The 57,671-nt window shown below is 54.3% G+C and carries 20 protein-coding genes and 3 tRNA genes; 2 read left to right on the forward strand and 21 right to left on the reverse strand.

All coding sequences use genetic code 11. From position 1 onward, the window contains the following. Window positions 1-1,400: 1,400 nt before the first annotated feature. The 14 genes from DW089_RS06695 to DW089_RS06760 all read right to left on the reverse strand — a co-directional run bounded on the left by DW089_RS06695 (window position 1,401) and on the right by DW089_RS06760 (window position 50,413). Window positions 1,401-1,832: a YbjN domain-containing protein gene (locus DW089_RS06695; RefSeq protein ID WP_118286965.1), complete on the reverse strand. Its 432-nt coding sequence runs from the start codon at window positions 1,830-1,832 to the stop codon at window positions 1,401-1,403. Window positions 1,833-1,834: 2 nt separating this feature from the next. Further along, window positions 1,835-30,748, reverse strand: a complete 28,914-nt coding sequence (locus DW089_RS06700; protein WP_118286966.1) for a hypothetical protein — start codon at window positions 30,746-30,748, stop codon at window positions 1,835-1,837. A gap of 12 nt (window positions 30,749-30,760) precedes the next feature. Next, window positions 30,761-32,437, reverse strand: a complete 1,677-nt coding sequence (locus DW089_RS06705; RefSeq protein ID WP_118286967.1) for a ShlB/FhaC/HecB family hemolysin secretion/activation protein — start codon at window positions 32,435-32,437, stop codon at window positions 30,761-30,763. Between the two features lie 2,220 nt (window positions 32,438-34,657). Further along, a complete protein-coding gene (locus DW089_RS06710) occupies window positions 34,658-35,803 on the reverse strand; it encodes an aldo/keto reductase (protein ID WP_118286968.1) in 1,146 nt (381 codons plus the stop codon). 2 nt (window positions 35,804-35,805) lie between these two features. Further along, window positions 35,806-36,381 (reverse strand): flavodoxin family protein, encoded by a 576-nt coding sequence (locus DW089_RS06715; protein WP_118286969.1) that lies wholly within the window; start codon window positions 36,379-36,381, stop codon window positions 35,806-35,808. Between the two features lie 1,064 nt (window positions 36,382-37,445). Next, on the reverse strand, window positions 37,446-38,102 hold the full coding sequence (locus tag DW089_RS06720; RefSeq protein WP_118286970.1) for a flavodoxin family protein: 657 nt from the start codon (window positions 38,100-38,102) through the stop codon (window positions 37,446-37,448). A 977-nt stretch (window positions 38,103-39,079) separates the two neighbouring features. Further along, entirely contained in the window at window positions 39,080-40,111 is a 1,032-nt protein-coding gene (locus tag DW089_RS06725) for a hypothetical protein (protein ID WP_118286971.1), read from the reverse strand. A 1-nt stretch (window position 40,112) separates the two neighbouring features. Continuing rightward, complete coding sequence (locus DW089_RS06730; protein ID WP_118286972.1) at window positions 40,113-40,367, reverse strand: YkgJ family cysteine cluster protein; 255 nt, start codon at window positions 40,365-40,367, stop codon at window positions 40,113-40,115. Window positions 40,368-40,380: 13 nt separating this feature from the next. Continuing rightward, complete coding sequence (locus tag DW089_RS06735) at window positions 40,381-41,136, reverse strand: hypothetical protein (protein WP_118286973.1); 756 nt, start codon at window positions 41,134-41,136, stop codon at window positions 40,381-40,383. A gap of 13 nt (window positions 41,137-41,149) precedes the next feature. Continuing rightward, window positions 41,150-42,472: a hypothetical protein gene (locus DW089_RS06740; RefSeq protein ID WP_118286974.1), complete on the reverse strand. Its 1,323-nt coding sequence runs from the start codon at window positions 42,470-42,472 to the stop codon at window positions 41,150-41,152. 979 nt (window positions 42,473-43,451) lie between these two features. Continuing rightward, window positions 43,452-45,974: a YadA-like family protein gene (locus tag DW089_RS06745; protein WP_118286975.1), complete on the reverse strand. Its 2,523-nt coding sequence runs from the start codon at window positions 45,972-45,974 to the stop codon at window positions 43,452-43,454. A 638-nt stretch (window positions 45,975-46,612) separates the two neighbouring features. Further along, a complete protein-coding gene (locus DW089_RS06750; RefSeq protein ID WP_118286976.1) occupies window positions 46,613-46,924 on the reverse strand; it encodes a hypothetical protein in 312 nt (103 codons plus the stop codon). Window positions 46,925-49,264: 2,340 nt separating this feature from the next. Then, entirely contained in the window at window positions 49,265-49,846 is a 582-nt protein-coding gene (locus DW089_RS06755) for a flavodoxin family protein (RefSeq protein ID WP_118286977.1), read from the reverse strand. Between the two features lie 12 nt (window positions 49,847-49,858). Continuing rightward, the gene (locus tag DW089_RS06760) at window positions 49,859-50,413 is read right to left on the reverse strand and encodes a helix-turn-helix domain-containing protein (RefSeq protein ID WP_158572335.1); all 555 of its coding nucleotides are present in this window, start codon (window positions 50,411-50,413) and stop codon (window positions 49,859-49,861) included. 118 nt (window positions 50,414-50,531) lie between these two features. On the opposite strand from DW089_RS06760, the gene DW089_RS06765 reads away from it, so the two are divergent. Together DW089_RS06765 and DW089_RS06770 are read left to right on the forward strand one after the other, a co-directional pair. Then, window positions 50,532-51,224, forward strand: a complete 693-nt coding sequence (locus tag DW089_RS06765) for an AzlC family ABC transporter permease (protein ID WP_105325933.1) — start codon at window positions 50,532-50,534, stop codon at window positions 51,222-51,224. A gap of 1 nt (window position 51,225) precedes the next feature. Beyond that, on the forward strand, window positions 51,226-51,570 hold the full coding sequence (locus DW089_RS06770; protein WP_231086474.1) for a branched-chain amino acid transporter permease: 345 nt from the start codon (window positions 51,226-51,228) through the stop codon (window positions 51,568-51,570). Between the two features lie 556 nt (window positions 51,571-52,126). On the opposite strand, the gene DW089_RS06780 is transcribed toward DW089_RS06770, so the two are convergent. The 7 genes from DW089_RS06780 to polA form a co-directional block, all read right to left on the reverse strand. Further along, window positions 52,127-52,213 (reverse strand) — tRNA-Leu (locus tag DW089_RS06780). 41 nt (window positions 52,214-52,254) lie between these two features. Continuing rightward, window positions 52,255-52,340, reverse strand: a tRNA-Leu gene (locus tag DW089_RS06785). A 31-nt stretch (window positions 52,341-52,371) separates the two neighbouring features. Then, a tRNA-Leu gene (locus DW089_RS06790) sits at window positions 52,372-52,458 on the reverse strand. A gap of 102 nt (window positions 52,459-52,560) precedes the next feature. After that, window positions 52,561-53,124: a lytic transglycosylase domain-containing protein gene (locus tag DW089_RS06795; RefSeq protein ID WP_231086473.1), complete on the reverse strand. Its 564-nt coding sequence runs from the start codon at window positions 53,122-53,124 to the stop codon at window positions 52,561-52,563. Between the two features lie 207 nt (window positions 53,125-53,331). Continuing rightward, entirely contained in the window at window positions 53,332-53,937 is a 606-nt protein-coding gene (gene coaE / locus DW089_RS06800; protein WP_105325936.1) for a dephospho-CoA kinase, read from the reverse strand. 9 nt (window positions 53,938-53,946) lie between these two features. Next, window positions 53,947-54,768 carry a bifunctional DNA-formamidopyrimidine glycosylase/DNA-(apurinic or apyrimidinic site) lyase gene (gene mutM / locus DW089_RS06805; protein WP_105325937.1) on the reverse strand — a complete coding sequence of 274 codons (822 nt, stop codon included), beginning with the start codon at window positions 54,766-54,768 and terminating at the stop codon, window positions 53,947-53,949. Between the two features lie 15 nt (window positions 54,769-54,783). Beyond that, window positions 54,784-57,396 carry a DNA polymerase I gene (polA, locus tag DW089_RS06810; protein WP_105325938.1) on the reverse strand — a complete coding sequence of 871 codons (2,613 nt, stop codon included), beginning with the start codon at window positions 57,394-57,396 and terminating at the stop codon, window positions 54,784-54,786. Between the last annotated feature and the right edge of the window lie 275 nt (window positions 57,397-57,671).

The raw sequence follows: 57,671 nt of genomic DNA on the forward strand, positions 1-57,671 counted from the left end.
AATCCAGGAGGTTTAACTATATGCCAGTCTACTTTATTCATAGCATACCACGTCAGGTACCTTCCTCTTTTCCAGTGCACGAGCAGTGCACTGGTAAGTGGAAGGCATATGCGGCGCTAGCGCCGCGAAAAAAAGCTTTGATGAACTTCTATCGGTGCCTACCGGCACCACTTCCTACAGCGGTTCGCCGTATTCCATTCGCCATCGCCTTGCAGGCTTGGCTCCTGGACGGCTGTCGCATGGGCCTTATTGACCAAACATCCTTTGGATGCCTGTGGGGATGTTTGGATGCGGCCGCAACGCTTGCAGGAAGCGTTCTATATCGCTGCTGGTCCAGTTCTAGATGGGGATAGATGTAGAATTTTTTTACCTATCGTAATTCTTTTCTCAAAACCCGTTTAGCACATGACTCGTATGGGCCTAAGCCTGGCCCCTGAGTGGTTCGCGGCATGCTGCTCAGCTTCACCTTCCAGGTTCGCTTTGCAGGCCGCTATCACATGGCTCATATTAACCAATTCTCTGCGGCATATAGCCTTTAGAATTGGATATGAGCGCAAAGCGTTGTAGGGGCCGTCAGCCCGTAGGGATGACTGAGGAAGTTCACCCATATTTTGCGGCCTCCGGCCGCTTGCCTTCTCCACCCCACAATGGTCCAAGGTGGGGAAGGTGCCTGACGCCAGGAAGGCGGTTGGGGCCTGCAGGAACAGACTTCTAGAACTAGCCTATCGAGAGGAATGGAATTGGTGATGAATCAAGTTATCTGCCTCGTTGCTGGTTTCAGCCATTTTTATGGATGAAACCTCGTGATTGCGAAGCGAATCACCAACGAGGAAGTCGTCACCGTGCGTTCCTCGCGGGGGTAGCGGAACCTCTATCGTGTATTGGAACGCAGGGTGGCGGTAGGTCCCTTCTCCCCCGCCGCTTCGGCGGGGCGAATACACACAAAACAAACTTGAGCAATGTAACTGCCACTCCGTAGTGTCCTGGAGTCTTCATCGTCGTCCTGATAGGCCCTTGCGGGTCCCGGTTTTTGTAAGGTGTCGGCACTTCAGTGGCCCATGCCCAAAGTAAGGATACGATAGAGTGGCAGCGCAAATCCACCCAAAGTATCTGCAACAAATTTGCCAGTACTAGCCTGATTACAGCTTGTGGTACACCGTTTCTGCGGGCTGTGTTTTCAAAAACAATCAGCGCTCCGTCGCGTTTTTGAAAATATACCCCAAAGAGAACGGAAAGGCAAACATTGCGAACACCATCAAGGATTCCCGAATGGGCCCGCACCCATATTAGTAGTGGTCCGCACCACCCAATCCAACCTCAAAGAGAACAAAATTTCAATACAAAACAGGCGGCCTCACGGCCGCCTGTTTCGCTTATTGCACTTTTCCTACAATATTCTCTTACTTCCAAATCAATTTCATGAACTTGGGATATGCTTCTTTCAAATGTTGATCCAGGCTTTGGAACAGGCCATAGACCAGGCCGCCATCTACTTTGTCGTCGGGAAGCAGGACGCTGACGTCCAGTACCAGGTTGCCGGCGTCGTCCAGGTAGTACTTGAAGGCTTTGTACTGGCGGTTGTACTGGTTGATCAGTTTCAGCAGGTCAGCTTCGTTTTCTTTCTTCTGGGCTTTGGGGGTTACCAGCAGGCGGATGATGCCATAGACGCTTTTGTCCAGGATCAGGATCACGGGGATCCGGGCTTCTTCCAGGGCCAGGTGGGAGCGGAACACGACGGTGTCCACGGGGTCTTTGGCGATTTCCTCACGGGTAAAGTCCTTCAGTTTTGCTTTGTCCAGATAGGCTTGAAAATTCTCTGCTTTCTTGTTCATTGTTAGTCCTTCTTTCCGTTTTGGTTTTGTTCTTCTTGCTCTTGGTCTTGCTCTTTGTCTTGCTCTACTACTATATCAACTCTGGCAGGTTCCATATCCATGGAAACTGCAGCGGTGACATCCATCAGGTCGTACCGGTCAGCCAGGGAGATTTCGGGGTGCAGGTACACGGTCCAGAAGTTGCTGCTGTCCTGATCCTGCATCAGACCCATGACTTCCACGACGCTGTAGCGCTGCGGGTACACGTAATTGTGTTCTCTCAGTTCTACCAGGTTGCCGTTGCTGTACTGGGTGTTGCCCTGGGCGTCGAAGTGGAGATACATCCACTTGCCATCCTTGCCGTACACGTTTCCGGTGTCCAGCCACCGATCCAGCTGGGAAGCGGGGTCGTTGAGCAGCACGTTGTTCCAGTAGGTGCTGTCCATGGTTTCATCAGGGATGGGCAGGGTGCCGTAGACCTGGGTCTTCATGACGCCGTTGCTGAAGTACACTTTATCCAGTACGTACAGTTTTTCGATGTCCAGTTTGCCCTTGGTGGCGGTAATGCTGCCATTGCGCAGCCACAGCTGTTTGAACCGGGCGCCTACGCTGGTCTGAATATCGTCCATTTGCAGGTATTCCACAGGCTGGTCGTCCCGGGCGCCTTTCACGTCGAAGACGATGTAACCGTCGCTGTCCTGACGTTGGGTGATCTTGTCTACGCCAATGTCGGAACCGGACAGGTCTACTTCCTGGCCTGCGTTGACGTTGCCTACGTCCATGGTCTTTTCGGGATTCCGAACGAACAGGGCCACAGGTTTGCCGTCCACAGTATCCAGGTACAGGTTGCCGTCCTTCACTTCCACGCCCACCTTCTGCAGGGCTTTCAGGCTGTAGAGGTCTACATCGCCGCTGCCGCTGTGGTTGATGGAAATGTTGCCGGCAGGGGCTTGTACATAGCCCTGGTCGCCGTTAGGCTGCCGGTTGTGGTCGGTAATGTCGCCGGTACCGGTGGTGGTCAGGTTCACATCGCCGTTCTGGGAGGTCACATGAATCATTTCGACGGCATCCGGGTTATTTCCTTCAAACAGGATGCTGCCATTGTTGGTGGCCAGGTTCACATTGCTGCCGCCGGTGATATCCTTGCGCAGGGTGATGTTTCCTTGCTGGTCGGCTTTCAGGTCAACGTTCTGACCGGCCTGGGCGGTGCTGTCCAGGGTGATATTGCCGCTCTGGGTGGTTTCCGCACTGAGGTTGCCGCCGCTTTGGATATCTGCTGCGTAGTGGATGTCGCCGTTCTGGGTCTGGGCCGTGAGGTCCTTGTCTGCCTGAACGGTGCTGGTGTAGTTGATGTTGCCGTTGTCGGTGACTGCGTTCACGCTGCCGCCCTTGGCCACAACAGGTCCAGTTACCTGGATGTTGCCCTTCTGTGCATCCACGCCAGTATCGCTGGCCGTGAGCTTCACGTTCCCGTTCTGGGCCGTAACCTTGGTGGTCAGGTCCACGCTGCCTTCCGTGGCGCTGGCGGTGATGCCGGTGCCTGCGGTCAGGTGGTCACCGGTCTGGGTGACATTGCCGCCGGCTGCCTGGAGCAGGGTTTCAGTGCCGCTGTCCACGCTGCCTTTCAGGTCCACATTGCCGCTCTGGGCATCCAGGGTAGCGGCAGTACCGCTTTGGATATCGCCGGTGTAGTTCACATTGCCCTGGGTCTGGGTTTCAAAGGTGGCTGCGCCCTTGGTGTCGGTCTTACCAGTTACGGTAATGTTGCCGACAGCGGTCTGTACCAGAGCGTCTTTGCCGCTCTTGATGGCTTCCGGTCCGTAGGCTTCGGTGCTGGTCAGGTCAATGCTGCCGGTGCCGGTGGAGACTTTTACGTCCCCAGCGCCGGTGGTTTCCAGCTGGCCTTTCACGTCCACATTCCCTTCCTGGGCGCTTGCCACGGTAGTGCCGGTGGCAGAAGTGGCTTTGCCCTGGATGGCAATGTCGCCTACGGTGTTCTGCACGGTGGTGGTATTGCCGCCGGTGAGGAGTGTATCCGCACCTTCCTTGCCTGCCGTGATGGTGCCGTGGTCGGTGGTAATGGACAGGTCCTTGCCGGCCGTAGCGTTGCCGTCAAGCACGATGTTGCCTTGGCTATCATCCGCGCCGCTGTCGCTGGCCTTGATGGTAGCGTTGCCTGCGGTACCGGTGAGGTCGCCGGTGAAGTTCACGTTACCGTTTTCAGCCGCAATGCTGGCTGCATTGGAGCCGGTAACATTTCCGGTTACGGTGACGTTGCCCTTATTGGCATCTACGCCGTCCTTCTCGCTAGCCAAAATGGCTGCATCGCCGCCATTTGCGGTGAGGTCGCCCTTCAGGTCTACGGAGCCTTCAGCTGCGCTGAGCTCTGCGTCAGTACCGGCCAGTACATCACCGGTTACGGCCACATCGCCCTGGGTGGTGGTTTCTACCAGTACGCCGACTGCGCTGTCGATGGCCTTGTCTTTGCCCGCATTATCCAGGGTAATATCCCCGGTCTTGGTGGTTACGCTGACCTTGCCGCCATCATTGGTGACCAGTTCACCGGTTACGCCGATGTTGCCCTGGTTGGTGGTTTTCACCGTCAGGTCGGAACCGGAGGTAATGGTCACAGGAACAGCTGCGGCCTGAGGATCCGTGGTGGCTGCCGTACCCACCGCAATGTCGCCATTGTTGGTGGAGATGGTGGCCGTGGTTCCAGCAACCACATCCCCTGCTACGGTGATATCGCCATCGCCGTCATCATCGTAGGCAGTATCTGCTGCGGCAATGACTACCGCTGCATCACTGTTGACTACAGGGTTGCCAACTTCGCCCTTGGTAAGGGTTACCTGGCCTTCCCCGGTGGTTACCCGTACATCGCCGTTGCCGCCTTTAGCGGTAATCAGCTCACCAGTAGCCGCCACATCGCCGGAAGTAATGGCTTCCAGGGTGGTGCCGGATTGGGAAGTGGCCGTGCCTTTATAGGTCACATTGCCGTTATCGGTGCCCAGGTTGATGGTGGTGCCGGCATTCAGGTCGCCGGTGACAGCCACGTTGCCGTCGCCCTGGGGCTTGTACACGTCGCCTTCTTCGCCGTCCTTCACCAGTTCATAAGCGTGAACTGCTACGGACTGTGCTGCCGTGATGTCGCCGGTAATTTCCACATCGCCGACGTCGTTAGCAGTAGTTCCCAGATCCGTTGCCGTTACCAGGGCGTTGCCGCCGCTGGTGATGACCGGAGCATTGCTGCTGTCCTTATTCAGGGTTGCCTTGCCTTCGGTGGCTTTGACAACTATGTCGCCGGTGCCGGTGGTAACCAGTTGGCCGGTGACAGCCACATCGCCGCCTTTGTCCAAGGTTTCTACCGTGGTGCCGTCCTTGGAGGTGACGGTACCGGTTACGGTCACGTCGCCCTGGGTGGTGGTTGTGATAGCTGCCGTGGTGCCGGCGGTGATGGTTCTGGGCTCTCCAGCCTTGCCTACCGCAATGTCGCCCTTGTTGGTGGTAACCTGCACAGCGCCGTCCTTAGCGGTTACATCACCGTTCAGGTTGATGCTGCCGTCCTTGTCTGCGCCTGCTGCGTAGGTGTCAGCCGTGGCTTTAATGGTCGCATCGCCTGCACTGCTGATGACATTCTTTTCGTCGCCCACCTGGTTCAGGGTCACAAGGCCCTTGGTGGCGGTGACGTTTACATCGCCTTCTGCTGCGGTGGTCTCCAAGAGGCCCGTTACGGTGACATTGCCGCCGTTCTCCAGGGTCTGTACCGTAGTGCCGTTAGGCGAGGTTACGGTACCGTACACGGTCACGTCGCCTTCCTGGGACTGGACAGCTGCGGTATTGCCCGCGGTGATGGTGTTCGGGGCCTTCTCAGCACCTACATTGACAGCGCCTTTCTTGATATCCACAAGTACTTTGCCGGCGGCTATAATGTCGTCGCTTACCGTGATAGCGCCTTCAGTGCTGGCCTGTACCGTAGCGTCTGCGCCGCTGTTAATGACAGGGGTAACCGCTTCATTGCTCTGCAGGGTAATGCTGCCGGTATCCGTGGTGACGCTGACGGAGCCAGGAGTCTTGCTGCCAGTTACGGCAGGATCCGTAATCAGCTGGCCCTTGACGGTGATATCGCCGTTGGTATCGGTATTCACCGCTACCCCGGTGGCACCCGTGAGGATGCTTTGTTGCGTGGCATCGCCCACCGTAATGTTGCCATTCTTGGTGGTAACCAGTACGTCTGCAGCAGAGGAGGTGACGTTCCCTTCTACCAGGATGTCGCCTACCTCGTTCTCACCCGTGCTGCTGTCGGAAGTCTCCAGCTTGGCCTGGCCGTTCTTGGCCAGCAGGTCGCCCTTCAGGGTGACGTTGCCGTCAGCTGCTTCCAGAGCTGCCGTGGTAGCGCCGGTGACGTTGCCAGTGACGCTGACACTGCCGTCTTCGGTCTGTACCAGAGCAGCCTGACTGCTGCTCACTACATCCACGCCGTCCTTGGTCTTGGTCAGGGTGATGTCCCCGTCCTTGGTCAGGACTTTCACATCGCCTTTATTGGTGTTTTCAGTGTCCGCCGTTACCAGCTTGCCGGTGACTTCAATATCGCCGGAGGTCAGGGCCTGGAGGGTGGTGCCGGTTTCGGAAGTGGCCGTACCGGTGAAGGTAATCTTGCCGGTGTCGGACTTCAGGCTTACCGCCTGGTCAGCAGTTACGTCACCATTTACGGTGAGGGTACCCGTGCTGGCCACCGGTTTGCCGTTTTCACCCAGGGTGTAGGAGCGCAGCACAGCGTCGCCGCCGTTGCTCTTGACTACAGGCTTACCAGTAACTCCGCTGGTGAGGCCCACCTTGCCCTGGGTTTCCACCAGAACATCGCCGCTGGTGGCACTTAGAGCGCCGTAGACGTCAATGGCTCCGGTGGTGCTGGAGATGGTGGTATCGGTACCGGTCAGGGTGTAGCCCGTCTTGGTAGTACCATCGCCCACCTTGATGTTGCTGTTATTGCTCTTTACTGCCAGTTCGTCAGCAGCCGTTACGTTGCCCTGGATATCGAGGATATCCTTAGTCGGGTCTGCTGCTGCGCCCTTAATCTGTACCAGTACATCGCCCTTGCTGTCGATGGCCGTGGCAGTGGTATCACCCTCTGCCGCCGTCAGGCTGAGCTTGCCGGTATTGGTCAGGACTCTGACATCTCCGTCTTCTGCCGTGGTGGACAGTTTGCCAGTAACCCCAAGGGTACCGCTGTCCTTGACTTCCACGGTGGTGCCTTCTGCCGACTGTACGTTGCCGGTAACGCTGACATCGCCGGTGTAGGTGCCAATATCGGCGGTCTTGGCTGCAATCACATTGCCGGTGATGGCCACATCGCCTTCGCCTGCGTAAACCGGTGCTTCAACCGTGCCCGTATTGGTGTAGGCGTGAACCACTGCGTCGCTGGTGCTGTTAATGGCATCAGCTTTGCCGTTATCCAGGGTAATGGTGCCGTTGTCTGCCAGTACCTGTACATCGCCGGTATCCACTTTGCCGTCAGCCACATCTGCCGTGGTCAGCTGGCCCTTCACCGTAATATCGCCGTCAGTAATGGTGTGTACCGTGGTGCCATTCTGGGAAGTGGCCGTACCGTACAGCGTAATGTCGCCGTTGGTGTTCTCAATCACCGTGGTGGTGGCTGCCGTAATGGCAACATCCTTGCCGCCTTCGCCTGCTTCATTAGCAGCTGTACCAGCGGTAATGGTACCGTTGGAAGCGGAGATGATCACATTGGCCTTGTCGGAAGTGACATTGCCCTGGATATTTACGTTGCCCAGTTCATCAGCCGGATCAACGTCTGCTTCCGCATCCGTTGCTGCGATCTTGGCCGTGCCGTTCTTGGCTTCCAAATTACCCTTCAGGTCTACAGAACCATTTGCTGCGCTGAGTTCGGCCGAGGTAGCGGCGGTAACATCGTCGGTGACGTCCACATTGCCCTTCAGGCTTTGGACAGCCACGGACCCGCTGCTTTCCACAGGCTGGTCGTAGACAACTCCCTGCTGACCCTCAGCGGCTGCTATAGCCGTGGGATTCAGGGTGATGTTGCCGTCAGCGGTCTTGATGAGCACATTGCCGGTATTAACTACGTCGTCCTTGTCATCGGCATCCTTCGTCATCACTTCGCCGTGGATGGCAATATTACCGGACTTGGTGGCTTCTATCGTGGTATCGTTCTGGGAGGTGCTCAGGCCGTACAGGGTAATGTCGCCATTTTCGGTCTGGAGGGTTGTGGTGCTCTGGGACTGGAGGGTAACGGCTTTCGTGTCAGAGCCAACATGGATGTCGCCCTCTCCGGTCGCTTTAATATTGATGCTTTCGGCATTCACATTGTCATTGATGAACTGGTCATTTCCGGCATTCAGTTCGACCTTGCCGTTAATGGATTTAACTTCACCATTGTTTACCAGGTCATGCCCTGCCGTCATGGTAATATTGCCGTCAGCAGTCACATCTTCTTCATTCGTGATATCGCCATTCGTCTTATTCTCAGCCGTCAGGGTAATGGTGCCCTTGGAACCTATGGCACTCAAGGCCCCTTTATTGGTAATCCCCATGTTGGTGGAGGTCATCGCAATATTGCCAGCCGCAGTCTTAATTTCTTCAGTACTGGAGTTGGTAATCTGGTTGCCTGCAGTAAGGGTAATGCCCGTGCCGGCCTCAATGCCAGCGCTGTTGGTGATGGCACCGGTGTCTGCCTTAGTGGACGTGGCATTCAGGGTTACTGTGCTAGTTTCAGACTTCACCTTGCCCGTATTGGCAATGTTGCCGCCAGTAGAATCCATGGTAACAGCCGTTTTGCCCGTTACCGTGCTACTGTTGGTAATATTTCCGCCAGCATCCAGGTCCACTTTACCAGAGGTAGCCTTCTCATCACCGGCCGTCACAGCACCGGCATTGGTCAGGGTAGTGTCTGCACTTTCTACTACATTGGTATAAGCCTTCACCGTAGAAGCGTTGTTGATGCTGCCATTCAGAAGGCCGTTGGCAGTCTGGTTGACAGAGCCTGCCGTAGATTCCACAGCTCCATGGGTTGCAATGGCCCCATCGCTCAGGGTTTCCATGGTAATGGTACCGCCTGCGGTGGTGGTGCCGTTTACGTCAATGCCTTTCACACCTTGGCTATTGCCAGTGTTCACGCCCAGGTCGATGGTGCCGTTTGCACTCAGGCTGCCGTCGATGTCGATATCGCCGACGCCAGAATAGTCGTGCTTGTCGCTGGTGCCGTTATCCACGTAGGTATGTACCGTGAGGGAGCCGTCACTGTCGACTACCTTATCAGCAGTATTGCCAGTACCATTGTTCAGGCTGATATTGCCCATGGGGGTCAGGACGCTGATATTGCCCTTGCCGTCCTCGGTGGTAACCAGCTTGCCGGTAACGTCGATGTTGCCCTGGCTCGTGGTCTGGACGGTCAGATTGGAACCTGCTTCCAGAGTAACCGCTGCGCCAGTTGCACCCACCGTAATGTCGCCATTATCAGTGGAAATCTCGGCGGTGGTGGCGGCTTTTACGTCGCCTTGAATCGTAACGTTGCCATCAGTATCTGTATCATAAGCATCGTCAGCTGCGGTAATGGTTACAGAACCATCACTGCTGACTACAGGGTTGGCGCTTCCTTTGGTCAAGCTTACCGCACCCTGCTCAGTGGTAACGTTGATATTGCCCTTGCCGCCCTCGGTGGTAACCAGCTTGCCGGTAACGTCGATGTTGCCCTGGCTCGTGGTCTGGACGGTCAGATTGGAACCTGCTTCCAGGGTAACCGCTGCGCCAGTTGCCCCCACCGTAATGTCACCATTATCGGTAGAAATCTCGGCGGTAGTAATGGCTTTTACATCGCCGTTGACATTGATGTTGCCCAGGTTGTCCACACCATCTTTGTCAGATGCCGTAACACTGACGCTGTTGGCGCTGTCGATGACGTAGTCGGCAGCAGGAGTTGTAGTACCTGCTACGCTGCCGTACTTGTTCAGGGTAACCTTGCCTTCGGTGGCGGTGACGGTAACCGTACCATAATCTGCACCGGTGGTCTTCAGGTTACCATTGACGGTAACGTCGCCAGTGGTGTTGGTGGCTACGTTCAGGGCAGTGCCAGCCTTGACGGCACTGTAGTTGGTCTCGCTGGTACCTACTTGAATGTCGCCCCGATCGGTATGGATATCTACAGAAGTAGCACCGATCACATTGCCTACAATATCGATGTCGCCGAGAGTAGCATCATCCGTATCGCCAGCATCAGAAGCCGTAATGCTGACTGCTGCACCGCTGTTGATGACGTCATCACCCGTTGCAGTAGTCTTATTCAGGCTGACTTTGCCTTCCGCAGCGCTAACAGTTACGTCGCCGACCTCAGAGCCGTTGACGGCTGCGGTGGTCAGGCTGCCGTTGACGGTAACGTTGCCTTGTTTGGTGGTCTTCACATCCAGAGTGGTGCCTGCGCTGACGGCGCTGGGTACGCCATCCGGAGTTCCAGTACCCACGGTAATATCGCCGTAGTTGGTGGTGATGGCTACAGAGGTCTTGCCCGTTACGTCGCCTTTAATCGTAACGTTGCCATCAGTATCTTCATCATATACCGTATCGGCTGCGGTAATGGTTACAGAACCATCGCTGCTGACTACAGGGTTGGTGCCGCCTTTGGTCAAGCTTACCGCACCCTGCTCAGTGGTAACGCTGATATTGCCCTTGCCGCCTGTGGTGGTAAGCAGTTCGCCGGTTACGTCGATATTGCCGCTTTCGGTAGCTTCCACCGTCAGGTCGGAACCAGCTTCCAGGGTAACCGCTGCGCCAGTTGCCCCCACCGTAATGTCACCATTATCGGTGGAAACCTTAGCTGTGGTAATGGCTTTTACATCGCCGTTGACGGTGATGTTGCCGTCATCAGTTCCGCCCACATCAGTCTTTGCATCAATGGCCTGCACGGAGACGCTCTTGGCACTGTCGATAACGTAGTCGGCAACAGTAGCTGTAGTACCTGCTACATTGCCGTACTTGTTCAGGGTAACCTTGCCTTCGGTGGCTTTGACGGTAACTGTACCATAATCTGCACCGGTGGTCTTCAGGTTACCATTGACGGTAACGTCACCAGTTCCTGCGGTGGAAATTTCCAGGGCTTTTACAGCCTTGACTGCACCAGGAGTTGCCTCAGCCGTACCAACGGTAATATCGCCGTTGGTGGTAGTAATGGTCACGCCGTCGGTGTCAGAAACTACATTGCCTTTGACCGTGATGTTGCCATCATCGTTAGATTCAGCTGCTTCTGCTTCATCGTAGGCTTGGATCTTGGCCAGACCGTTGTTGGCCGTCAGGTTGCCAGTCAGGTTTACATGACCTTCCTTGCCGTCCAGGGTTGCGGTGGTAGCACCAATCACGTTGCCCGTTACATCGATGTCGCCTGCGCCCGTCTGTACCAGAGCAGCCTTGCTGCTGTTTACTACATCCTTGTCATCGCCTGTGCCGTAGTTCAGGACGATGTCGCCTGCGGCGGTCTTCACGTTAACATCGCCAGTGGTGATACCTTCAACCGTAGCATCATCTGCCGTTACCAGTTTGCCGGTTACATTGATGTCACCGCTCTTGGTGGCTTCTACCGTCAGGCCAGAGCCAGAAGTAATGGTTACAGGAGCTGCTGTGGTCGTGCTCGGAGCCGTAGCTGCTGCCGTACCTACCGTAATGTTACCTTGGTCAGTAGAAATCTCGGCCGTGGTGGCGGCTTTTACGTTGCCGTTGACGGTGATGTCGCCGACGCCATCAACTCCATTCTCACTGCTGTCGGAAGCGGTAACGCTTACGCTGTTGGCACTGTTGATGACTTCGGTTGCAGGATCACTACTATAAGCCTTATTGCCAGCCGTAGTCAGGGTTACATTGCCGTCGGTGGCGCTGACGCTAATCGTACCTGTCTTTGCATCTAGCGTTGCCAGGTTGCCGTTGACAGTGATGTTACCAGCCATCGTAGTGGAAACGTCTAGGGTGGTGCCTGCCTGTACTGCGGTGGCTACTCCGCCATCGCCCGAAGTGCCCAGGGTAATATCGCCTTGGTCCGTGTTGATGGTCACAGAGGTGTTACCGAGCACGTTGCCTTTCACCAGAATGTCGCCAAGGCCAGCTGTTCCACCCTTGGAGTTTTCGGAAGCGTTGATGATGACGCTGTTACCGCTTGTCACCACATCAGTTACCTTGCCGCCGGCTGCGGTTTTGCCGGCTGCGGTCAGGCTGACATTGCCATTGGCTGCGCTGACGGTTACTGTGCCTTTAGTTGCATCCATGGTGCCCAGACTGCCGTTAACGGTTATGTTACCAGCTGTGGTAACGGTAACCTCCAGGGCAGTATTTGCGAATACTGCGCTGTAATTATCAGTGGTGTCAGTGCCCAGCGTGATGTCACCTTTGTCGGTAGTAATCAGCACATCGGCCTTGTCAGAATCAACATCGCCTTTCACCAGGATGTCGCCTGCAAGAGGATCAGTATGCGTACCAGTAGTGTAATCTCCGCTATTGGAAGCTTGCAGCTTGGCCTGTCCGTCTTTGGCAGTCAGGTCGCCAGTCAGGGTGAGTGCGCCATTGGTGGCGGTGACAGCAGCTCCCTTGGCAGCAATAACGTTGCCAGTGATTGCTACATCGCCCAGCACATCATCATCAGCTATGTCGTCGGAAGCGGTGATGCTCACGCTGTTGGCACTGTTGATAACTTCGGTTGCAACAGGAGTGTTTTCAGCCAAGGTCGTGCCGGCCTGGGTCAGGCTTACGCTGCCATTTTCAGCGCTGACGGTAACGGTGCCACTGGTGGAATCCGTAGTTTGCAGGTTGCCGTATACGTCAATGCTGCCGGCGGTGGTAGTGGTGATTTCCAGTGCCTTTGCAGCTTTGACTGCGCTTGCAGTTGTAGTAGCTTCGCCAATTTGAATGTTGCCTTGGGTTGCGTTAATGGTCACGCCGTTGGTTGCAGAGAGAACGTTGCCTTTGACGGTGATATTGCCGACACCAACAGTTCCGTCCTCACTGCTGTCGGAAGCGGTAATCTTCGCCAGACCATTGTTTGCCGTCAGGTCGCCAGTCAGGCTTACGCTGCCGTTGGTGGATTCCAGTGTTGCGGCCGTTGCGGCTGTGATGTCACCAGTAACAGTGATGTTGCCGTCATAATCGGTATCGGTTCCGCTTTCTTTCTCATCAGAAGCCGTAATGCTGACGTCTTTGGCACTGTTGATGACGGTGTCACCCGTTTTATCATTCTTATTCAGGGTTACGCTGCCTTCCTTGGCGCTGACGGTTACGGTGCTGGCATCAGCACCAGTGGTAACCAATTGACCAGTAACAGCAACGTCGCCGTCCGTCAGGGTCTTTACAGCCAGTGTGGTGCCGGCCTGTACTTTGGAAGCATTGGTTCCGCCAATGGTGACGTTGCCAGTGTTTGCTGCAATGTCCACAGCCGTACCAGCCGTTACAGCACCGTCCAGGGTGATGTCGCCTGTGCCGGAGGCAGTCCCATCAAGCTTGTATGCGTGAACGGTCACTGCGCCTGCAGCGTTGAGGCTGCTATTGATGTCGATGTCGCCTTCATCCTTACTGTTGCTCGGATCAACAACATTGATTGCCGTAACAACGATATCTTTGCCGCTGTCGATGACGTTGGTTGCATCGCCAGCCTTGGTCAGGGTAACCTTGCCTTCCGTAGCCGTTACAGTTACGTCGCCTACCGTGGAGTTGTTCGTGCTTACAGTAGTCAGGCTGCCATTGACGGTAACGTTACCTTTTGTATTGGTGGCTACGTTCAGGGAAGTACCGGCCTTAACGGCGCTGATTTGCGCAGTTTCAGTACCTGTACCCACTTGAATGTCGCCCCGGTCGGTATGAATATCTACAGAAGTGGCACCGATCACATTGCCTGCAATAGCGATGTCGCCCAGGTTCTCCACACCATTTTTGTCGGATGCCGTAACAGTGACGCTGTTGGCACTGTTGATGACTTCCGTTGCAGCAGTTTCAGTACCTGCCTTATTGCCGGCCTTGGTCAGGCTGACTTTGCCCTCGGCAGCGCTGACGTTTACGGTACCATTGGTGGAATCCGTAGTTTCCAAATTGCCATTGACGGTTACATCACCAGTTCCTGCGGTGGAGATTTCCAGGGCTTTTACAGCCTTGACTGCACCAGGAGCATCAGTTCCCGTACCAACGGTAATATCGCCGTTGGTGGTAGTAATGTTCACGCCGTCGGTGTCAGAAACTACATTGCCTTTGACTGTGATGTTGCCATCGTTGTCATCCTCAGTTGCTTCCGCCGCATCGTAGCCCTGGATCTTGGCCAAGCCACCCTTAGCCGTCAGGTTGCCGGTCAGGTTTACATGGCCTTCCTTACCGTCCAGGGTGGCGGTGGTGGCACCAATCACGTTGCCCGTCACATCGATGTTGCCTTCACTGTTCTGTACCAGAGCTGCGTTGCTGCTGTTTACTACATCATTACCCGTGTTGGTCAGAATGATATTGCCCTTGGCTGCCAGTACCTGTACATCGCCGACTTTTGCATCGTTATCTTCACCATTCTGGTCCTTGGTTTCCAAAGTACCGTTGACAGTAATATCGCCGCTGGTAATGGTTTTTACCGTGGTACCAGTCTGGGAAGTAGCCGTACCGTACAGCGTAATGTCGCCGTTGGTATCCGCAATATTCGTGGTGGTGGCTGCCGTAATGGCAACAGCACCAGTACTAGGAGTATCCGTACCCAGAGCAATGTCGCCATTGCTGGTGGAAATTTCCACGCCTGCTTTTGCAGAAGTAACGTTGCCTTTGACGGTGATGTCGCCTACCGTGTCAGCGTTCTGCGGATTATCAGCTTCGCTGTCGGAAGCGGCAATCTTGGCCAAGCCGTTGTTGGCGGTCAGGTCGCCAGTCAGGCTTACATGACCTTTCTGGCCGTCCAGGGTTGCGGTGGTGGCACCAATCACGTTGCCCGTCACATCGATGTTGCCTTCACTGGTCTGTACCAGAGCAGCCTTACTGCTGTTTACTACATCATTACCCGTGTTGGTCAGAGTGATATTGCCCTTGGCTGCCAGTACCTGTACATCGCCGACTTTTGCATCGTTATCGTTACCATCCTGGTCCTTAGTTTCCAAAGTACCGTTAACAGTAATATCACCGCTGGTAATGGTTTTTACCGTGGTACCAGTCTGGGAAGTAGCTGTACCGTACAGCGTAATGTCGCCGTTGGTATCCGCAATATTCGTGGTGGTGGCTGCCGTAATGGCAACAGCACCAGTACTAGGAGTATTCGTCCCCAGCGCAATGTCGCCATTGCTGGTGGAAATTTCCACGCCTGCTTTTGCAGAGGTGACGTTGCCTTTGACGGTGATGTCGCCTACCGTGTCAGCGTTCTGCGGATTATCAGCTTCGCTGTCGGAAGCGCTAATCTTGGCCAGACCGTTGTTAGCAGTCAGGTCTCCAGTCAGGCTTACGCTGCCATTGGTGGATTCCAGCGTTGCGGTGGTGGCACCAATGACGTTGCCGTTGACGGTGATATTACCGAGATCACTATCATCATCCGTATTGCTGTCGGAAGCCTTGATGCTGACGCTGTTGGCACTGTTGACGACTTCCGTTGCAGAGCCAGCCTTGGTCAGGGTTACATTGCCTTCGGTAGCGCTGACGCTAACCGTACCTGTCTTTGCATCTGTAGTTGCCAGACTGCCGTTGACGGTGATGTCACCAGCCTTTGTAGTGGAAACGCCCAGGGTAGTGCCGGCCTTAACTGCGGTGGCTGCCTCATTGGTACCCAGGGTAATATCGCCTTGGTCCGTAGAGATGGCCACAGCGGTTGCACCGGTGACATTGCCTTTCACCAGAATGTCGCCTACATTTTCATCAGCCGCACCGCTGTCGGAAGCGCTAATGCTGACGTCTTTGGCACTCTTAATGACTTCGTCTGCAGAACCGCTCTTGGTCAGAGTTACATTGCCTTCAGTTGCCTGTACGGTAACAGTGCTGGCATCAGCACCAGTGGTAACCAATTGACCTGTAACAGCAACGTCGCCGTCAGTCAGTGTCTTTACAGCCAGGCCAGTGCCGGCCTGTACATTAGAAGCAGTGGTTCCGCCAATGGTGACGTTGCCAGTGCTTGCTGCAATGTCCACAGCTGTACCAGCCGTTACATTTCCGTCAATGTTGATGTCGCCTTTACTGGTGGCAACATCATCAGCCTTGTACGCATGAACGGTCACTGCGCCTGCAGCATTGAGGCTGTCGTTGATGTCGATGTCGCCTTCCGTATCACTAGCAGTCGGGTTATCTACATTGATTGCCGTAATGACGATATCTTTGCCGCTGTCGATGACGTAGTCTGCAGAAGTTGCAGTACCTGCTACACTGCCGTACTTGTTCAGGATAACCTTGCCTTCGGTGGATTTGACGGTAACCGTACCATAATCTGCACCGGTGGTCTTCAGGTTACCATTGACAGTTACATCGCCAGTTCCTGCGGTGGAGATTTCCAGTGCCTTTGCAGCTTTGACTGCACCAGGAGTTGCCTCAGCCGTACCAACGGTAATATCGCCGTTGGTGGTGGTAATAGTCACGCCGTCGGTGGCAGACATTACATCACCCACAACCGTGATGTTGCCATCGTTGGTATCATCATTTGCTTCCGCCGCATCGTAGCCCTGGATCTTGGCCAGGCCGCCCTCGGCCGTCAGGTTGCCGGTCAAGTTTACATGACCTTCCTTAACGTCCAGAGTTGCGGTGGTGGCCCCAATCACGTTGCCCGTTACATCGATGTCGCCCGCTCCAGTCTGTACCAGAGCAGCCTTGCTGCTGTTTACTACATCCTTGTCACTGCCTGTGCCGTAGTTCAGGACGATATCGCCTGCGGCGGTCTTCACTTCAACATCGCCAGTGGTGGTACCTTCAACCGTATTATCATCTGCCGTTACCAGTTTGCCGGTTACATTGATGTCACCGCTCTTGGTGGCTTCTACCGTCAGGCCAGAACCGGAGGTAATGGTTACAGGAGCTGCAGCAGCACCTTGCGGAACGGCTGCCGTACCTACCGTAATGTCGCCTTGGTCAGTAGAAATCGTGGCCGTGGTGGCGGCTTTTACGTTGCCGTTGACGGTGATGTCGCCGACGCCCTCAACTCCATCATCACTGCTGTCGGAAGCGGCAATCTTGGCCAGACCATTGTTTGCCGTCAGGTTGCCCGTCAGGCTTACGCTGCCGTTGGTGGATTCCAGCGTTGCGGTGGTGGCACCAATGACGTTGCCGTCGACGGTGATATTGCCAGCATAATCGGTTGAGGTTCCGCTTTCTTCCTCATCAGAAGCCGTAATGCTGACCGCTGCACCGCTGTTTACTACATCGTTTACACCTTCGCCGCCCTTATTCAGGGTAACCTTACCTTCGGCAGCGCTGACGGTTACGTCGCCTACCGTGGAGTTGTTGACGGCTGCGGTGGTCAGACTGCCATAGACAGTTACGTTACCAACCTTGGTAGTGGAAACGCCCAGGGTGGTACCTGCGCTGACTGCGCTGGGTACGCTACTGGTGCCCACATCGATGCTGCCTTGGTCCGTAGAGATGACCACAGAGGTTGCACCAATCACGTTGCCGGTGATGGCGATGTCGCCTTTGTCTTCTTCATCCCCTTCAGTATCACTGTCGGAAGCCGTAATGCTGACACCTGCACCGCTGTTAACGACGTTATCACCTGTTGCAGCATTCTTATTCAGCGTAACTTTGCCTTCCGTAGCTTTGACTGTTACGTCACCAACCGTGGATCCGTTGACAGCTGCGGTCTTCAAGCTGCCGTTGACGGTTACGTTACCAACCTTGGTAGTGGAAACGCCCAGGGTGGTACCTGCGCTGACTGCGCTGGGTACGCTACTGGTGCCCACATCGATGCTGCCTTGGTCCGTAGAGATGACCACAGAGGTTGCACCAATCACGTTGCCGGTGATGGCGATGTCGCCTTTGTCTTCTTCATCCCCTTCAGTATCACTGTCGGAAGCCGTAATGCTGACACCTGCACCGCTGTTAACGACGTTATCACCTGTTGCAGCATTCTTATTCAGCGTAACTTTGCCTTCCGTAGCTTTGACTGTTACGTCGCCTACCGTGGATCCGTTGACAGCTGCGGTCTTCAAGCTACCGTTGACGGTTACGTTACCAGCCGTGGTTGTGGAAACACCCAGAGTAGTACCTGCCTGTACTGCACTGTAGTTGGTACCATCGGTGCCCAGTTTGATGTCGCCTTGGTCCGTAGAGATGACCACGGAGGTATCCCCGATCACATCGCCTGCGATGGTAATGTTGCCCTTGGCAGCATCATCCGTTTCGCTATCCGTTGCGGTAATGCTGACGCTGCTGCCGCTGTTCACTACATCGGTTGCACTGCTAGCCTTGGTCAGGGAGACATTGCCTTCCGTGGCTTTCACGGTGAGAGCGCCTGCACTGGTGCCTGCGGTTTCCAGGATGCCGTTGACGTTCACATTGCCTTGGGCCGTGGTGGTAACATCCAGGGCGGTGGCTGCGCTGACTTCAGCAGGAGTTGTGCTGGAGCCGATGGTAATATCGCCATAATTGGTGGTGATCAGGACTGCATCCTTTTCCGAGGAGACGCCGCCCAAAATGGACACATCCCCTGCGGCAATCTCATCACCAGTCTTGTATTCACTGCTGGCAGCCTGGATGGTAGCTTTGCCGTTAGACATCAAAGCCGTCTGAGAAGCAGATACCTTTACATAGCCGCTGGTGGCATTCAGTTCTGCCGTATTGGCTGCTTGTACCGCTCCAGTACCACCCGTTACGGTAATATCGCCTTCGGTGGTGGTCTTCACGGTGACGGCGCCGGCACTGGACACAGCATTGGTAACGTTCGCATTCCCCAGGGAAATATCGCCCTTGGCCGTTTGTACCAGCACATCGCTATTGCTGTTCTGGGTCGTGGTCTGCAGGGAGCCGTTGACGGTAATATTGGCTGCATCCGTTGTGTTGTTGGTCTGCACCTTGGTGCCCGTTCCGGATACGATATTGCCCGTTACGTTAATAGCACTGTCGGTGGAGGTAATGGTTGCCGTGGTAGCACCGCTGACAACGTTGCCCGTATTTCCATTAGTACCCAGGGTAATGACCCCGGTGGTATTGGTGACGCTGACGGCCCCGCCTGCGGAGTTGACTGCACTGTCTACGGTGATGGCACCGGTGGCCGTGCTCAGAGAAGCATCGCCTGTAACACCATTAGAAGCTTTGGTGCCGGTGCTCTCTACGGCCCCATGGACCGTAATGCCCCCGGCCGTTGTCGTGGACAGGCTAGCGTCTTCCACAGCGGAAATATTGGCCTCATTGCCAGAACCTGCAACACCCACGGTAATGGAGCCGTTGGAGGTGGAAATGGTCACGTCCTTGGCACCCTTTACATCGCTGCCGATAATGATGTCGCCAACCTTATCACCTTCCACACCATCTGCGTCCTTATCGCTGTTGGATACGGTAACGTCGCCGCTGCTGTTGATGCTGTCGGGATAGTCAGTGGTTTTAACGAAGTTAATCTTGCTGTTTTGGGTCTGGACCAGAACATCGCCGACCTTGGCAACGCCGTCTGCCCCATCTTGGTCCGCAGTGGAGACCGTACCGTTGATGGTAATATCACCGCTGGTGTTGGCCTTTACGGTAGTGCCAGTCTGGGATGTGGCAGTACCGGTAAGGGTGATGGCGCCAATGTTGCTTTCGATGTTTGTAGTGGTGCCGCCGGTGATGGTAACAGCACCGGAACTACCAATGGTGATGTTGCCAGCGTTCTCACTGTCAGTGCCGTTGGTCAGGATCTGTACTGCTTGGGCGGCAGTAACATTGCCGTTCAGGGTGATATCGCCCTCGCCGGCCTTGTCTGCACCAGTTCCGGTATAGCCCTGGACGGTTACGTTGCCCTGGGAGCTCTTCAGCACATCCGTATTGCCATCAGCAACTGTCAGGGAAATATCGCCCTGGGTGCGGACAACTGTATCACCGGTAGCGTTTGCACCGGTAAGCAGGGCGCCATTCAGCGTAATGTCGCCGGTGTTGGACGTAATGGAAGCATACGTACTATTGGCAAGATACGTGCCGTACAGGGTAATGGCACCAGCCTCACTATGTTGATCGATCTTAGCGCCGGAGATAACAAAGGAATTCGTGTTCACAGGAGCCCGCAGTACGGCCCTGCTCATTTTCTTCTGCACCGGTACATTTACAGAAATGGTACCAGTGCCGGTGGTGCCCATTTCTAAGTCGCCGCCTACGGTGGCGTTGCCCGACATCACGATATTGTAGTTTTTGCCTGCGGTGACGGTGGCATTGCCAGAGGTCGTATGCAGGGCTAAGCTGGAAGTGCCGTCCACAGTCATGCCGCCAGCCAGGGTGATGTTGCCTTTTTGGGTAGTGACGCTGATGCCGGAAGTGCTTGCAGTTGCGCCGGTGGTTTGCAGGCCGCCGGTGACGCTGATGTCGCCGCTGGTGGACTGAATGGTGGTGCCGGAGGCAGAGGACGCGGTGCCGTACAGGGTGATATCACCCGTTCCCGTGCTGACATTGGTCGTGCTGCCCGTGGAAGAAACGCCGTAGGGAGTAACGGTTCCATTGTTGCTGCCGATGGTGATAGTGCCTTCGCCAGTGGTGGTTACCCCAACAGCCCCTGCGCCCTGCACGTCTCCCTGGACGCTGATGGTGCCGCCTTGGGCAGTGACATTGACAGCGCCTGCGCTGACGATGGAATCTTTACCCTTATCATTAGAATCGGCCGCCAGGGTAATATTGTCGCCGGTGGTGGAGACGTTAACCGCCCCAGCTTTGTCGCTAGCGGTATTGGTGGTGCTGAGTTTGCCCGTTACCGTGATGGTACCATCAGACGAGGTTTGCACGGTGGTGCCAGTTGCGGAATCCACATTGCCGGCAATGGACAGATCGCCCACAGTAGAAGTGATTTGGGCCGCTTTAGCCGCCTTCACATCCCCGGTGATGGTAATGTCGCCCAGAGTTTTGAGAGTGCCGTCAGTGGTATTGTAGGCACCCGTATAGGTAGTGGTAATAAATGCCGTGCCCGTGGTGTCAATAACCGCAGGGGTCTCTCCAGCTTCGTTCTGTTTCCCTTTCAGGGTAATGCTGCCCTTGGGCGTAGAAACTTCTACGTTGCCGAGGTCCGTACCCGTACCGGTGGTGGTCAGTGCGCCGGTGACGTTGACATCCCCTTCGCTCAGCACTTTTACGGTAGTGCCGGACTTGGAGGAGCCGGTGCCGTCCAGGGTAATATTGCCTGTGGTGGTTTCGATGGCTACCGTGGAGCCGGAAGAAGCAACATCATCTACGGTAATATCCCCGTTGGTGGCGCTGATGGAAACAGCATCCACTGCCTGCACCTTACCATTCAGGGTGATATTACCTTTGCTATCTGTTGCGTCTCCATTATAGCTATTCGTAATGGTGGCGCCGCCCACACTGTTGATGACGTAGTCACTGCCTTGTTCCGGGTTCAGGGTGATATTGCCGCCGGTGGTTTCGATGAGAATATCTTTATTTTCACTTTCCGCCGTGGTGGAAACCACACCGTGGATGTCAATATCGCCGCTAGTCTTAATGGTGGTATTGGTATCGGACCCGGCAGTACCGTAGACGGTGACTTTCCCGCCGTTGCTGCTGGAAATGTCCGTGGTGGCGCCTTTTACGGTGTACTTTTGGCTGCTGGTGCCCACGGTGATAGCGCCGGTGGTGGTATTGACCTTCAGGGTGCCCTTTACGTCAGCGTTGCCCTGGATGTTGATGTCACCTGCGCCCGCTGCGTTGACCGTAGCTGCGCCGCCGCTGGTAGAAATAACCTGATCTTTTTCAATGGTGGCAGTGGCAGTTGCCTGGGACAGGTTGATAGCACTGCCGTTGGTTTGAACCAGGACATCATCGCCGGTATTTAGGCCGGTAGAAGCAACTTTCCCTTTTACCGTAATGGTGCCGCCAGCGCCTGTGGTTTCCACGGTGGTGTCGCCAGAGGACGTCGCTACGCCGTTAATTTCGATGGCACCCGTGGTGGTATGAATGTTGGTGCTGCTGCCGCCAGACATGGTGTAGGGGGTGGACTCGCCGCCCACGGTAATTTTGCCGGTGGTGGTAGTTACTTCCAGTGCACCCTTCACGTCAGCGTTGCCTTGGATGTTAATGGCACCGCCTGCTGCATTCACTGTAGCTGCACCTTGGGCCGTGGAGAGAACATTTTGGCCAGCATCGCCAGCCGTGGTCTGGCTCAGGTTAATAGCTGCGCCATTGGTCTGAACCAGAATGGGATTGTCAGTATTGGTTGTGCCATTAGTGGCCAGACTGCCGCTCACGGTAATTACGCCGCCTACAGCAGCAGACTTCAGCGTAACGCCCGTAGCTGCACTTGCATCGCCAGTGTAGCCAAGAGTACCACTGTTGGTTTCCAGGTCGATGGCTTTGCCGGCCTTAATGTCACCAGTGATGCTGAGAGCATAGCCGCCGGAAGCCGTTTCACCCGTAAAGGTCTTGACCGTAACGTTGCCGTTGGTGCTGGAAAGAACAGGATTAGTATCGTCGTTGGTGGCCAGCGTAATAGCATTCAGGGTCTGTACCAGAGTGTTGCCCGTTGCACCATTGGAATTCACGGTGCCGTAAACATTGATGCCCCCGGTGCCGCTGGTAATGCTGGTGTTGCCGCCGGTGATGTCATAGCCAGTTTGGTTGCTGGTGCCAATGGTGATATTGCCGCTGGTAGTAGTTACTGCCAAAGCTCCGCCGACGTGTGCATCGCCTTGGATGCTGGTAGCTGCTGCGCCGGAGCTTACCGTTGCGTCGCCGCTGGCAGTGGTGAGAACATCGTTAACTTCTCCGGTGGAGGCCTTGGTCAGAGTAATGGTATCACTGGAACCGCCTGCGGTCTGAACGGTGATCTTATTCGTCGCTGCATCGCCAGTGGTCTTCAGGTTACCGGTGACAGCAATGGTACCGCCGGTTGCCGTGCTCTGCACCGTGGTGCCCGTTGCGGACGCAACAGTACCGTGGATTTCAATGTCCCCGCTGGTGGTAGTGATAGCGGCCGTGCTGTCGGAACTGGAAAGGTTGTAGGCAGTGTCTCCGCCAACAGTAACCTTGCCTTGCGTCGAAACTACTTTCAAAGCACCTACTGCACTGGCATCCCCCTGGATGCTGATAGCACTGGTGTTGTCGCCCGTTACTTCAACCGTAGCATCGCCTGCACTGTTGATGACCTTGCCATCATTAATGTCAGCATTTTGATTCAGGGTGATGGCGCCGCTTTCCGAAGAAACCTGCAGATCAACGACACCCGTGTCTCCATCAGCTGTCGTAGTCTGCAAACCACCGTTGACGGTAATAATACCACTGGTGGTAGTTACCTTCGTGCTGTTGGTGGATTTGGCCAGGCCGTTGATTTCGACGGCACCCGTGGTGGTATGAATATTGGTAGTACCGCCGGACATGGTGTAGAGATTGGACGCACCGCCTACCGTAAGTTTGCCGGTAGTGGCAACTACTTCCAGTGCACCGCCAACGGTGGCGTTGCCTTGGATGCTGGTGGCTGCCGCGCCGGAGCTAACGGTTGCATCGCCGCTGGTGGTGGTGAGAACGTCGGTGTTCCCACTGGTGGCTTTGTTCAGGGTGATGGTGTCACCGGAACCGCCTGCGGTCTGAACGGTGATCTTATCCGTTGCTTCACCGCCAGTGGTCTTCAGGTTACCGGTTACAGCAATGGTACCAGCTGTGGTCGTGGTAACGCCCAGGGTAGTACCGGCAGAAGCATTGCCAGTGATATTGATATTGCCGTTTGTGGAGCCAATGGCTACAGCGCCGCTGGTAGAGGACACGCTGCCAACTTCGCCCTGTGCTGCGCCAGCCACGGTGATGTTGCCGTTCTTGGTATCATTTGCAGCGCTGGAAGTAGCGGTGATGGTGGCCTTACCAGTACCGGCAGACAAGCCGCCTTTCAGATTTACGTTACCTTGGGTGGCACTCAGAGTAGCTGCACCAGTACCGGAAACGGTGCCGGTTACGGTCACGTTGCCGCTGTTGGAATAGTCGGATGCACTATCCGTAACCCCCGTACCTACAGCGCTAACTACAGCGTTACCGCCGCTGGCAGTCATGCCGCCAACGAGTCTGGCATAGCCTTTGGCCGTGCTCAGTTCTGCAGCCTTGGCTGCACTGATGCCGCCGCCCAATACATCTACATTACCAGAAGTCGTTGCCCTTACATAAGCATTGCCCTTGCTGTCTACAGCAGCTGTTGTCAGGTTTGCATTCCCCAGGGTAATATCGCCTTTGGTAGTTTGCACCGTTACATCGCCGCTGGTATTGCTCTTTACAGAGCCCGTAACTTTGATGTCGGCATCGGTTTCGGAATTGCTGGTTTGTACCGTGGTCCCTGTGCTGGAAGCAACATTGCCGTAAACGGTGATGCCGCTATTGCTAGAGCTAATCTCTGCGGTAGTACCAGCCGTCACATCGGCCGTAGCATCTGTTTTACCAATGGTGATTGCACCGGTAGTATCCGTTACGCTGACGGAACCCTTCGTGGAGCTTACAGCCCCGTCAACTTCAATCGTACCGTGATTCGTGCTGATGGAAGTATTCCCATTATCACCAGTGCTCTTTACAGAGCCCGTAACTTTGATGTTGGCGTCAGAAGCGGAGTTGTTGGTGGAAACCGTGGTTCCCGTGCCGGATTCTACGTTGCCATACACGGTGATACCGCTATTGGTGGAGGTAATCCCTGCGGTGGTTGCGCCTTTAACGGTAATAGCATCGCTGCCGTCTTTGCCCAGGGTGATTGTGCCGGTGGTCGTACCAACTTCAACAGAGCCTTTGGCAGAGCTGACGCCGCCGTCTACAGTAATATTTCCGGTTGTCGCAGTTTTGATAGATACATTGTCAGCATCGGCCGTACTGTTGCTGGCAACACCACCATGAATGGTAATAGCACCGTTGGTGGTCCCGATAGTAACTCCTTTAGTTGCCGTAACATTGGCAGCAGTTTGATCCGTACCAATGGTAATTGCACCACCAGTGGAATTCATAGCGATAGATGTTCCTGCTTCAACCGCACCAACGTTATTGATATTGCCTGCCGAGTCTTGCGTAATCGCCCCAGTTGTTGCTTTGACAGTGGAACTGTTGGTAATGCTGGTCACAGCATCCTGATCAATACCAGTGGCTTGCACAGCGCCCGTATTGAGCAGGGTAGTTTTTGCGTTTTGCGTTAAAGCCCCGCCTGCCGTAACGGTAGTATCGTTTTGGATGCCCGCACCGGTGGAAGTCATGCCGATGGTGGTTCCAGCTTGAACAGTGTTTTTATTCCAGATCTTGCCGACTGCGTCCTGGTCAATGGCGCCTGTTGCCGTAACGGTAGAATCATTGGTCAAGGTAGTTTTGGCGTTTTGGGTAATGTTGGTTCCCGCAGAAACAGCGCCGGTATTTTCGATACTGCCGTTCCCTTTGGTCGCCGTATCCATGGAGATGGAGCCGGTGGTAGCGGTTACGATATCGTTGGTGATGTTTGTGCCCGCGGTCAGGGTAATGTCGCCAGTAGAACTGCTGACAGTGACATTCGTATTGCTGTTATCAATGGCGGTATAAGCCCCCATAGTAACGCCCGTGCCTGCAGTAACGTTGGCATCGTTTTGGATATCTGCACCCGTCGAGGTCATGTCGATGGTGGTGCCAGCTTTGACAACACCTACGTTATTGATTTTGCCTGCGGCATCCTGGTCAATGGCGCCAGTAGTGGCTGTAACAGTGGAACTGTTGGTAATGGTTGAGCCAGCATCCTGGTCAATACCAGTGGCTTGTACAGCGCCCGTATTGGTCAGGGTGGTATGTGCATCCTGGGTAAGGGTTGTACCAGCCGTGACGGTAGTATCATTTTTGATATCCGCACCGGTAGAGGTCATCTTAACGGTGGTTTTACCATCAACAGCAGCCTCGTTCCACAGCTTGCCTCCAGCTTTCTGTTCAATGGCACCTTTAGAAGCTGTGACAGCTTTCACGTTGGTCAGGGTCGTACCAGCAGTTTCCGTTACGTTCAAACCTGCGCTGACAATGTCGGAGTTGGAAATAGCGCCAGCAGAACCGTTCGTGGCACTCATGCTTACAGAGCTATTATCGCCAATAGCCTGAACCGCACCGTTATTGGTGATGCCATTATTGGTTGCGGTCATGGACACGGAACCAGCATTAGCCGTAACAGCGTCGTTGGTGATGCTGGTTCCGGCGGTCAGGGTAATGTCGCCGCTTGTACTGCTAACGACGAGGCTGCTATTGCTGTTGTCAATGGCCGTGCCAGCATTCATGGTGATACCCGTGCCTGCAGTAACGTTGGCATCGTTCTGGATATCCGCACTTGTGGAGGTCATTTCGACAGTGGTTCCAGCTTGAACGGTGTTTTTATTCCAAATTTTGCTGACCGCATCCTGATCAACTTTACCGTTCGTTGCCTTTACGGTAGAATCATTGGTCAGGGTTGTTTTGGCGTTTTGGATAACGTTGGTTCCCGCAGAAACAGCACCGGTATTTTCGATACTGCCGTTCCCTTTGGTCGCCGTATCCATGGAGATGGAGCCGGTGGTAGCGGTTACGATATCGTTGGTGATGTTTGTGCCCGCGGTCAGGGTAATGTCGCCAGTAGAACTGCTGACGGTAACATTCCCACCATTGTTATTATCAATAGCTGCACCGGCATTCATGGTGATGCCACTGGCTGCAGTAACGTTGGCATCGTTCTGGATGCCCGCACTGGTGGAAGTCATGCCGATGGTGGTTCCAGCGTCAACTGTACCTACGTTGTGGATTGCACCTGACGAGTCTTGCGTAATTGCCCCTGTTGTTGCCTTAATAGTCGAATTATTGGTAATGCTGGTAACAGCATCCTGATCAATACCAGTGGCTTGGACAGCGCCCGTATTGGTCAGGGTGGTATGTGCATCCTGGGTAAGGGTTGTACCGGCCGTGACGGTAGTATCATTTTGGATTTCCGCACCGGTAGAGGTCATCTTAACGGTGGTTCCAGCGCTGACAGCTTTCTCGTTCCACAGCTTGCCTCCAGCTTTCTGTTCAATGGCACCAGCAGTTGCCGTAACAGCACCTGTGTTGGTCAGGGTGGTTTTTGCATTCTGGGTAATGTTCGTCCCTGCGGTCACAGCACCGGTATTTTCGATGCTGCCAGTACCGTTGGTTGCCGTATCCATAGATACAGCGCCGCCTGCATTAACAATATCATTTTTGATGTCTGTACCGGCAGTCAGACTGATGCCGCCGCTGGTGCTGCTGACGGTGAGGTTGCTATTGCTGTTGTCAATGGCAGTGGAAGCCCCCATAGTAATGCCCGTGCCTGCAGTAACGTTAGCATCGTTCTGGATATCTGCACCCGTCGAGGTCATGTCGATGGTGGTTCCAGCTTGAACGGCTACCTTGTTCCACAGCTTGCCACCAGCATCTTGATCAATAGCGCCTTTAGAAGCCGTGACGGCGCCTGTATTGGTCAGGGTGGTACCAGCAGTTTCCGTTACGTCCTTGCCTGCGCTGACAATGCCGGAGTTGGAGATGGCACCGCTAACATTATTGGTGGCGGTCATGCTTATAGAGCTGGAATCACCAATAGCCTTAACATCGCCATTATTGGTGATACCTGCATTGGTTGCAGTCATGGAAACGGAGCCAGCATTACCCATAACGGCAGCATTAGAGATAGATGTGCCGGCGGTCATGGTAACGCTTGTACCAGCGCTGACGGCTTCGGAGTTGGAGATGGCGCCAGCAGAACCGTTCGTGGCGCTCATGCTTACAGAGCTATTATCGCCAATAGCCTGAACTGCACCGTTATTGGTGATGCCATTATTGGTTGCGGTCATGGACACGGAACCAGCATTAGCCGTAACAGCGTCGTTGGTGATGCTGGTTCCGGCGGTCAGGGTAATGTCGCCGCTTGTACTGCTAACGACGAGGCTGCTATTGCTGTTGTCAATGGCTGTGTCAGCAGTCATGGTAATGCCATTGCCTGCTGTAACATTTGCATTGTTTGTAATAGCGCCAGCAGAACTATCCTTAGCAGTCAGGTTTACTGTGCTGGAAGTACCAAGAGCCTGAAGAGCACCATTATTGGTAATATTGCCCTTATTGGCAGTCATGGACACAGAGCCAGCAGATGCCGTAACAGCATCGTTGGTGATGCTGGTGCCTGCGGTTAGGCTGATGCCGCCCTTTGCACTGCTGACAAGAAGACTATTATTGCTGTTGTCAATGGTCGTGCCAGCAGTCATGGTAATGCCATTACCTGCCGTAACGTTGGCATCATTTTGGATGGCGCCAGCAGAAGTGTTCGTGGCACTCATGCTTACAGAGCTGGATTCACCTGTTGCCGTAACAGCGCCAGTATTGGTGATGCCGTTATTCGTTGCCGTCATGGCAATGGCGCCGCCAGTAGCCTCAACGGTAGAACCGTTGGAAATGCTGTTGCCTGCTTCCATGGTGATGCCAGTGGCAGCTTTGACGGCTGCGCTGTTGGTCAGGGTGGTTTTGGCTTTTTCCGTTAAAGTCCCGCCTGCCGTCACAGCGCCGGTATTTTCGATAGTGGTGCCGTTGTTTGTTACCGTATCCATAGATACAGCGCCACCTGCATTAACAATATCATTTTTGATATTTGTTCCGGCGGTCAGACTGATGCCGCCGCTTTTGCTGCTGACGGTAATCGGACTGTCATTGCTGTTATCAATAGCCGTCTTGGCAGACATGGTGATAGTACCTGTGCCTGCAGTAACGTTGGCATCATTCTGGATATCTGCATCGGTGGAAGTCATATCGATGGTGGTGCCAGCTTGAACGGTGTTTTTATTCCAGATTTTGCCGACCGCATCCTGGTCAACTTTACCGTTCTTTGCCTCGAGGGTGGAATTATTGGTCAGGGAAGTTTTTGCGTTTTGGGTAATGTTCGTCCCTGCATAAACAGCACCGGTGTTTGTAATGGTAGTGCCGTTATCGCTGTTTGCCGTATCCATGGTGATAGAGCCGGCGTTGGCGGTAACCGTATCATTGGTGAGGTACGTGCCAGCGGTGAGGCTGATGTCGCCCGTTGTACTGCTGACGGTAATATCACCTTCTGTGCTATTGTCAAGGGAAGTTCCAGCGGTCATGGTAATACCGTTGCCCGCGGTGACATTATTTTTGTTGAGGATATAGCCGTTAGAAGTGTTCTCCGCCGTCATAACTATGGAGCCCGTACCGGCTTCTACAGTGGAGTCGTTCCGAACACCATTGCCGCTGGAGGTCATTTCTATGCCGACTCCAGCGCTGACAGCAGCTTTATTCCACAGCATGCTTCCAGCTTCCTGATCAAGGGAACCAGCTGTTGCCGTGACGGCACCTGTATTCTGCAGGACGGTACCGGCAGTTTCCGTTACGTCCTTGCCTGCTTTGACAATGTCCGCGTTAGAGATAGAACCATTATCAGTATTTTTGGCGGTCATGCTTACAGAACTGGACTCACCTTTTGCTTCTACAGCGCCGCTGTTTTCGATGCTCGCCTTCGTTGCAGTCATGGACACAGAACCGGCATTAGCCGTGACAGCAGCATTTTTGATTTTTGTGCCTGCCTCTATGGTAACGCTTGAACCTGCGCTGACGGCATCTTTGTTTTCAATAGCACCGCTCGTTTCGTTCGTGGCACTCATAGTTACAGAACTGGAAGCACCTTTTGCCGTAACAGCGCCAGTATTGGTGATGCCGTTATTCGTTGCCGTCATGCCGATAGAGCCGCCAGTAGCCTCAACGGTAGAACCGTTGGAAATGCTGTTGCCTGCTTCCATGGTAATGCCGGTAGCTGCTTTGACGGCTGCGCTGTTGGTCAGGGTGGTTTTGGCTTTTTCCGTTAACGTTGTTCCTGCGGTCACAGCGCCGGTATTTTCGATACTGCCACTTCCATTGCTTGTATCCATGGAGATGGCACCGTTGGTAGCGGTTACGGCATCGTTGATGATGCTGGTGCCAGCGGTCAGGGTAATGTTGCCACCAGAACTGCTGATCGTTATATCGCCGCCTGTGCTGTTATCAATAGCCGTGCCGGCATTCATGGTGATGGCACTGGCTGCACTGACGTTGGCATTGTTGGTGATGGTGCCCGTAGAATTCATGGACACGGACCCGCCAGCGGTAACGGCTTCATTATTAGTGATAGAATTGGCAGCGGAAAGGATAATGTCCCCGGTGGTGGATAGGGTGACGGTTGTGTTATTTTCTCCTAAAGTAACACTGCCCCCGGCCAGGGTTACGTTGCTGGCGCTAATAGTACCCAAAACAGAAATGGTAGTAGAAGAACCACTCAGAGGAACGGTGCCGCTGGTCAGAGTGCTTACATCAGCGGAATCGTTCGTTGTGAAATTAGTTTTCAGGGTTCCATATTCAGCATCTGTAGGCGCAATAACATACAGGGATCCGGCGTTAATGGCGCCGTTAGCGCCCACGGCCATGCCGTTAGGGCTCAGGAAGAACAGGTTGCCGCCATTCTGGCCACCTAGACCACCTTGGATAGCGTTGACTGTACCGTTGATGCTGATTTGAGCGTCAACGAAGTTCAACAGATTGGCAACGTCTGCACCTTCTTGGGTTGTTCTAAAATACAGATTGGCGATATCGTTTTCACCCAGGGAAAATTGAGAAAATTGGTTGATGGCGTTACTGCCCTTGATCTGCTGGGCGTAGATGTTAAACGTATTGTCAGCGCCTGCTTCATACGTGTGTCCACCGCCGCTGCCATCTGTAATGGTAGATACTGCTTCTACGTCCTTAACCCCCGTGAAAAATCCTGCGGTGGCTATGGACAGTAAGACCTGCAGCGCCAGGCGGCCTGTGGACCGTTGCTGACTGCTGTGGTGTTTGTTATGCTTTTTACTGCTCATATTCAGGCCTCCTTAAAAAGCGCTGTTGAAGGAAAAGTGAATCCGGGTCCGGCTTTGGTTCTCGCTGTTGATGGTGCGGATCAGGGGGAAAGCCAGGGCGGTATTCAGGGACATATGGGGGTTGATTTCCCATTTGATGCCTGCGCCGGCGCCCATGAGGTTCCGGTCGCCGTAAGCGCTGTCGCCCCAGATGTGGCCGCCGTCCAGGAAGACGTAGCCTTTGACTTTCCGTTTCGTATCCATGGGCATGGTGTATTCCACGCTGCCGGAGAAGCCGCTGTCGCCGGCGATGAGGCTTTCTTTGTAGCCTCGGACACTGTACATACCGCCCAGGTAGTACATTTCGGCGGAGGGCAGGTACTGGGTGCTGGAAACCTGGCCGTCCAGGCGTACCAGCCATTCCTGGCCGTGTTTGATATGACGCTGGTACAGACCGTTAAATTCGAAAATGCCGAAATCGCGGGTCTTGTTATAGAGGTTTTCGTACCGGCCGAAGCGGTAGCCGTACTTCTGGTACATTACGTAGGAGGTACCGTAGTTCAGCTGGTCGTAATAGCCCATCACGGTATCCAGAGTATCGTTGGCCCAGCGGATCCGGTTGCGGTAGTTGGTACCCAGATCGGTTTGGGACCGCTGGTGACCGTATTCCAGGCCCCATTCGGATTTGTAGTTTTCGGTGGTTTCGATGGGGTTTACCAGGAAGCCGGTGAACAAATAGGAGTGGCCTTTGACGCCCAGGGCTTCAAAGGGGCCGTCGGTAATGTGCACGCTGTTGGTGGTGTAGCTGACCCCGGCCCGGGTGCCCCGGGTATTGACGGGGGTATTGTAGCTGGCGGCCACGGCTTTGGTGCCCTGGGAACGGAGTGTGCTGATAAAGAGGTGGTCCCGGTTGCCCAGCAGGTTCCGATCCTGCCAGTACATGCCGACCCGGTATTCGCCGCTGGTTTTGTTGCCGGCGTCATCGACAAAGACTCCGGTGACCTGGTCCTGGGGCTCCCGGACGGCGATGACGTAGTCGGTGGTGCCGGGCTCTTTGCCGGCCTTGAGGATGATGTGGAGCTGGGCGTCGTTGGTGGCGTTAAAGCGGAGGATATCTTTGTTCAGCTGGTTCATATTCTGGATTTCCCCAGGCTGGATATGCAGCCGATCCCGAATATAGCCTTTCCTGGTGGTTTTGCGCCCGGAAAATTCCAGTTCTCCGTTTTTGCCTTCATACAGGTCGATTTTCACATGGCCCTGGTGTATGGTCTGGGGGGCCAGGTAGGCTCTGCAGGTCATATACCCTTTTTCCTGGTAGAGTTTGTTGATTTTGCCTACCAGGGCGTACAGGTCATTGATGCTGATTTCTTTGCCTTTGTACTCCTGTATAATGGTCTGGAGCTCTTCAGGCTTCAGGACCTGGGAGGCTGGGATTTCTACTTCAGACAGCACGAAACGGACAGCGTCTGCTTCTCTTTTTTCGGAAGCTGCTGTCCCTTCTACGGTATTCTTTTCCCAGCCCTCTTGTATCTTGCGGGCTATGTTCTGGCGTTCCAGGTATTCTCTGGTGCGATTGAGCTGTGCCCCGGAATCGGTATTCCCCGCCGGCCTTGCGGCGTCGTTGGCTGCCGCCTGGGCCAGTGGGATCGGTATGCTGCTCCCCAGAGCTAGTGCAAGCAGCAAACGGGTAAGAAGCAACTTATCTTTCATAAGAATCTCCCCTTCTCCACTAAACTTTCCTCTTTTCTTCCATCTGGTGTTCCTCGTTAGTTAGGTGAATAGGAATTTTTCTGAATATTCAGTTTACGTTTTTGTGCATAACTAAGTATTCCCGTCATTTCCTATATATAATTTTATTTAACTATCATTGATAGTTAACTTTTATAAACAGTATAGCATTTAAAAAATAAAAAACAATTATACGAAAGTATACTCTTTTGCAGTTTTGTACCAGTTATTTTTGACAGTATTGTCAAAAATAACTGGTGTGTAGGAAAAACTATGTAGTAAAATCGGGTTGGTGCGGTCAGCGAACCTGAAGTGTGCTGGTGCCGGGAATCCCCGCTCAGTCAGCCACTAAAGTGGCTGACAGCTCCCCCCAGCGGTTCGCGGCTCGCTGCGCAGCTGCGTCCTACGGACTTGCTTTGCAGGCCGCTATCGCATGGGCCTTATTGACCAAACAGCCTCTGGGATATTTTGGGGGATGTTTGGATGCGGCCGCATAAAGGTAGGAGCCTTTAAATGGTCGTGCGGTCCACGGGAATGAGAGGTGACCGGGCCCGAAAAGCGGGCAGGAACATATGCCCCTATTGGCACCTGCGGTGCCATTTTCCCCCCAAAGGGGAAACGCTTGTCCCCTTTTGGTGCTAGTGCGGCGAGAATGGTAGCTCAACGAGGTCAAAGTTTCCAACGTAATTACTTTTTGCTGCAGAAAACTCTGTACCGGATTTTTGGTCGATATTCTCAACGGGTGTAGTGCAGGTATCCTACTTTTGAACCCCATCCCGGCCACGCTCTTGCCCTTGAATAGCGTGACCACCCTTCCCCTTTTCCTGTTCGCATAGCGCAGGACCTCTCCGGGTCCACGCTTTTTATTTTTTTGCGTGGACCCACCTCCCCTTTGGGGCGCATTCGCCAAGGTTTTCAAGTACTGACAAAGTCAGCATTGAAAGCCCTTGGATGCGCCTGCCAATGAGGAGGCTTTAAGTGGAAGGCAGACGCGGCGCTAGCGCCGCGAAAGACCGTGTAAACTTCCTCCGTCAGCCCCCTTTCCACCACCCGGTGGGCGGTTCCCCTTCCCCGTAAACGTGGAAGGTAATGGCTGACACCTACCACAGCGGTTCGCCGTGTTCCATTCGCCATCGCCTTACAGGCTTGGCTCCTGGACGGCTATCGCATGGGCCTTATTAACCAAACATCCTCTGGGATATTTTGGGGGATGTTTGGATGCGGCCGCAACGCTTGTGGCAGGCTTTCTTCCCCACTACTGGTCATCTTTATGTCAGCACTTTAGATTTTACTTGGCCAGTGGTGGACTGGTAAGCTTCCTTCAAGCGTGAAGGAAGTGTCGCCATGGGCGACGATAGAAGTTTATTCACATATAGCGGCCCTTGGCCGCAAAAGGAGCACTCTCCGTCTTATAACCCTCAACATTTATGGGGAGGGTGTCGCACAACGTGCGACGGGAAGGGCGGGCGCCACCTGCGCCCGCCCGCGCGCGAGGTCAGTTTCTAGAGAAAATTCACAATTATAATATACATTATCCTGCTTAACTACCCCCACATTGTTCTCAAAAATAAATGACTTTAGAAACGTGGTAGTGCAGGTTTGTTGACTTCCTTCAAGAGTGAAAGAGGTGGCGCCGGGAGGCGGCGATGAAAGTTCCAATAATATTGAAATAGCAATATAATTATATTTTTTAGCATAAAATATGACTTTAAACTTCCTCCGTCAGCCTTTGGCTGACACCTACCACAGTGGTTCGCTGCTAGCCAGTCATTTTCGCCCTACGGGATCAATTCCTGGGCAGCTATCACATGGGTCGCGTGTACCAAACAGCTTCTGGAATACCTGTAACGCTGTTTGGACGCGACCGCAACGCTTGCAGAAGGCTTTCAGGCCACTACTGGTCAATTGTTAATCGTTACTATAGCGTCACCACTACATTCACTATCAAAAACACTTACAGAACCGGCCAGCACGTCCTCTGCCCTCCCCGCCTACCAGGAAGGGGAGGGACGGGCCATACCATGCATTCAAGGGCCCGGGTGGGGAAGGTTCCTTTTGCGGCGCTGGCGCCGCCCATATATTCTAAAAAAACACCGCTCCCCCATTCTCCCCCCTCTCCCCTACAAAAAAAATCACCTGCTCCAAGGGAACAGGTGATTTTTATCCATATTTCGTTCTAGCGGCGCTGCTTTCCGTACATCTTTATTTTGCTTTTTCAAAATAGGCGGCGACTTTTTTCAAGTCTTCTATAATGGGCAGGTGCTGGGGGCAGACTTTTTCGCACTGGCCGCAGGCGACACAGTCGCTGGCCTTGCCGAAGGTTTTGGTGAGGCGGTCGTAATATTCGCCGTGGGGGGTCCAGGTTTTGCTGGTGACTTCTTGTTTATCGGCGTTGTACAGGGAGAAGTATTTGGGGATGGCGATGTGTTTGGGGCAGCCGGGGGCGCAATAGGAGCAGCCGGTGCAGGGGATTTCGATGCTGGCGTTGATGGTCTTGACGGCTTCTTTCACGATGGCCAGTTCTTCCTGGGTCAGGGGCTGGAAGTTTTCCATATAGCCGGTGTTGTCCAGGAGCTGTTCCATATTGCTCATGCCGCTGAGGACGATTTTGACGTTGGGCAGGGAGGCTGCAAAGCGGACGGCCCAGGAGGGTACGGACATATCGGGGTGGTAGGCTTTGAAGGCTTCAGTGACTTTATCAGGGACGTTGGCCAGGGTGCCGCCTTTGACGGGTTCCATGACGATCACGGGTTTGCCGTGTTTGACGGCGACTTCATAGCATTTCCGGGACTGGACGCCTTCGCTGTCCCAATCCAGGTAGTTCAGCTGGAGCTGGACGAATTCCATTTCGGGGTGGGCGGTGAGGACTTTGTCCAGGACGTCGGCGTTGTCGTGGAAGGAGAAGCCCATGTGTTTCACCAGGCCCTGGCGTTTCTTTTCGGCCAGCCAGTTGAAGCAGTCCAGTTTGGTATAGATTTCGTAATGGTCCACGCCCATGTCGTGGAGCAGGTAGTAATCAAAGTAGCCGGCGCCGGTTTTCCGCAGTTGTTCCTGGAAGACTTTGTCCCGGTCTTCTTTGGTTTTTATAAAGCCGGCATGGAGCTTGGTGGCCAGGGTGAAGCTTTCCCGGGGGTAGCGGTTCACCAGGACTTCTTTGGCGGCTTCTTCGCTTTTGAAGTTGCAATACATCCAGGCCGTGTCGTAGTATGTAAAGCCTCGTTCCATAAATACATCCACCATTTTTTTGGTGGTTTCCAGGTCGATGCTGCCGGCATCGTTGGGATCGAGCAGCGGCAGGCGCATAAGGCCAAAGCCGAGTTTTTTCTTGCTGGTAAAGATGTCTTCCATAGTTATTTCTCCCCTTTTACGGCCTTGAGCAGGAACACCAGGTTCTGCCCCAGGTTTTTCATATTGGCCATGCCTTCGGCGTCCTGGCGGACGTCGCCGGGCAGTTGGCCGTAAACCATATTCCAGTAGGTGGAGCCTACTACAAACATTTCGTGATTCAGGAAAAAGTGGTTCATGGTATCCACGGCTTCCAGGGCGCCGCCCCGCCGGGCTGCTGCCACTGAGGCGCCGATTTTATGGGTCATGAGGCCGGGGTTCATGTCGGCCACTACGGCGCTGCGCTCCAGAAAGGCCTGCATATTGGCGCTGACGTTGGCGGAGTACACGGGGGAGCCCAGGACGAGGGCGTCTGCCTGGGTGACTTTGGCGAAGATTTCCTGGAACTGGTCGTGATGGTGCACGCAGTTCCGTTTGCCGCCACAGGCCCAGCAGGCTTTGCAGGGTTCGATGATGGTGCCGCCGAATTGGATCAGTTCGGTCTCCAGGCCGGCTGCCCGGCACTCCTCCAGTACTGTATTCAGCAAAATCGCTGTGTTGCCGTCTCTCCGGGCGCTGCCATTGATTGCGATTACTTTCATTGTAATACTCCCCTTTCTGTGTTCTGCTGCGATTGCCTGCCTTGGCACGGGCCGGGCAGGTGTTGTGGGTGTGCGGTCAACAAGGGTCTTGCAAAAGACCGCGTTACTTCTATTTTACATGGTTGAAAAGAGAAAGAAAATAGGGTGGAGGGAAAAATGGTAGGCTTTTTTGGGTCGTGCGGTCGGCGAACCTGAAGTGATGTGGTGCCGGGAATCCTGGTTTTGAACTCCATCCGCCGGTGATTCCACCGGCACCTTCCTCTTCTCCTGTTCGCATAGCGAACAGGTAAGTGGAAGGCAATGCGGCGCTAGCGCCGCGAAAACCGAGTTAAACTTCCTCCGTCAGCCTTCGGCTGACACCTCCTTCACTTTTGAAGGCGGCTTCCAAGCTACTACTGGTCAATTGTTAATCGTTACCATAGACGTTATCACTACATTCACTATCAAAAACACCTGCAGAACCGGTCAGCACGTCCTCTGCCCTCCCCGCCTACCAGGAAGGGGAGGGACGGGCCATACCATGCATTCAAGGGCCCGGGGTGGGGAAGGCTCCTTCTGCGGCGCTGGCGCCGCTATAGCAGAACAGGTCCTGACCTTATTTGGGGGCAGGACCTGTTCTGCCTTATATTCTATCTTGATTCCTCAACAACTTGAAGCCTGTTTTTAGGCTTCAAGTTGTTGGACGTTATCCCCTTCCACCATTGCCGCAGCTTATAGTGATTCGATTTCCCCTGACCGCACGCAAAAGTGGTCCTCTTTTGCCAATTTAACTGTGAGAGTGCTCCTTCTGCGGCCAAGGGCCGCCTATTTATTCTCAAAAACACTTCTCCAATTTTTACAAAAAACTGGAGTACGTTCTCTGCTTCCGTTATTACTGCTGCTTATCTTGATTTCATTCCCTCGTCTGCTTTCAAAAGTGGTCCACTTCTGCCAATTTAGCTGTGGAGGTTCCTTCCGCTTCCTGCCGCAGCTGCTCTCCTCCATTCTCCTTTTCTTTCCAACATACAAAAGACATACTGCTCAGTTCCTGTTTCTGGGCAGTATGTCTTTTCCATTCTCTTTTTCTAGAAATATCTTCTGTCGTTGTCTGCGGGGCGGAGGTTATTGCGGGGCTGGCCAAAGGCGGCGGGTCTGCGGGCTTTGAGGGCTCTCAGGGTTTCGGCGTCTTTCAAAAAGTGGGCCAGGTTCTGGCCGAGTTTTTTCAGGTTTCCCATGCCTTCTACGTCCATTCTGACGTCGCCGGGCAGTTGTCCATAGACGACGTTCCAATGGGCGGAGCCTACGATATACATTTCGTGGTCCAGGAAGAAGTGGTTCATGATGTCGATGGTCTGGAGGGCGCCGCCTCGTCTGGCGGCGGCTACGGCGGCTCCGATTTTATGGTTGAACAGGCCGGGGTTCATATCGGCTACCATGGCGGAGCGTTCCAAAAAGGCCTGCATGTTGGCGCTGACGTTGGCGGCGTAGGCGGGGGATCCCAGCAGGATGCCGTCGGCTTTGGTCATTTTGGTGAATACGTCCTGGAACTGGTCGTGGTGGTGGACGCAGTTGCCTTTGCCTCCGCAGGCCCAGCAGGCTTTGCAGGGTTCGATGATGCTGCCTCCGAATTGGATCAGTTCGGTGTCGATGCCGGCTTTCCGGCATTCTTCCAGTACGGTGTTTAGTAATATGGCTGTGTTGCCATCTCGTCTTGCGCTCCCATTAATTGCTAACACTTTCATTTTCCCCATCCCCTTTATCTGTGTGGTCACAGCCTATCGGCACCTGTTAGCTATGCAGATAGTATGGTGATTTCTTTTTTGTTGTAAAGAACTAATAACTTCTATTGCTTGATAGTTTATTTTATTCTACATGAGATGAAAAATTCCTGTTTTTTTCTTAAAAACATTTTAAATTTTTTTGGAAAAAATTATTTATACAAAGGGTTCTCTTTACGCTGCAAAAAAGGGGGGTGTGAAAAAATGAAACTTCTATCGTCGTTCGTTCCTTATTGCCTTCAACATTTGAGAGTCGCATCCGGTCGTCCAGTGCAATGTAATAATGGAGGACCGGCTAATGCGACCTCTGTGATAGCATTCCAAGAAGCAAGCTCGTAGAGCGAAGCTGATTGGTACAATGCGAACCACTATGGGGAAGGTGCCGCACAATGTGCGGCGGAAAGGGGCGGCGACACTTCCTGAGCGGTTCGCCGTACTCCAGTCAGTTTCGCCCACAGGGCTCACTTCCTGGACGGCTATCGCATGGGCCTTATTAACCAAACAGCCTCTTGCAGAATTTGTTGGGCTGTTTGGATGCGGCCGCAATGCTTGCAGGAAGCGGTCCAGACCTCTACTGGTCAAGTGACAGAGAAGGGTAGTGCTAGTATTTACATACCGTAATTCCATCTCAAAACCCGTTTAGCACACGACCAATATGGGCCTAAGACCGGCCCCTGAGCGGTTCGCTGCTAGCCAGTCATTTTCGCCTTACAGGCTCAATTCCTGGGCAGCTATCGCATGGGCCTTATTGACCAAACAGCCATTTGCAGAATTTGTCGGGCTGTTTGGATGCGGCCGCAAAGCGTTGGAGGGGCTGTCAGTCCGCAGGACAGACTGAGGAAGTTTATTAGGATAAGGTTATAAAAAAATGGCTTGCGAACTCAGATTCGTTCGTAAGCCATTTCTTCACACTCCCTTCTGCTTCCGTATTTTGTTTTGTCTTAGTTTTGGAATTTATCCGCCAGTACTTTTTTGGAATCGTGGATGGATTTTTTGATGGCGGTGGTATTGATGGTATTGGGTTCGTCTTCGTCTTGGCTTTTCAGCACCAGCTGGACTTTGCACATGCTGTAGAGGAGTCCTACCAGGAGGACGGTGTTCTCCACCAGCAGTTTTTGGTCTGGGGTGTACTGCTGCCAGTTGGTTTTTCTCTGGTCCCGGATCAGGTGGGAAAGCTGCTTCAGATGGGTGGCATAGATGGTTTGAACTTTCTTCAGCTGGGTATGGTATTTTTTTGCGGTGCTTTCCAGGTCGCTTAGGTAGCTTTCTGCGGAGTCTATTTTCCACAGGATATCATCCAGTTGTTCCTCGATTTCATCGGCTTTTTTGGTCATGCTGTCGCCGGTCAGGCTGACCACAAAGCCGCCTACCAATAGGCCCACTCCCAAGGTGCCGGCTCCCAGCAGAGCGCTGCCCAGGGCTATGCCTCCGCCGCCTGCGGCCAGGGCTCCTCCGCCTAGTGCGGCCAGGGTAGCGTTGGTGGCAGCGGCGCCGCTCAAGGAGGCGATGGCGGTCCCGGTGGAAGCGGTACCCAGGGCGGCAACGGCGGCGGTGGTGGCTCCTGCAGCGGCAAGTCCTCCGGCTGCGCCCAGACCTGCTCCGCCCAGCCCGCTCAGGAGCACTTCTGCGCCTACGGATACGTCCTGCAGTTTCTGCTGGCTCACGTTGGGCAGCTTTACGTTGTTTCTTTCGTAGGGTGCAAAGGTGGGTTTGTTTTTGATTTTGGCAAAGAGCTGGGAAAATTCTTCAAAGCTGCGGAGGATTTCCAGCTCCCGCTCCCCCAGTTGGTCCATGGCCTGGACGGCTGCGCTCTGGGCGTCTTCTAGTTCAAACTTGGCGTCCTGGTACTGGGTTTTGGCTTCTTCCACCCGTTCGTTGGCTTCTTTCATCTTGGAGACGCCTTCAGCAGCGCTTTTCACCCCGGCGGCTCCGGCCAGCAGGGCAGCGGCGCCTAATAAAAATGGCAATGGCATTTTACTTCCCCCTTAGTTTTTTCAGTTCCCTGCAGCTTTCGTAATTGCGCTGCAAGTAGTCTTCGTAGCTCATGAGATCCTTGAAAAATACCTGGTAGCAGGCGTCCACCCGGCACAGCAGGGGTCTTTGTTCGTAGATGGAGCACAGGTTTCCTTTAAGATAGCGGCAGACGCCGCTGCCGTCGTGGAGGGCTTTGTACAGCTCCGAGCGGTGGAGATTCCGGCAGCACTGGCCGCATTGGTCACACTGGAACATGGTACGCTTCCTTTCAAAAGGCTCGAATGGTCAGGGTTACCTGGCCGACGTTTTTGCCCAGGCTCAGGTACTCGCCCTGGCCGATGCTCAGGCAGCCATTGAAGGCCCAATCTACCTGGGGCACTTTGTCCCAATGGTAGAACTGGGCAAAGGCTTGGGGGCTGTCCCCGCTGCCCAGGCCGGACTGCTGCAGTTTCACGGGGCTGCCGGGCAGGAGGACGATTTGGGAAACGGTATCGCCCTGAAACTGCACCACCAGCTTTTGGGGTGCGTAATACCAGCCGTCCTGGGGATAGACGGGCAGCAGGTGGCCGGATTTGTCAGGCTGGCCCAGGGTGCGGGCTACCTGCTCCACGCTCATGCCCAGGTGGAGGCCTGCGGCGGATTCGTAATAGGGCAGCTGGGGCAGGCGGTGCAGGGTCTGCTGGCCGTTCAGGGTGAGATAATCCTGGTTGTTGCCCAATAGCTGCCAGTTGAAATACAGGGACCGGAGGCCGATGCTTTCCAGGATTTCGATTCGGCCGCTGGCCAGGGCTCTGCCTCCGGTAAAGTCCCAGCCGCTCTCCACCTGGCAGCCGTTGATGGTGCCGCCTTTGATGTCCAGGACCAGGTTCCCGTTGGCATCGTACCAGGGGCCTTCCATAGCCTGAAGCAACACCGCCACGGTTTCCGGGGTCTGTTTGGTCAGGGCCTGGGCTTTTGGTGCCGGGGCCTGACCCCAGAGCAGCAGGGCCGCCAACAGGGCTGCCAGGGCTGTTTTTTTCTTCATAGGACTCCCCTCCTCACTTAAATTCCAGGACTGCGTCCTTGTCTTCCATAAAGCTGTCGAAGGTGCCCTGGTACGGCAGGGCAAGGCCCAGGGCCGCATACTGGCTGCGGAGGGCCTGGTTCAGGGCCTCAGGGGTGGTCGCCTGCTGCAGCAGGGCCGCCAACTCCTGGTACCGGGCGGTTTCCTGGCGGAACCGATCATAATCCAGCCGCTCCAACTGGGCCAGGTAGTGTTTCAGGCTGGCATTGATACGCCGGTAGGCGTCCAGCTGTTTCTGGAGGGGGGAGGCAATGCCCAGGCGCAGGGCGGCTTCTTTCACCACCAGCCAGGCCAGCCGGACCCAGGCTATCAGGTTCAGGCGCAAGATGAACAGGACCCAGTTGCCGCCGGATTTAATCAGGGCATCTGCTCCGTCCAGCAGGCAGAGGGCGGCGTGGCCCAAAAGCAGCATGAGCCGCAGGTCCTTGTGGCTGTCGTCGGGAACACATTCCGACCAGGGCACGCCTTTGCCAAAGTGGCGGCGCAGGACCCAGAGCAGCCGGATGGACAGGTCGCACAGAGCCACGGGTATGGCCAGGGTCAGGCCAAAGCGGGCGTCGTAGCCTTCCTGGAACACTTTGGTAGCCACGGTAGCCACAGTATTCCGGTACTGGCCTACGGGCAGGCTGCCAAAGTCGCACAGCTGGAAAAATTCGTAGAAGGGTATCACCAGGCCGCTGCCCCGTTTGGCTGCGCCGGAGCTCCCGGCTACGTCGGACATCAGGTGACCGAACCAGTTGGCGGTGCCGCAGAACAGTTTGGCAAGGAGGCTGCCGCCCTGGAGTTCGCCGGACTCGCTGCGCAGGGTAATCAGCCGGCCTTCTGACAAAAAGGTGGAGGTGCCGGTAAACTGGTCCAGTAGGGAAAAGAACAGACCTGCCAGGTCCGGGGCGTGGGCCAGGGATTTCATGTGGTGGTTTTTGGCCGCCATGGAGGAGAGGCCTGGCACTTTTTGGGCGTAGGGCTGGTCGTAATTCACCGGGAAGGTCCGCTCCAGAAAGCCGATGGCGCTGGCCACGCTGTGCTCTTTCCCCTGCCGGGGCGACCAGCCGCACAGATCGGCAAAGCCCATGACCGCCTTGTCCACCTGGGCGTCCGTCCAGGGCAGCAGGGCGCTGTCCGCCGGCGAACCCACAAGGAAAATATCCACCAGCCCCGCCAGGACGCCGCAGGCTGCTGCGGCAATATAGTCCGTGGTGTCGCAGCTATCCTCTGCAAAATACGACGTGCTGTCCCCCTCCGCCCCATCAGGTTGGAGGGGGACCTGGCCGGTAAAGCGCTGATAGAAATGGGTCATGGCGGTCTGCTCCTTGTTAGTGTTGTTGGTATATGGTTATTGTAGCAAATTTCTGTAAATTGAGGAAGAGGGGAGTCAGCGGGGTGTATACGTGGTTCAGCCCTACGGGCATCCTGGTTTTGAACCCCATCCGCCTTCCTGGCGTCAGGCACCTTCACTTGTCATTTAGCCGTTAAGCGATTGGTTAAGCGTATTAAAAGGGGGGTGAAGAGGAATAAGGGACAATAGATGAGTGGAAAAAGGTACTGGCCTACACTTTTCTGCGAAAAGTGTGCGGTGCTTTTTTAGAATATATGGACCCTCCGGGAATCCTGGATTTGAACTCCATCTGCCTTCCTGGCGTCAGGCACCTTCCTCTTCTCCTGTTCGCATAGCGAACAGGTAAGCGGAAGGCAGTAGCGGCGCTAGCGCCGCAAATAAGCTTGATTAAACTTCTATCGTCGCCTATGGCGACACTTCCTTCACCCTTGAAGGAAGCTTCCATACCACCACTGGTCAATTTTTAATCGTTACTATAGCGTCACCACTACATTCACTATCAAAAACACCTACAGAACCGACCAGCACGTTCCCATGCCCTCCCCGCCTACCAGGAAGGGGAGGGACGGGCCATACCAAAAATCCACGGGCCCTGGGTGGGGAAGGTTCCTTCTGCGGCCAAGGGCCGCTTGTATATTCTAAAAAAGCACCGCACAGTTTCGTAGAAACTGTAGCACGTTCTACTTTTTCTTCAACGCCTACTGCAATACCCTTGCTTATCCCCCATTATCACAAAAACTATTCCCATTTGCCAATTTAACCGTGAAAGGTCCTCTCGTCTTTCTTCTCTATAAACGAAGTACCGGGCGCTTCTTTTAGGGAAGCGTCCGGTACTTCAATGAGCTGCACAACTTGACTTGGGGTTGGATAGGCTGCTATAGGGTTTCACCGTGCAAATGCGCTGGGGTTAGTGCTGCTCAGTTGCTGCTATAGGCTGGTGCTATTGTCTTTGGGCCAAGAGCTGGGCAATCTGGGCCTTCATTTGGTCGATTTCGGCCTGCTGCTGGTTCAGCTTGGCTTCCTGGGCGGCTCTGGCTTTCTTCACTTGGTCCAGTTCGGCCTGGAGCTGAAGGATTTTCTTGGCGGCGGCTTTTCTGCTATAGTTTACGGCGTTGCCGGTTTTGCCCAGTTTGAAGGTGACGCCTACGTTGACCATGTTGTTGTCGTTGCCCATAGTGGTGCCCAGGCTGAAGATGGTGGATTCGTTGGGATGGTAATAGGCACCGACTGCAATGGCGTTGGCCGACCGGTAGTTGCCGTAGCCCATGGAAAAGTCCCATTTGTTATCCGGATCGAAGTCCGTTGGATGCAGGGCGGCCAAGGCGGCTGCACCAGCGCCTACTTTATCTATCCGGGAATCCAGGCCGTTGATCCGGTCACTGAGGCCATTGACCTGATTGCTGAATTGGTTCTGGAGCTGGTAGACCTGCCCGCCGTTCACGGCCTCTCTGGAGCCTTCGGCAATGGTGCCATCGGCAACGTTGGTGATTTTCTGGTTGTTCATATCGATGCCGTTCTCATTGATGGTGGGTCCGTTATTCACGTTCACGCTGCTGACTGCAAGGTCTTTGTTCAGGCTGACTATCAGGTTGGTTCCAGAAGCAGTGGTGGTGATGTTGGTTTTATCGCCAATGATGCTCAGCTCATCCGTCTTGTCAGGGGTCGTCAGTTCTCCTGTATCATCGGAAATCCGGGTACCAATCACCGTAGCTGCACCCGCATCGACTGTAGTCGGGGCCACAGCCATGGCCGCCTTCAAAACAACTGCCGGGGTGCCCGGGCTAAGAGGGTCGCTGGTCCCCGTATCGGAAGTAGTGGGCAATTTTACCGTACTATTGGGCGTAAAAGCAACTACGTTGGTACCGGTATTCTGGAAGTTAGCGCTGATGGTATAGGACCCATCCACATTGTTCTTCACCAGCCGGATGCCGTTGCCTGCCTTTAAGCTCACATTGGAGCTGCCGGTCTTGGATTCTACTGCTTTTAATTGGGCTACGTTTACCGCATCCGTATCGGCGGTACCGGCTGCTACGCCGGTAATCTGCCGGGTAATGCCGTTATTGGCGTCCCCTACAGAAACGGCGCCCCGGGTGGAAGTCCATACGTACGCTTCGCCGCTTTGGGTCACGCCGCTGGGTACATAGCCAGCCACGCCGGCATCCACAGAGGCAATAGATTCAGAGCCAAGGGCCACGCCGCCAGCAGCCGAAGCATTGGCGTTATAGCCCAGAATGGTTACGTTGTCCACGTTGGTAGTCAGGGTATCTGCTGCCGAGCCCAGAACCACGGAATTGTCCACGTCCGTCAGGGTCCGGTTGTCGCCCAGCAGCTGGGTATAGCTGGAATCCGTCAGCACGTTGGTGGAACCAATGGCCAGGGCGTTCTGGGATTTGGTGGAACTGTTGCCCACGCCGTCCAGGAACATCGCCGAGTCATTGGTGGACTGGTTGTTCACACCCATAACCTGGGTATTGGTGGAGGAATCAATCTCGTTGCCGCCGCCGACAACCAGGGCAGCACCGCCGGGGCTGGTACGAACACCCTCGATAAGTTTTTCCTGCATGGCTGATACAGAATCAGTTATCGTATCATAGGCGCCAATGGATACCTTTCCCAGAGAGTTCTTAATGGTATTGCCGGCACCCAGCACCACGGCGCCATTGCTGGAGTTCACCTTGTTGGCAGTACCGCCGATGTAGTTGGCTACGCCGGAATACATGTTGCTGAGGGATTCTGTCATGGATTCATTAGAGTTGAAGGACCCAATGACGGTAGAAAACGCATTTTTCATAGGATTATAAATTTTATCCATGCCTTCTGGGGTTAATGAGAAAGGCGCTGCATGGTACGGAGACGTTTGCACGTTGTAGCTGCCATAGGTGGTTGTGAAACCGCCATTGGTGTAGGAGTTGGTGCCAACCGTAGTAGAAGCCACGCCGCCAAACTGCGGCAACTGGCCCGCGGTGGTATCCCCGATGGCTACATTATTTTTTCTCAACGTAAAGTCACCCACAACAATAGATCCGGTCCGGGCATAGGCATTTTGCCCAATGGCAATAGTGGCAGGCAGGTTTTCTTTTGCCGCAGTATTACCATGAATATGATAGCCAGAACTAGTCTCTGTTGGCGTCTCTCCAAAGGACATAATGGATTCCTGAGTACCGCCGCCCACAAAGGCGATGGCATTTTCTCCAATGGCAATATTCGTGCCGTGATTCACAGGATTAATGTCATAGGTAACCGTCCCGCCGGCACCCTCTAGATCATTATTCACCGTAGGGTAAACAATTTCATCTGCTGCGAAGGTCCGGGGCATGCCAATACCAGCCATGAGCATCAGGGAAGCCAAAATGGAACATACCAGCCGGCGTTTCCGTCCCGATACGCTTCCGCTGCGTTTTCTCAGGCTGTAGGCCTTGCTTTTCTTTGTTCCGCTGTGGTTTACACCATTCTGCCGTTTCATGATAGCACCTCCCCTTGTTGTGCTGTGCGGTTCTTTTCCTCCTCTCGGTAATTGATGTTTTTCTTTTCTTGGAAATAGTGTTCTGAATTTACTGATATTTTTTTGCTAGATTTCTGTCTTTTTCTCCTGATAGTTCTTGTGGTATGAGGAAATCAGCCGTTCATCCCGTTGTGCACTAAATAAAGTACATTTATACTTTATTTATCAGAATACTTTACCCTATATGAAACATTTTACAAGTATTCTTCCCTTCTTACTGACATTATAGTACTAAAGTGCATATTTTACAAATACACTATTATTTGTAAAATGAATTTTCTATAGCTTTTTGTAATAGAATAATTATTGTTTTCTATAGCAGCGGATGCTAAATGACTAAAACGGATAACAGCGTGGTATGGATAAACGTTATTGATGATGCAGGTATGAAAATTTGGCTAGGAACCCCATCCCGGACACGAAAAGCCGAGATTACTCTATTCATGCAAGATTTGGATACTTCCCTATAAACGAAATTCCGGACGCTTCGTTTGGGAAAGCGCCCGGAACTTCAGGGAGTTGAACATATGAGGTTGGATAAACTTCTCATCTATATTCACAGCGCAGAAGCGCTGGGAAGGTTGCTGCGGTGAAGCAGCCTAGGATCGTGGCAAAGTGGTTTTTATGCCATTAAACAACACAGCTTGCCAGCCGCCGGCATCATAAGGCGAAGTCTGGACCTTGTTGGCAGGTGCGTTCGTATCAGCTGCTACAGAAGCTGTCGGAACAGGATTCGTTGCAGAGGAAACGGGCTCTGCTGCAAAGGCCCGAGGCACGCCAATACCTGCCAGGAGTATTAGGGCTGTCAAAACAGAGCCTACCAAACGGTGTTTCAGTCCCCGTACGCTGCTCAAGCTATCTGTATAACCGATCTGTGTCTTTTCTTGTGCCATTCTATTCTGCTGCTTCATAGTAGTCGCACCTCCCAGTGTTATGCTATGTGTTTTCTTCTTCAAATTTCGTTTGTTCAATCAACTTAACATATTTCTTCTGAATTTACTGATAATTTATGATTTCAATTTCTTCTTGTGTTTCCAGCTAAGACACTTGCACTGAGGAAATTAACCGCTGTGGTATGGTGTCTACTTATTTAATTACTTATGTACTTAATTTAGTGCATTTTTTAAAATTAAATAAACATATTTGTAGTATTTTCCTTCCTTCTATTTGCATTATAGTACAGTTTTTGACATAACACAAATACCATTTTGCTTGGAAAATTTAGTTTTGATAAAATTTTCGAATATAATTATTCTTATTTACTGTGGAAGTTAACGTAATTATTTACTAATTGAGAATGGTATGCTATGAATAATATTATTTGTGGTCGTAAGGTCAGCATACCTAAAGTGATGTGGTGCCGGGTAGTCCCGTTCCTTTTTTGATATTAGTGCGGTCAGCGAACTTCCTGGTGCTGGTGCCGGGAATCCCCGCTCAGTCAGCCACTAAAGTGGCTGACAGCTCCCCCAGCGGTTCGCCGTGTTCCAATCAGCTACGTCCTGACGGACTTGCTTCTTGGACGGCTATCGCATGGGCCTTATTGACCAAACAGCCACTTGCAGAATTTGTTGGGCTGTTTGGATGCGGCCGCATAAAGGTAGGAGCCTTTAAATGGTCGTGCGGTCCACGGGAATGGGAGGTGACCGGGCCCGCAAAGCGGGCAGGAGCATATGCCCCTATTGGCGCCTACGGCGCCATTTTCCCCGGAGGGGAAAGGTCTGTCCCCTTTTGGGGCTAGTGCATGAAGGACGGTAGCTCAACTACAGAAAATTTGGCCGTAGCCAAATTTTAGCTGGAGAAAACTCTGTAACGGATTTTTGGTCGACATTCTCAACGGGTGTAGTGCAAGCATCCTACTTTTGAACCCCATCCTTGCCCCGCTCTATAGTTAGGGCGGGGCGTTCCTTCCCCTTCTCCAGTGCACGAGCAGTGCACTGGTAAGTGGAAGGCAACGGCCGGTGGCCGCAAAAGGCTTTGATAAACTTCTATCGTCGCCCATGGCGACACTTCCTTCACGCTTGAAGGAAGCTTCCATAGCAATTACTGGTCATCTTCTTATCAGCACCATGTTTTAGATTCTACTTGACCAGTGGTGGACTGGAAGCCTACCACAAGCGTGTGGTAGGTGTCAGCCGCTAGGCTGACGAAGGAAGTTTAAAGCCATATTTTATGCTTCAAAAAAAATATAATCATATTGCTATTTCAATATTATTAGAACTCTCTTCGTCGCCTCCCGGCGCCACCTCTCTCACCTTTGATTGATGTCAACAATTCAGCACAACCACGTTTCTAAAATTACATTTTTCTGAGCACAACGTGGGGGAAACCAAGAAATCAAAAGTGCATTATTATTGCGAATTTTTCTCTAGAAGCTGACCTCGCGCGCTGGCGGGCGCAGGTGGCACTCGCCCTTCCCGTCGCACGTTGTGCGACACCCTCCCCATAGTGGTTCGCATTGGACCAATCAGCTGCGCTCTTCGAGCTTGCTTCTTGGAATGCTATCACAGAGGTCGCATTAGCCGGTCCTCCATTGCTGCCTTGATGTGGACGACCGGATGCGACTCCCAAATGTTGAGGGTTATAAGACGGAGAGTGCTCCTTCTGCGGCCAAAGGCCGCTAATAATTGATAAAAAATGATACCTGGATTAAACTTCTATCGTCGCCCCCGGCGACACTTCCTGAGCGGTTCGCTGCTAGCCAGTCATTTTCGCCCTACGGGCTCAATTTCTGGGCAGCTATCACATGGCTCGCGTATTCCAAACAGCTTTTGGAATACTTGTAGCGCTGTTTGGACGCGAACGCAACGTTTTACGGTCGCATCCAAATGTCAATCAGTTCCCCGAGGACATTTGGTATATGCGACCTATGTGATAGCCGTCCGTGAGCCGAACCCGTAGAGTGAAGGAGAACGGAGCACGGCGAACCACTCAGGAAGCTTCCAAGACACCACTGGTCAAGTGTTAATCATTACGATAGGCGTTACCACTACATGAGCTATCAAATCACCACTCGTAAAGGCCAGCACGTTCTCTGCCCTCCCCGCCTACCAGGAAGGGGAGGGACGGGCCATACCAAGAATCCATGGGCCCTGGGTGGGGCAGGTCCCTTCCGTACCCTTCGGCCGCAATATGGGTTGGGTTCGCTGGGTGACTGCTCTCTAACCGGCTTTCGCTTCATAAGAAAAGCACTGCCAGAAATGGAGTTCCATTTCCGGCAGTGCTTTTCTTATCTGGCATTGCTTTTTCTATTCTTATTTTCCTATCCGCAACAGTTCCTGGGCAAAGGTGCGGGTTCTTTCTGTCTTTTCTTGGTCCAGAAATACGGTGTTGTAGCCCAGGTGGCGTTCGCAATGGGCGCCGCAGTAGTGCAGCTGGCTATGGCGGCAATAGCGTTTCATGCCTTCTTCAAACAGGTCGGCGCCTTTTTCGGGGCGGTAGCCGCAGGTGAGGAGCAGGGCCAGGTTCTTGCCTTTCCACAGGGAGGGGCCGCGTTTGTCGCCGTAGTACATATTCAGGGCGTACACCAGCCGGTCCAGCAGGGCTTTCATGGGCGGGGTGCAGTACCAGGAATAGATGGGGGTTGCCAGTATCAACAGGTCGCTGGCCAGGATTTGGGGCAGCAGGGGGTTCAGGTCGTCCTGTTGGACGCAGGCGGCGGTGCTCCAGTCTTTCTGGCACCAGCGGCAGGCGGTGCAGGGGCGGATTTCCAGGTCCGGCAGGTTGATTTCGGTGACTTCTGCTCCGCTCTGGCGTAGTTCGTCAGCCAGGATTTTTTCCAGGGTGTTGGTGTTGCCCTGGGCCCGGGGGCTTCCTTTAAAAATCAGGACTTTCATGGTTATCCCTCCTTAGGCTCTGGGATACTGGTTGATGCAATAGGCCTGCATCAGGCTGTTTTCGCTGTTTTGGTAGGTATGGCGCAGGCTGGCGTCAAAGCGCAGGCTGTCCCCTGCCTCCAGGGTAAACACCTGGCCGCCTACAGTCATGGTGAGCTGGCCCTGCTTGACCAGCAGATACTCCAGGGCCGGGGCGGGGTGGCCTTCGGTCATGTGGCTGGCGCCGGGGTCCAGTTCCAGCAGGTAGATTTCAAAATCTCGGTCCTGGCTGGTGGGATAGTAGCAGCTGATCCGGTACTGGCCGGCTTCGTCCAATTGGGGGCGCAGGTCGGTATAGGCCACTTTTTGGACATTTTCCCGGGGCGGCTCCAACAGGGCCGAATAGGTGACGTGCAGGGCTGTGGCAATTTTCCAGATGGTATTGATGGTGGGGTTGGCTTTGCCGTTTTCCAGCTGGGACAGCACGGCCTTGGACACGCCGGTTTTCAGGGCCAGCTGGTCCAAGGACAGGCCCTGTTCCTTGCGAAGCTGCTGGAGGTTGTTGCCTATGATGGCAGAGATTTCCATATGGGGTCTCCCTCTCTGATGCCCGCACTTTTGCATTGCATAGCAGGGCACTATGGGTTATAATGTTCGATATAATGAACTTACGTTTAATATATCATTTTATCAGGGAGGAAGCAAGATGAAACTTAAAGCGCTGAAAGCGGCTTTCCCTTTTACCATACCGATTTTTGCCGGCTTCTGGTTTCTGGGCATGGCCTATGGGATTTACGCCCGGAGTGTGGGCTTCAGTTTTTGGTATCCGATGATTATGAGCATGACGATTTTTGGCGGCTCTTTGGAATTTATCACGGTGAGTATGCTGCTGATGCCCTTTGCGCCTCTGCAAACCTTCATTGTTTCGCTACTGGTCCAGGCCCGGCATCTGTTCTACGGGATTGCCATGCTGGACCGGTTCAAGGGGTTGGGGCTGAAGAAATACTACCTGATTTTCGGGATGTGCGATGAAACGTTTTCCATCAACTATACTGCGGATATTCCGGAAGACGTGGATAAGGGCTGGTTCATGGTATTTGTGACGTTGCTGAACCAGTTCTACTGGGTGTCCGGGGCTACGTTGGGCGGGCTGTTGGGGTCCTTTATCCGTATGGACACCAAGGGTATCGAGTTCGTGATGACGTCCATGTTTGCGGTGATTTTCGTGGAACAGGCCCGGAAGGAAACCACGCCCCTGCCGGCCCTGGTGGGCTTTGCCAGTGCCTTTGTGTGCCTGTGGCTTTTCGGGCCCCAGTCTTTTATGATTCCTACCATGCTGGCTATTTTGGCGCTGCTGACCCTGCTGCGCCGGCCTATTTCCCAAAGAGAGGAGAATTAAGATGAACCCATCCCCCATGCCTTTATTTGAACAAGGAATCACCATTGCCCTGTGCGTTGTGGGCACCATGCTGACCCGTTTCCTGCCCTTTTTGATTTTCTCCTCCAAGAAGCCCACCCCGCCCTACATTCAGTATTTGGGCAAGGCCCTACCCTGTGCAGTCTTTGCCATGCTGGTGGTGTACTGCCTGAAGGACGTGTCCCTGTTTACCGGCAGCCACGGGATTCCTGAGGCCATTGCGCTCTTGGTGACTGTTATCCTCCAATGCTGGAAGCGGCAGATGCTGATCTCCATTGCCGGAGGCACGCTGCTGTATATGTACCTGGTGCAGCAGGTGTTTGTGTGAAAGGATAAAGGCGTATCGTTCACTATCGATGAAGCTGTGAACGATACGCCTTTTTGGTGCAGAAAACGATGTAATTTTTGGGTTGATGCGGTCAGCGGGGTGTAGGTGTGGGGCGGGCCCATCCGAGGCGCTGCGCACCCCACCTTCCCGCAGTTGGACTGCTGTTGCTGCGGGAAGGCAAGCGGCCGGAGGCCGCAAAAAGCTTTGTTAAACTTCTATCGTCGCCCCTGGCGACACTTCCTTCACCCTTGAAGGAAGCTTCCATAACCGCCTCTAGTCAATTGTTAATCGTTACGATGGCGTCTCCACTACTGTAGCTAGCAACACTCTCATAACTGCGGCCGCCGGCCCCATGCCCTCCCCGCCTCCCAGGAAGGGGAGGGACGGGCCATACCATGCATGCAAAGGCCCTGGGTGGGGAAGGTTCCTTCTGCGGCCAAGGGCCGCAATACGTTTTGAGCTTTCTCCGTCAGCTTTTGGCTGACACCTCCAGGCATAGTACCAGCATAACAAAAAAAGCTGTAACATCAATGATGTTACAGCACCTGTTTTATATTGGTGCGGCCAAGAGGAATTGAACCTCCACGGGGTTGCCCCCACTAGCTCCTGAAGCTAGCGCGTCTGCCAGTTCCGCCATGGCCGCATGCAAACTATGGAATTGTAAAAGGTTGTCGCGTAAGTAATTGGTGCGGTTGGCGGGACTTGAACCCGCATGAGGTTGCCCTCACCAGCCCCTCAAGCTGACGCGTCTGCCTTTCCGCCACAACCGCAAAGTTGTGTGATTGTGTTTCGGTAAAAATTTGGTGCGGCCAAGAGGAATTGAACCTCCACGGGGTTGCCCCCACTAGCTCCTGAAGCTAGCGCGTCTGCCAGTTCCGCCATGGCCGCTTGTGTCTTATCTCGACAACAACGAAATTATATCATGTGGTTTGAACTTCGTCAACACTTTTTTAAAACTTTTTTTGAGAAATTTTTCCGGTGGTTTTGGCCCTAGTAATCTTTCAGGGAACGCTTGTATAACTGCTGGTAGCGATCCCGGTCCGCCAGCACTTTTCCAACATAGGACCGGGTCTCGCCCAGGGGTATCTGGGATATGTCTTTGAAGTCATAGTCCCAGCCGTACTGCTCCATCCACTCTTTGACGGTGCCCCGGCCTGCGTTGTAGGCGGCCAGCATGAGCACTTCGTTGCCGTGGAATTCGCTTTCCAGCTCGCTGAGATACCAACAGCCGAACTTGATGTTCAGTTCGGGCTTCAGCAGCAGTTCATCCCGAAAATTGGGGAAATCCGTACTCCGGGCAATCCAGGCGCCGGTTTCCGGCATAATCTGCATCAGGCCCAGGGCTCCCGTGTGGGATTCCGCGTCCGCCTTGAAGCCGCTTTCGTTTTTGATTACGGCTACGGCCAGGAACGGGTCCACCCGGTATTGGGCGCTGTACAGATGAATTTCCCGGGCGTAGGGCCAGTTATACACCAGCTTCTTTTGGGCAAAGTCCGTCCGCCAGACAAAAAAACTGGTAGTCAGCAGCAGCAGAAATACCAGCAGTGCTGGCAAGCAGCCCGGCCCTCGTCTCCGTCTTCTCGTTCTCAATAGGATCCCTCTCCAAATAGGCAAAACTGCCCTAAGGCAGCGTTTTTCAACCAAAACAACCAATAATAGCCAATGATGCTATCTATATATTGTAACAAATTTTGCAGGCTACTTTCAACCATTCTTTGTTACAAATCGGTGACCCCTGCTAAACGGGTTCTGTAAAGAGGCCTAGCGCTGGGCTTTCTGCTGGGCCAGCACCTTTTCCAGGGCGGCCCGGGTCTGGGCATACAGGTCCTCCCGGGTACCGGAGTTGTCCAGGATTACCTGGGCGCGTTTTTTCTTTTCTTCTACGGGAAGCTGCCGGTCAATCCGGTCAATGACTTCCTGCCGGGTCATGCCTGACCGGAGCATGGCCCGCTGTATCTGCTGCTCCCGGTCCAGCACCACCAGCCACACCTGGTCCGTCAGGCGGTCCCAGCCGGTTTCCAGCAGCAGGGGTACATCCAGCACGGCCACGGGTGCTGCTGCGTACTGGCGCAGGAAGGCGTCCCGTTTTTGGGCAATGGCCCGGTGGACGATGGTGTTCAGGGTCGTTAGGGCCTTGGGGTCGTGGAAGGCCAGGTCCGCCAGCTTTCCCCGGTTGAGCTCTCCAGCCGGGGTAAGAATGCCGGGGCCAAAGGCCTCCTGGAGCTGCCGCAGGGTGGGTGAACCGGCCGCCTCCACCTGATGTCCGGCGGCGTCTGCGTCAAAAACGGGGATACCCAGTTCTTTCAGGTAGGCGCTGACCGTGCTTTTGCCTGAGGCAATGCCTCCGGTAAGTCCAATAACTGTCACTGCTCTCACCTACTTCTGGCAGTGGGGACAGTAGACGCTGCCCCTGCCTGCCACTTTGATCTGCACCAGGGGTGTGCCGCAGCGGAAACAGGGCTTGCCCTTCCGGTGGTACACCTGAAGGTACTTTACGTTGTCCCCCATTTCGCCATTGGCGTCCTGGTAGTTGCGGAAGGTGGTGCCGTGGTTTCTCAGGCCCTGGGCGATGACCTGGTTCACCCCGTCCACCACCTGCTGCCATTCTTTTTTGGTTATGCGGTTCACCCGGCGGGTGGGCCGGATGCCGGCGGCAAACAGGGCTTCGTCGGCGTAGATGTTGCCCAGGCCGGCAATATGGCTCTGGTCCAGGAGGAAGGCTTTGAGCACGGTGCTCTTGCCCTTGGCCAGCTGCCGCAGGTATTCCGCTGTCAGTTCGGGGGACAGGGGCTCCGGCCCCAGGGCCTCGTAGCCCGGGTCCCGTTTGTCGTCCTGGCCCAGGAGCTCCACCACCCCAAAGGTGCGAATATCGGTAAAGTACAGGTTTTCGTCCCCGCTGAGGAAAAAGGCCAGCCGGGTATAGGGCGGCTCGGGGTCGCCCTTTTTCCCGGCCAGCAGGGCACCGGTCATGCGCAGGTGCACCAAGAGATACCGGTCGTCTGCCAAATGGAGGGTCAGGTACTTGCCCCTGCGGCCTACACGGGTGATTTGGGCGCCCTGGACGGCCTTGGCAAAAACCTCCGGGGCCGGGTAATGGACCATTTTGGGCAGGTCCAGCCGGACGCCCAGGATGGTTTTCCCGTCCACGTGGGGGCCCAGGCTCAGCCGTACTTGTTCTACTTCTGGTAATTCCGGCATGCTTTCACCGCTTCCTTATTTGGCCAGGGCCCAGTTAGTGCCGGTGGCTACATCGGCCACCAGGGGCACCTGGAGCTTTACGGCCTGTTCCATGGTTTCTTTCACCAGCTTGCCCACCTGCTCGGCTTCGTCCTGGGTGACTTCCAGCACCAGTTCATCGTGAACCTGGAGCAGCACCCGGCTCTTGACGCCGGCTTCCTGGAGCTTCTTTTCCACCTGGAGCATGGCAATCTTGATGATGTCTGCTGCGGTGCCCTGGATGGGGGTATTGATGGCGGTGCGTTCGGCAAAGCTGCGCTTATTGAAGTTGGAGGCGTGGATGTCCGGCAGGTAGCGCCGGCGGCCGAACAGGGTTTCCACGTAGCCCAGGTCCCGGGCCTTTTGTTTTTCCCGTTCCATATATTCCTTGACGCCGGTGTAGCGGGCAAAGTAGCTGTCGATGTACTGGGCCGCTTCCGCCCGGGAGACCCCCAGCTGTTTGGCCAGGCCAAAGTCGCTGATGCCGTAGATGATGCCGAAGTTCACGGTTTTGGCCTTGCTGCGCATATAGGGGGTGACTTCCTCCAGGGGCACACCAAAGACCTCGGAGGCGGTGCGGGCGTGGACGTCCTGGCCATGACGGAAGGAGTCCAGCAGCAGCTCGTCGCCGGCAATGCTGGCCATGACCCGGAGCTCCACCTGGGAATAGTCGCAGGACAGCAGCAGGTCGTAGCCTTTGCCGGGGACAAACATGGCCCGCATGCGCTTGCCCACTTCCGTACGGGTGGGAATGTTCTGAAGGTTGGGTTCCGTGCTGGACAGCCGGCCGGTGACCGTGGCCATCTGGTTAAAGTGGGTGTGGATCCGGCCTGTCACCGGGTTGATCAGGGGATGGAGGCCCAGCAGGTAGGTGGACAGCAGCTTGGACAGCTGCCGGTATTCAATGAGGGTTTCTATCAGGGGGTGTTCGCCCTGGAGGGCTTCCAGCACGGACACGTCGGTAGAATACCCGGTTTTGGTCTTTTTAATGATGGGCAGGCCCAATTTTTCAAAGAGGATGACGCCCAGCTGCTTGGTGGAGTTGACGTTGAACTCCTCCCCTGCCTGGTTCCAGGCCTGCTGCTCCAGGGCAGCCACCCGGCCGGTCATTTCCTTGGTGACTTCTTCCAGCATGGCTTCGTCTATGGCGATGCCCCGGTATTCCATCAGGGCCAGGTTTTCGGTCAGGGGCAGCTCGATGTCCTGGTACAGCTGGGTCTGGTTCCGGTCCTCCAAAAAGCCCCGGAGGAGGGGCACCAGGGCTGCCGCGTCCTGGGCGGTGCCGCCGTGCCCATGGGGCAGAAAGGTTTCCGCCAGCCGGGTGAGCTCATAGGAATTTTCCCCGGGTTCGTACAGGTAGGCGGCCAGTTCCGGGTCGTCTGCCACGCCCAAAAGGTGACTTCCCTGCTCCAGCATATATTTGTACAGTTCCTTGGGATTGGGAATGGCTTTTTTCACCACAGGGTCTGCCAAAAGTTCCAGGGCAGCGGCCTTGCTGCTGTCCGTAACCTTCCAGACGTACTCCTTGTCCCCCAGAACCAGGTTCAGCTGTTCCAGGGTACGGTGGGGCAGGTCGCCGGACAGGGCATAGGTCAGGGCCAGTTCTTCGCCGGCCTGACGGATTTGCTGCAGCAGGTCCTGGGCCTCTGCCTGGGTGGTGATTTCCACCTGGGGCAGGGCCGGGGCAGCAGCTTCCACCTGGGTTCCTGCAGCCTCAGCGGCGGCGTCCCCTTCCTGGCTGCCCAGCACGGGCAGAAAGCGGTTCCACAGGTTCTTGAACTGGAGTTCCTGCATCAGCTTCCGGCTTTCGGCGGTCATGCCGGTCAGGGCGTAGGCCTTGGGGTCCCGGCTGATTTCCGGCACGTCCAGGCAAATGGTGGCCAGATCCTTGGACAGGAGCGCCTGGTCCCGGTAGGTTTTGAGTTTTTCCTGAAGGGACTTGCCTTTGACGTCGGCGGCATGGTCCAGGACGTTTTCCACGGTCTGGTACTCCGTAACCAGCTTCAGGGCCGTCTTGGGGCCCACCCCCGGCACGCCGGGAATGTTGTCGCTGGTGTCCCCCATGAGCCCTTTCAGCTCGATAATCTGCCGGGGCACCAGGCCCTGGTATTCGGCCTTAAAGGCGGCCTCGTCGTAGATGCCCAGGTTGGAGATGCCTTTTTTGGTAAAGTACACCTGGACATTGTCGCTGATCAGCTGGAATTCGTCCCGGTCCCCGGTGACAATTTTCACCTGCACATCCTTGGGGGCGGAGGCAGCCAGGGTCCCGATGATGTCGTCGGCTTCGTAGTTGTCCACTTCCAGGGTGGGAATGCCCATGGCCGTTAAAAGGCGAATGGACAGGGGGAACTGCTCTTTCAGTTCCGGGGGCGTAGCTTTGCGCTGGCCCTTATAGGCTTCGAATTTCTCCGTCCGGAAGGTTTTCCGGGACTTGTCGAAGGCCACGGCCATGTAGGCCGGTTTCAGCTCCTGGAGGAGTTTCAGCAGCATATTGCACAGGCCGTACACAGCTCCCGTAGGCACCCCGGTGGGGCTGGTCAGGGGAGGCAGGGCGAAAAAGGCTCTGTGAATCAGACTGCTGCCGTCTATAATCAGGAATGTTTCTTCCATAGTACACCATCCTTTGCTCAGATACTTCCATTATACGATATCCCCGGACCCCATGCAAAAAGCATTTTGTTTGGGGTTGCCAGCTAGTGGCGTTCCTCAGTTTTGCTTATTGTTCCTGCAAAAAATTTTAGCCATTTTTGCGGCTCACTTTCCCACCAGGAGAAAGCGGAAGGCCGCCAACTAAAAATAACCTGTATTATTTAGTACAAAAATGGTATAATTTATCCATAAAATTTGGTATTCTGTCAGGGATTCTTGACGCACCGTGGAGTTGG

It is taken from the genome of Acidaminococcus sp. AM05-11 (assembly GCF_003472805.1).
Lineage (GTDB): Bacteria > Bacillota > Negativicutes > Acidaminococcales > Acidaminococcaceae > Acidaminococcus > Acidaminococcus hominis.

Coding starts and splice junctions, on each gene's coding strand:
- DW089_RS06695 (WP_118286965.1), bottom strand. CDS start 1,832: ATGAACAAGAAAGCAGAGAATTTTCAAGCCTATCTGGACAAAGCAAAA.
- DW089_RS06700 (WP_118286966.1), bottom strand. CDS start 30,748: ATGAGCAGTAAAAAGCATAACAAACACCACAGCAGTCAGCAACGGTCC.
- DW089_RS06705 (WP_118286967.1), bottom strand. CDS start 32,437: ATGAAAGATAAGTTGCTTCTTACCCGTTTGCTGCTTGCACTAGCTCTG.
- DW089_RS06710 (WP_118286968.1), bottom strand. CDS start 35,803: ATGGAAGACATCTTTACCAGCAAGAAAAAACTCGGCTTTGGCCTTATG.
- DW089_RS06715 (WP_118286969.1), bottom strand. CDS start 36,381: ATGAAAGTAATCGCAATCAATGGCAGCGCCCGGAGAGACGGCAACACA.
- DW089_RS06720 (WP_118286970.1), bottom strand. CDS start 38,102: ATGAAAGTGTTAGCAATTAATGGGAGCGCAAGACGAGATGGCAACACA.
- DW089_RS06725 (WP_118286971.1), bottom strand. CDS start 40,111: ATGCCATTGCCATTTTTATTAGGCGCCGCTGCCCTGCTGGCCGGAGCC.
- DW089_RS06730 (WP_118286972.1), bottom strand. CDS start 40,367: ATGTTCCAGTGTGACCAATGCGGCCAGTGCTGCCGGAATCTCCACCGC.
- DW089_RS06735 (WP_118286973.1), bottom strand. CDS start 41,136: ATGAAGAAAAAAACAGCCCTGGCAGCCCTGTTGGCGGCCCTGCTGCTC.
- DW089_RS06740 (WP_118286974.1), bottom strand. CDS start 42,472: ATGACCCATTTCTATCAGCGCTTTACCGGCCAGGTCCCCCTCCAACCT.
- DW089_RS06745 (WP_118286975.1), bottom strand. CDS start 45,974: ATGAAACGGCAGAATGGTGTAAACCACAGCGGAACAAAGAAAAGCAAG.
- DW089_RS06750 (WP_118286976.1), bottom strand. CDS start 46,924: ATGAAGCAGCAGAATAGAATGGCACAAGAAAAGACACAGATCGGTTAT.
- DW089_RS06755 (WP_118286977.1), bottom strand. CDS start 49,846: ATGAAAGTCCTGATTTTTAAAGGAAGCCCCCGGGCCCAGGGCAACACC.
- DW089_RS06760 (WP_158572335.1), bottom strand. CDS start 50,413: ATGGAAATCTCTGCCATCATAGGCAACAACCTCCAGCAGCTTCGCAAG.
- DW089_RS06765 (WP_105325933.1), top strand. CDS start 50,532: ATGAAACTTAAAGCGCTGAAAGCGGCTTTCCCTTTTACCATACCGATT.
- DW089_RS06770 (WP_231086474.1), top strand. CDS start 51,226: ATGAACCCATCCCCCATGCCTTTATTTGAACAAGGAATCACCATTGCC.
- mutM (WP_105325937.1), bottom strand. CDS start 54,768: ATGCCGGAATTACCAGAAGTAGAACAAGTACGGCTGAGCCTGGGCCCC.
- polA (WP_105325938.1), bottom strand. CDS start 57,396: ATGGAAGAAACATTCCTGATTATAGACGGCAGCAGTCTGATTCACAGA.